Below are 57,528 nucleotides of genomic sequence, written 5' to 3'. Positions count from 1 at the left end.
GACAGGGAAAGGTGCCCGCCCATGCGCAGGAACATCGGCGGCGAAATGACCAGCAATCCAGTGCCCAGCAGGCGGATCAACGGATTGCCCGTCATCAACCCCAGCAGTTTCCAGCCGAACCAGGCTTGCAGAACGAAACACGCCAGCAGCCACAGACCGAAATACTGGAAGGTCGCCGGTAACCACGCATTGAACGGCTTGAACAACAGCGCCAGCAGCGGGTTGGAGTCGGAGAAAATGATCGAATTGCCCAATTCCAGACCATAGGACGGGTTAAGGCCCAGCGGAAAGATCCAGGGTGAATGGCGGAAATATGCCCAGCCCAGATAATGCGTGGCCGGATCGCCCTGCTCCAGCCAGGCAATGTTTTGCGGATCGAGCGCTTGCGGCCCGATCACGCAGAAAAATGCCACAACGCCGAGCAGTAAAGGCAACAGGCCCAGCGCCGGATGGTGTCGTGAAGCCTTCATCGATAGGTCCAGAAATTGTGCAAGACAAAGGTGAACGCCGGAATCGTCAGCGCCACCGCGACGATGCCCAGCAGATAGTGCAGCCCGGCAATCTGTGCGGCCCAGGCAACCAACATCGCCAGAAAAAAGCCACCTACGGACACCAGCAGGAAACGCAGCAGCGTTCGCCCGTGCAAACGGGCAGAAAAACTCCAGGTGGTGTTGATCACGTAGGACACCACGGTCGCTACGGCAAACGCCACGCCGTTAGCCAGCGGCGGCTGCGCGGCAATGAATTTGATCAACAGTACCGCCACCAACGCATGCAACGCGGTGACGAACAGGCCGGTCACGGCAAAACGCACACCACGCTGGATCAATGCGTTTTTTTCCGCCGAGGTCACGGTTTGCGCGCCAGCACGAACACACTCAACCCGGCCAGACGGTTGATGCCCAGCAATGGCAGCTCGAGACTGCACAAGGTCTTGAGAACGCCGTTGACCAGTGGGTGATGGCGTTTAAGCTGCGAGCGCGGCGGTTGCGCTTGCGCGCCTTGCGGCAACAAGCGCAACGCCGCCGCAATCGGGAACACCGCGCCGAAATAATAAGCACCGCGCTGCACCGTCAAACCCGCGTCACGCGCCAGTGTTTCGAACTGCGCCAGCGTGTAGCGGCGCTTGTGTTCGAGAAAGTCGTCGTGACCGCTCCACAGAAACTGAAATGCCGGCACTGTCATCAGGAAACGACTACCGGACGGCACTTTATCGACGTACATTTTGAGCAGGCCGAGGTCGTCATCGACATGCTCCAGTACGTCCATCAGCAACACCAGATCGGCATCGATGGTCTCGATCCCGCGACGGTAGTGCACCGGTTTGCCGGCGGTGGTAGTGCTGGAGTCGGCGGTATAGCTGATATCCACGCACCACGCTTCACGCGCATCGGTGTGCGTCAGCAAATGGTGGGAGAAAAAACCCGAACCGGCGCCGACATCGAGGATTCGGCCGATGGTTGCATCTCCCAGCAAACGCCGGGTGGCCGCGGCTTTCGAACAGTAATACCAATGCTCGTTGATGCTGTCGCCGAGGATGTCGGTTTCCTTGAGATCCATGTATCAGTCCTTGGGGTCGTAGACGCGACGCACCAGAAAAACCGGCCGGCGTTTGGATTCGATATACGTGCGGCCCAGGTACTCACCGAGTACGCCGATGCCGATCAATTGCAGGCCACCGAGAAAGGTCACGGCCACCATCAGCGAGGCATAACCGGGCATGTCGACACCGTGAATCAACGTACGCACGACGATGAACATGGCGAAGGCGAAAGACACCAGCGACACCAATGCGCCGACATACGTCCAGATCCGCAATGGCTCGGTACTGAAACTGGTGATGCCTTCCAGCGCGAAATTCCACAGGCGCCAACCATTGAACTTGCTCTGCCCCGCCACGCGCTCCGGGCGCTCGTAATCGACGTGGGTAGTGCGAAAGCCGACCCAGGCGAACAGGCCCTTCATGAAGCGCCGGGATTCGGGCAAGGTCAGCAAGGCATCCACCACGCAGCGATCCATCAGACGAAAATCACCGACGTTTTCGGGTAAAGGCTGTTCGGCAATTTTGTTGTGCAGGCGGTAAAACCAGTGAGCCGAGGTCTGTTTCGCCCAAGTGTCGCTGCGACGGCTGATGCGGTGACCGAGCACCACTTCAAAGCCTTCACGCCAGCGCTCGATCATCTGCAGAATGACTTCCGGGGGATCCTGCAAGTCAGCATCGATTGGCACAACGATCTGCCCGGTCGCGATCTGCAAACCGGCAGACAACGCCGCTTCTTTGCCGAAGTTGCGGCTCAGGTCGACGATACGCAGGCGCACATCCTGGCGCTGATGTTCGAGCAGGCGATCAAGGGTCGCGTCTGTGCTGCCGTCGTTGACGAACACCAGCTCCAGATCGATCAACGCCTGTGCCTGAAAGACTTCATTGATGCGCCGCAAAAAGGTGTCGAGGCTGTCCTCCTCGTTAAAAACGGGGACCACCAGCGATAACGTCACCTGCCCGGCCTGTTGCGTTCCGTGCTCAGTCAAAGGAGTGCTCTTCTTATAGTGTTTGTCGGTCGCCGAACGATATTCGACGCCATGAGCCGTCCCGTATTAAGCAGGAGCGTCGACGGCGTTGCAAGGCGCAGACGGCGTCATATTGGCCAATCCAGAGGCCTATCCACACGCTCTAGCCCGCGCCCTTCAGAAACATCCGCGAACGATTGGAAACAAATGTCCGATAGCCAAAAAAACCGTCTGCGCTAGGCTTGCGAGCATGCGCCACACAGGCTGTCGCACAATGAATCGCATGGAGCGAACTGAATGTATTTCGAGATTTACAGGCAATCCAGAGGCACCCCGAGCACCGGCAAAGGACAATGGCGCTGGAGACTGAGGGCGGGTAACCACGAGACCATCGCCAGTGGCGAGTCGTATGTGAACAAGGCGGATTGCTTGCATGTGATCGGGCTGATCAAGGCTGTGCAGGGGGAGACGCCGGTCAAGGTGATTTAGCCGCTCTGCACGACCCTGCGGAAATGGAAAAGCCCCACAGTTTGAAGACTGTGAGGCTTTTTTCGGGCTCGAACACGCTTGGGCGCTTTGCGCGACGGTGGGAAAGACCTGACAGAGACCCGCGCGCAATGCAGGCCTCTTGTTCAGTCCGCCAGCCAGGCGTTTCGCCACGCCAACAGATGCTCGTCCTTGAGCATCCAGTGATCAAGTACAACGCTGCGCAGGGCCTGCCCAGCCCTGGCGCTGGCATCGGGTTCGGCAAGATGTTCGCGAATAGCGGCAATCCAGTCTTGCGAACGGTTCCTGACCCTCGTCACCGGGAAATCCCCCTGATAACAAACGATGTCCGAGCAGATCACGGGGAAACCACAGGCGCCATATTCCAACAAGCGCAAATTGCTTTTGCAGGCGTTGAAAAAGTTGTCTTTCAGCGGTGCCAAAGCCAGGTCCAGGTTCAGGCCGGCCAGTCTTTGCGGGTATTTTTCAATACTCACCCCTCTATGAAACTCATGGACATAGGGACGCAGCGCTGGTGGGCACATTCCCATGAACACCCATTCAACTTCCCCTTCCAGCGCACGAACCACTTCGGCGATGACTTGCAGGTCGGCGCTGTGACTCGAGCCGCCGGCCCAGCCAACCCGAGGCTTGCGGCCTTGCTGGCGCCGGCTGGTCAGGTCGCTCCACCAGTGGCTCGGCAGACGGTTTTCCATCACCCGGATGTCGGTATTGAAGCCCTTCAGCGCATTGGCCAGCGGTTCGGTCGACACCACCAAGCGATCGCACAGCCCTACCGCTTTCTTCAAGCGTTTGGTGATGTCTTTGGGCAGCAATTCGTGGTTCAAGTTGCCTGCGGGCACGTCAAGAATATAGTCATCCAGCTCGTAAACCTTGAACGCCCTGGAGAATGCCTTGGTGTCCTGCATGTACTCCAGATGAGGCGTTGTGTGCTGCCCCTGGAATATGATCGTGTCCGGCGCAATGCGCTCCAGTTCTGTCGGTTGCAGTCCCTCGTCGCTTACCGTTCCGCCGATCAGCTGCGCGGCTTTCAGGGCAGCGAAAGGCTGACGCACGCGGTAGTGTCCGCTGCCGAAAGAGTCGAGGGGGTGACACAGCACGTGAGGCAACTCACGACTGGCAAACGGGTGCCAGTCCGTATCGGTGCGGTATTTGGAGGAGAAGCCACTGCCCTCCAGGGTCAGGTTGCGGTTGTAGGCCGGATCGTTGGCGATTTGCGCAAGCCAACGCTGGTACATCACCGATTGTTCGCCCTTGAACCGTTTGCGCTTGGCTTCTTCCTTGGTCGTGTCGACGTTGTTCTGGCTCACACTGGCTTCGTGAACGAGCAGCACATAGGGCGTCCAGACGATCAGCCGTCCAGCCTGGCCGACTTTCAGACACAGATCCACATCGTTAAAGGAAACGGCCAGGCCGACCTCGTCCATTCCACCCACTTGCTGGTACAGCTCGGTGCTGATCATCAGGCAGGCGGCGGTGACAGCGCTGTAGTTCTGATCAAGATGCAAGCGGTGAAGGTAGCCGTTGGACTGCATTGAATCGCCGATAAACGGGTGGTCTGCAACGCCACGCAACCCGAGTACCACACCTGCATGCTGAACAGTCCCGTCGAGGAACAACAGTTTGGCGCCCACTATCCCCACTTCTGGCCGCTGGGCGTGATGCAGCAGCGCACCAAGCCAGTCGCCATCAATGATCGCCGTGTCATTGTTGAGCAGCACCAGGTAATCGCCGTGGGCATGGCTGGCGGCAAAATTATTGATCGCCGAATAGTTGAACGGGTGCGGATAACGCAGGATGCGCACCTTGGGATTGTTCAACAGCTCCATACCGTTGAACCAGTCCCGGGCTTCGGCGGTTTCGCTGTTGTTGTCGACGATGATCAGTTCGTAATTCGTATAGCTGGTTTTCTCCATGATGCTTTCGATGCAGCGCAGCAGCATCGGCAGGCAGTCCTTGGTGGGAATAAGGATCGAGACCAGCGGCTGCTCCGCATGGCGGTAGACCACACGATTAGCCATTGGCAAAGGTCCGGCCTGCAGCTCATGAGCCACGCCCAGCCGCTGCAAGTGCGCCCCGACGATGGCTGCCGAGTTTGCGATGACTTGGGGTTCACTGAGCCACTGGGGGAAATTGATGGCCTGATGCACCAGCACATCCGCGAGGTGCCCGACAGTCCCCAGGCCGTGTGTTTCAATCAGCCGAAAAAGCAAATCGTGGGGCGCCAGTTCGCTGAAGGCGGGATCAAAGCCGCCAGCAGACAACGCGGCCTCGCGACTGAAGGACAGTGCGCGGCCGACATACGGATAACTGCGCAACATATCCAGATTCAAATCCGGCTTGAATACCGGACCCTGGCAGCCTTCAGCGGTCAGTGAGTCTTCATCGCTGTAGCAAGCGCTGACGCCGGGATTCAGCGCGATGCCTTCAGCGAGCAAAAGCAGCGCGTGAGGATCCAGTTCGTCTCCGCCCCGTAACAGGTACCACCAGTCGACGTCGATCTCCTGCAACAGCTGATTGAGCTGGCTCGGCCAGGATTCGGCCAACGGCAGCCAGACCAGATTGTCGGCCGGCGTAACGCCTACAGGTTCGGCATCGGAGAGCACCACGATGGCCGCCGCCTGATAAAGCTGGTGATCGATGCTTGCCAGGCTGGAACGCAACAGTTCGATGTCACCCACGGTGTCGGTCAACACCAACAACACGTCCGGTTGCCGCGGCCAGCTCGCCAGTCGCGCGGGTAAACCTTCGACCTCGACGGCAGCCAGTTGCCGACTCGCCAACCAGCGCTGATAAAGGTCGATATTGCGCTGCTGGCGACCAACATTCGCCAGAACGCCGAAAAATCGCTCCAGAGTGTGTGCGAGGGTGCCGTCGAGCTGGCCGCTTTCCGCTTCGAAATCGTTGCTCGTGAGCTGCATCCGCTCCAGTGGGGCAAACACTTCAGTGCGCGCAAAGAACATGGTGCCGGCAAAATAATCCGCTTCGTTGATGCCTTGCGGATCAACGCCGCCACGCTCGGCCAGGGTGACAAGCAAGGCGCGATTGCTTTCGCTGAGGAATCGGGTGACTGGCAGCAGGTATCGCTGGGGACCCAGCATTGGAACGTGCAGCGGGTCGGCAAGGTGTTCCAGCGCTCGACTGAATCGTACCGGGCCCAACAGGTCATCGAACAGTTCAACGCCCCAATCGTTGTCCCCGCCCAAGTGCAGCGAACGCTTGGTGTGCAGCTTGACCAGCGTGCGGATATTATCGGCACGCAAGAACGGCAGCACCCGCAGAAACGGCAAAACGTCCCTGCCGTGGTTCGGCACCCGGTATAGCGAAAAACTCAATGTACTGGCCGTCAGCTGAGCACGGACCTCATCGTCACGACCGGCTACGCAGGTTACGTAAAGATGCAGGCGTTCAGGCAGTTTGATCAAACGGCGCAGGATATCCTGCAGCACTTCGGGGTAATACGCATGGATAACCACGCCGACTGGCGGCTCGCCATCCTCGAATACCGGCGGCTGCGCAACCAGTACTTCGCACCCGTCGACGTGGGGAGCGGCGCTGCTGCCTGACTTGACGGACTGACGTTCAGAAGCGCGGTGAGCACCTTGGGTTGATGGTGGAATCATCATATTCAAACCAATTCAAATAGGGAGCGAGGCTGGAACTCGCTGGATGCGCTTTTCTCGGCCGAGGTGAGCAAGTCTCCACTTTAGTGAAAGCGCTGGCCTCATGGCTGGACAGAGGATAAACGACGACGAGTTTGATCTGGCGGCCGATCGCTGGCCAATAATGAAAGCCCCCTACTCTGCGAACGCGGCTTTAAATGGGTCGGCGGGTCCTGTGAGCGTCGTATCTCTAATGTCGGCAGAGGCTCTATTTACTTAAATTGCCTCTCTGCCAATGACCTCAGCGTGCAAAACGCGCTTCAGCACCCTCGCTACAGCCACGAATACTGGATTCGCAGAAACGAAAAAGCCCCGTAGATTTTCATCTACGGGGCTTTTCCTATGTAATGGCGGAGAGATAGGGATTCGAACCCTAGGTACCGGTGAAGGTACAACGGATTTCGAATCCGTCCCATTCGGCCACTCTGGCATCTCTCCAACGGCGCGCATCATAACAACACTTTTACCGAAAGCAAACCCTCTTTCGAAAATTTCTCCGTGCTATCAGATGCTTGCGTCGATTAAAGCGGTACGCCCAGACGATTGGCGACTTCTTCGTAGGCTTCGATGACGTCACCGAGGCCCTGACGGAAGCGGTCTTTATCCATCTTCTTCTTGGTGTCCTTGTCCCACAGACGGCAGCCGTCCGGGCTGAACTCGTCGCCGAGGACGATCGAGCCGTCGCTGAACACGCCGAATTCAAGCTTGAAGTCGACCAGCAACAGGCCGGCGTCGTCGAACAGCTTGGTCAGGACTTCGTTGACCTTGAGCGACAGTTCTTTCATGCGAACCAGTTGCTCGGCGGTGCCCCAGCCGAATGCCACGACGTGGGATTCGTTGATGAACGGGTCGCCCTTGGCGTCGTCCTTGAGGAACAGTTCGAAGGTGTAAGGGTTGAGCTTCAGGCCTTCTTCCACGCCCAGACGCTTGACCAGGCTACCGGCGGCGTAGTTACGCACGACGCACTCGACCGGGATCATGTCGAGCTTCTTCACCAGCACTTCGTTGTCGGCCAGCAGTTTGTCGAATTGGGTCGGAATGCCGGCCGCTTCGAGTTTCTGCATGATGAAGGCGTTGAACTTGTTGTTGACCATGCCTTTGCGGTCGAGCTGCTCGATGCGCTTGCCGTCGAACGCCGAGGTGTCGTTGCGAAACAGCAGGATCAAGCGGTCAGCGTCGTCGGTCTTGTAAACCGATTTGGCTTTGCCGCGGTAGAGTTCTTCACGTTTTTCCATGATGGGCTCCGCTTGCTAAGTAGGTGGGCTAGGCGATGTGGCGCCAGTCGAGCCCTGAATCTTGATCGGCCAGTTGCAGCCAGTCCGGGTCGCACCCGAGGGTGTCGACAAAACATTGCCGGGCCAGCTGCGGCAGGTTGTTCTTGCTGCTCAGATGGGCCAGAACCAGGTGTTGCAGACCTTGCCAGCCCAACTCCGACACCAGGAATGCCGCCTGATGGTTGTTCAAATGTCCCAGCTCGCCGCCCACCCGCTGCTTGAGAAAGTACGGGTAATGACCACGGGCCAGCATGTCGCGACAATGGTTGGATTCGATCATCAACGCATCGAGATCCCGATAACCGTCCAGCACCCGCTCGCAGTAGGAACCCAGGTCGGTCAGCAGGCCGAAACGCCGCTGCTCGTGATCACTGAAGACATACTGGGTCGGTTCCTGCGCATCATGGGCCACGGCAATGACCCCGATGTTCAGTGCACCGATCTGCAGTTGCTCGCCGCCGGCCAGAAAGCCTGCGGGTTCGATCGGTTTGCGCATCCCGCGCAGTGTGCCGCGACTGAGGTAGACCGGTAGATTGTAGCGCCGAGACAGCAAACCCACGCCATGCACGTGGTCGGCATGTTCGTGGGTTACGAGTATCGCGCTCAGTTGCGCCGGGTTCACACCCAGGCGCAACAGGCGTTTTTCGGTTTCCCGCAGGGAAAAACCACAATCCACCAGCACATACGTATCAGCACTGGCGATCAGCGTGCCGTTCCCTTGGCTACCGCTGCCGAGAACGGCAAAACGCATGGTTGATCAGCCCAGGTTGTCCTGAATCACGCTCAACACTTTGCGTGCCACTTCAGCCGGCGCGACGGTGTTGATGTTTTTCTCGACGGTCACCTGAATGTTCTCGCCAACCTTGCTCAGGCGAACCTGATAACGCTCGGCACGGGCTTCAACTTCTTCCTTGCTCGGCGCACTGCCGAACAGACTGCTGAAGAAACCAGGCTTGTCGTCTTTCTTCTCGGCTTTTTCGGCCAGGTTGATGTAGTACAGGCCGAGGCTGCGGTTGATGTCTTCAACGCGCCACTCGCCTTGTTCCAGCGCACGGCCAACACTCGACCAGGCACGGTCCAGATCGGTACCGACGTTCAACACCGGGTTACCGCTGCCGTCTTCGCTGAGGCTGACACGGCTCGGCGTATCGAAATCACGCGAGGCCAGCATCGACACCGAACCGCCCTTCTCGGAGATCCGGCTCATGCTTGCGAGCATGTCGTCGACCAGCGCTGCGTCCAGGCCAGTGTTGACCGAACGGTTGGTGAATGCCACGTCGGCCGTGCTGCCGGCAGGACGCTCGGCGCTGACCACGTAGATTTCACTGGTGTTGCGCTGTACACCCGGCTCGATACGAACACGCACACGGGTTTCGCTGTCGCTGGCAATACCGGCTGCGCTCAGGCGCTTGGCCATGGACGCGGACAGTTCATCGGAATGCTGCCAGGTGGTGGTGAATTCGCCGGTTTGCGGGCGCTGTTCGTCCAGACGGAAACCGTTGTCCTGGAAGAATTGTACCGCCACTGGCCAGACTTCGGCCGGTGGGTGCTGGGCCACAACCCAACGCGAGTCACCGCTTTTCTGCAGAGAGTAATCGCTGGCATCGGCAACAGCCGACAGCGGCTGAGGCCGCGGCACAATGTATTCGCCCTTGGCGGTGTCATCAGCGACGTTACGCGGGATCGGCAGCAGCGGATCCAGACGCTTGGAAGTGCTGACTTCCGGCGGCAGTTGCATCGGTGCAGTCTGTTGCGCTTCCAGGTAGTCGCTACCACGGTCACGGAAATAACCTTCCGGGCCCCAGACCCATCCGCAGCCGCTGGTGCTGGAGATAATCAAGGCAAGTGCGGAAAGTCCGGCCATTCGCTTCATGCGTTGTACTTCCTCAATTAAACCAGGACGCTGCACTGGCGCAGGGCCGAGCGAAGCGTTTCGTGACAAGGTGTGCTCAGCCAGGTCAGTGGCAGGCGGATGCCTTCGTGCATCAGGCCCATTTCAACCAAAGCCCACTTCACCGGAATCGGGTTGGCTTCGATGAACAGGTCTTTGTGCAGCGGCATCAGTTTTTCGTTGATTGCCCGTGCGGTGTCGGCGTCGCCTTTCAGCGCAGCCTCGCACAGATCGGCCATTTCGCGCGGAGCGACGTTGGCTGTCACCGAGATGTTGCCTTTGCCACCCAGGAGGATCAGTTCAACGGCAGTCGGATCATCGCCGGACAGCACGATGAAATCCTTGCTCACACCATCGATGATCGCTTTGGCGCGTTTCAGGTCGCCGGTGGCCTCCTTGATACCGATGATGTTCGGCACGGTGGACAGGCGAATCACGGTCTCGGCCTGCATGTCGCAAGAGGTGCGGCCCGGAACGTTATAGAGAATCTGCGGAATGTCGACCGCTTCAGCAATGTACTTGAAGTGCTGGTACAGGCCTTCCTGAGTCGGCTTGTTGTAGTACGGCACGACCAGCAGGCAGGCATCGGCGCCGGCTTCTTTGGCGTTGCGGGTCAGCTCGACGGCTTCGCGGGTCGAGTTGGCGCCAGTGCCGGCGATGACCGGGATGCGCCCGGCAACCTGTTTGACCACGGCTTTGATGACGGCGATGTGTTCTTCTACATCAAGGGTTGCCGACTCGCCGGTAGTACCGACCGCGACAATGGCATGGGTGCCGTTCTTGAGATGGAAGTCCACGAGTTTGCTGAGGCTGTCCCAGTCAAGACGCCCTTGTGCATCCATGGGAGTGACCAGTGCCACCATACTGCCCGCAATCATGAAACCGCTCCTGCCGGAAAAAGAGAGCGGTAATGGTACTGGCGCCAAGATGCTTGCACAAGCGAAGTACTGCGCTGCCGCCATTCCCCTTGGCGCCGCTTTTCGCTACCCTTCAGACTTTGATCGGTACTGATCAGCTTGTACGCCGGGTTCCAGCCTTCCTTTTCGGCCTCCCAGACCCCGTTCCTGCGTCGCATCGGCGCGCTCCCACTATCAGTGGGGCGAGCCGCGAGCTTGCCGGGCCTCTTTGTACGGACCGCCAGAACAGGCACTCCCCGGCAGCCAACGCCCGATAACCTACCGACCGCTCATCGCTTTAGGAATGCTGCATGTCCACCCCCACAGTTCGCGAACAATTCCTTGTCATCAGTGCCCTCGGCGCCAACCCCATGGAGCTGACTAACGTCCTGTGCCGCGCCAGCCATGAAAATCGCTGCGCCGTGGTTACTTCGCGCCTGACTCGCCACGGCGAGTGCAGTGCGCTGATCCTTGAGGTCTCCGGTAGTTGGGACGCCCTCGCTCGCCTGGAAGGCAGTCTGTCGGGCCTGTCCAAGAAACACGCTTTCACCGTCAACGTCGTGCGCAGCGCACCGCTGGAAAATCGTCCGCAGGCGCTGCCGTACGTGGCCTATGTCAGCTCGGCGTATCGTCCGGACATCATCAATGAGCTGTGCCAGTTCTTCATGGATCACAACGTCGAGCTGGAAAACCTGACCTGCGACACGTATCAGGCGCCGCAAACCGGCGGCACCATGCTCAACGCCACATTCACCGTGACCCTGCCGGCCGGCACCCAGATCAGTTGGTTGCGCGACCAGTTCCTCGATTTCTCTGACGCGATGAACCTCGACGCACTGATTGAGCCTTGGCGCCCACAGAACCCAATGTAAGGAAGCTTTCATGGCCATTGTCATCGATCAACCGGTTGCCGATTTCGAAGCACCGGCCACCAGCGGACAGACCGTTAGCTTGTCAGCCCTGAAGGGCAAGCAAGTGGTGATCTACTTTTACCCGAAGGACAGCACGCCGGGCTGCACCACTGAGGGGCAGGGCTTTCGTGATCAGTACGCCGCGTTCAAGGCTGCCAACACGGAAATCTTCGGTGTTTCGCGCGACAGCCTGAAGTCTCACGAGAACTTCAAGTGCAAGCAGGAGTTTCCGTTCGAGCTGATCAGCGACAAGGACGAAGCCGTCTGCCAATTGTTCGACGTAATCAAGTTGAAGAAGCTGTATGGCAAAGAATACCTGGGCGTTGATCGCAGCACGTTCCTGATTGACAAGGAAGGTGTGCTGCGTCAGGAATGGCGCGGTGTGAAGGTGCCGGGGCATGTGGATGCAGTTTTGGCTGCTGCTCAGGTTCTGAATAAAGCCTGATGTTTTTGCGTCATTTTTACTGACGCCTTCGCGAGCAGGCTCGCTCCCACATTAAACCGTGCTCGCATGGGCGAATCGATCAATGTGGGAGCGAGCCTGCTCGCGAATAGCCTTCCTGCAAAATCTGGATCAATCGCTACAGCAGCGGCGCCACCGCCGGCTCTTGGCGCGGCCACGCATCCAGCACAGCCTTGAACAGGGTCGCCAGCGGGATCGCAAAGAACACGCCCCAGAATCCCCACAACCCGCCAAACAACAGCACCGCGCAGATAATTGCGACCGGGTGCAGGTTGACCGCCTCCGAGAACAGCAACGGCACCAGCACGTTGCCATCCAGGGTCTGGATGATTCCGTAGACAGCCATCAAATAGATGAACTGATCACTCCAGCCCCACTGAAACAACGCAATCAGCAATACCGGCACGGTCACCACCACCGCGCCAACGTACGGCACCACCACCGACACACCGACCATCAACGCCAGCAGCGCCGCATAGTTGAGCCCAAGAGCGACAAAAGCGATGTAGGTCACACCACCGCAAATCACGATTTCAATGACCTTGCCGCGAATGTAGTTGGCGATCTGCCGGTTCATTTCCTGCGCAACCCGAGTGATCAGCGCGCGCTCACGTGGAAGATAACCACGCACCCACTCACCGATCATCGCCCGGTCCTTGAGGAAGAAGAACACCAGAATCGGCACCAGCACCAGATAGATCATGATGTTCACCAGCAGCGGCAGACTCGACAGCGAGAATGTCAGCGCCCACTGGCCGAACTTGCCGATCTCGCCACGCGCCGCCTCGATCGCCTGCAACACCTGCTCATCGGATACAAGATGCGGATAACGCTCCGGCAGCAATAACAGCAGCGATTGCCATTTGGCGAGCATCCCGGGCAGCTCATTGAACAGCGTGATCAACTGATGCCAGAGCAACGGCAGCACCACGACGATAAACAGCATCAGTACGCCCATGAACAGCGCGAACACCAACCCTACTGCCACACCACCCGGCACGCGCAGACGCTCGAGCGTAACCACCAGGCCCTGCATCAGATACGCCAACACCATTCCCGCCAGCACCGGCGCAAGCATGCCGCCAAGCGTGAGCACCGCCGTGAAGGCGAGAAACAGCAGCACCGCCAGCACCACCGCTTCTTCATCGGAGAAATAGCGCTGAATCCAGTCGCGTAACACTTTGAACATCAATAATCCTTAGGTCTTTTACGCTTTGGGTTCAGGCCTTTTTCAACCAGTAACGGTAAACGCCCGCTTCGTCTTCTTCGCGCAGCAGCATATGACCGGCCAGTCTGGCAAAGGTGCGGAAGTCGCGCTGCGAGCCAGCATCCGTGGCGATGACCTTGAGCACAGCGCCACTCGGGAGCTTGTTGAGTTCCATTTTTGCCTTGAGCAGCGGCAACGGACAATTCAGGCCACTGGCGTCCAGTTCCACGTCATGGGCTACAGCGTCAGTCATTGCGTCACTCCGGTTCGGGTCGTCGAGCTGCCTAGAATATCTGGTCGCAGCTCCGGTGTCCGGCTACAGTAAGGTCTTTGTCTTCTAAGGCTTTGTGCATGACTTTTCTGCGCCCTACCCTGCTGACGCTCGCTTGCCTGCTCGCCTCACCAGGCTTTGCCGACGATCTGCCGTCACTCGGCGACGCCAGTTCTGCCATTGTCTCGCCGCAACAGGAATATCAGCTCGGCCGCGCCTGGCTGGCCATGTTGCGTAGCCAGGTTTCACAGCTCAACGATCCGCAGCTCAAAGACTACGTCGAATCCAGCGTTTATAAACTGGTAGAGACCAGCCAGGTCACTGACCGTCGCCTCGAATTCATCCTGATCAACAGCCCGCAACTCAACGCCTTCGCAGCGCCGGGCGGTGTGGTCGGGGTCAACGGCGGTCTGTTTCTCAATGCGCAGACCGAAGGCGAATACGCTTCGGTACTGGCGCACGAACTGGCTCACTTGTCGCAACGCCACTTTGCTCGTGGCGTCGAAGCTTCGCAGCGGATGCAAGTACCGATGATGGCTGCGCTGCTGGCCGGGATCGTCATCGCAGCGGCCGGTGGCGGTGACGCAGGCATCGCCACAATTGCCGGTACGCAGGCCGCGGCGATTCAATCTCAACGCACCTTCTCCCGGCAGAACGAACAGGAAGCCGACCGCATCGGCATCCTCAATCTGGAAAAGGCCGGGTATGACCCGCGCTCGATGCCGACCATGTTCGAGCGCTTGATGCGCCAGTACCGTTTCGACGCCAAGCCACCGGAATTCCTGTTGACTCACCCCGTGACAGAATCGCGTATTGCCGACACCCGCAACCGTGCCGAACAGGCCAAACCAGGCGGTATCGAAGATTCCAAGCGCTATCAACTGATCCGCGCCCGCGTGCAGTTGATCTACGAAGAAACCCCTGGCCTGGGTGCCAAGCGTTTCCGTGCACAACTGGACGAGAACCCGAAAAACGATGTGGCGCGCTACGGTCTGGCGATTGCGCAGATCAAGGGCGGCCAGCTGAATGAGGCGCGCGAGAATCTCAAGCAATTGCTGGCAACGTCGCCAAACGAAATCATCTATAACCTCGCCCAAGTCGATCTGGACATTACCAATAATCGTTTGCCGGATGCGCAATCACGGGTTGACCGGATGCTCACGCAATATCCGGGCAACTATCCACTGAATCAGGTTCGCGTGGATCTGCTGCTGAAACAGAATCGCGCGCCGGATGCCGAAAAGGCCCTGGAAGCGTTACTCAAATCCCGCCCGGATGATCCGGACGTCTGGTATCAGGTCGCCGAAACCCGTGGCTTGTCCGGCAACATCATTGGCCTGCATCAGGCGCGCGCCGAGTACTTCGCACTGGTTGGCGATTATCGTCAGGCGATCCAGCAGCTGGACTTTGCCAAGCGCAAGGCTGGCAGCAACTTCCCGCTGTCCTCGCGAATCGATGCCCGCCAGCGTGAGCTGATGGAGCAGGAGCGGATGGTGAAGGACATGATGGGCTGATCGTTACCCGCCGGGACAAAAGCTTCAGGCATAAAAAAACCGCCTCTTCCGAGGCGGTTTCTTTTTTACCTTAGCGCTGGATTATTCAGCCAGCTTGAAGGTGATGAAGCTCGCGCGACCTTGACGCAGAACGCGCATCGACACCGAACGATTCTTCGGCAGCGCTTTGGCGATCTCGCCAAACTCCTTGGTGGAACCGATAGCCTGGTTGTTGAGGTGAGTAATCACGTCACCTGGCTGCAGACCGATCAGGGCCGCAGGACCGTCCTGCACTTCCTTGATTACTACACCACCTTTGAGGTCATAGGTTTTCTTCTGCTCGGCAGTCAGTTCGCCCACCGAAACACCGAGGCGATTACTGGTGCTTTCAGTGCCGGACTTCGGCAGCGCATCCAGTTCTTTGTCTTCGTCAGGAATCGCACCAACTGTCAGTTCGACGTTCTTGCGCTTGCCTTCACGAATCACTTCCAGATTGGCTTTGGCGCCAGCTTTCAGTGCACCGACCAGATGCGGCAGGTCAGCAGACATGACGATCGGCTGGCCGTTCATGCTCAGGATCACGTCGCCGACTTGCAAACCACCTTTGGCTGCCGGGCCGTCATCCTGAATCTGAGCAACCAGCGCACCGGCCGGCTTATCCAGACCGAACGACTCGGCGAGATCCTTGTTCACTTCCTGGATGACCACGCCCAACCAGCCACGGCTGACCTTGCCGCCGCTCTTCAGCTGATTGGAAACGTCCATCGCCACATCGATCGGGATCGCGAACGACACACCCATGAAGCCGCCCGAACGCGTGTAGATCTGCGAGTTGATGCCGACCACTTCACCGTTCAGGTTGAACAGAGGGCCACCGGAGTTGCCCGGGTTGATCGGCACGTCAGTCTGAATGAACGGCACGTAGTTTTCGTTAGGCAGACTACGACCGACGGCACTGACGATGCCTTGGGTCACGGTGTGGTCGAAGCCGAACGGCGAACCGATTGCCACGACCCACTGGCCGGCTTTCAGGTCCTGAGACTTGCCAAGCTTCAATACCGGCAGATCCTTGCCTTCGATTTTCAGCAATGCCACGTCGGAACGCGGGTCGGTGCCGATCAGCTTGGCTTTCATTTCGCTGCGATCAGCCAGACGCACGAGGATCTCGTCAGCATCAGCGATCACATGGTTGTTGGTCAGGATGTAGCCATCAGGAGAGATGATGAAGCCCGAGCCCAGCGACTGCGCTTCACGCTGACGACCACCACCGCCCGGCGAACGCTGTTGAGGCGGCATGCCACGTTCGAAGAACTCGCGCAGCATCGGCGGCAGGCCTTCCAGATCAGGCATCTGCTGGTTCACTTTACGATCCGGCAGTTTCTGCGTTGTACTGATGTTCACCACGGCTGGCGACGCCTGTTCGACCAATTGGGTGAAGTCAGGCAGATCCGCCGCTTGTGCCGCAGGGACTACCTGACCGAGCAGCAGCACGGTGGCGAAAATGGAGAGATAAGATTTCAAACTTGGTATCGACATACAGCTCCCGTTACGACGAGCAGGGTTAAGCGATATGGAGCAAGGAACACCGGAAACCACCGACCGGCATTTTTGTTCCGGCAAAAACAAACAAGGCCAGAGCCGTGAGGCTCTGACCTATAAAAAATTTCCGGGGTATTTGCAAATGAAAATGCTCAGCAAACATTTCATCCACGTCTCGACGAAGAAGTGCTAACGACTGAAATCAGCTCATTGCTTACTGGTTGCAGTGCCATCGGTATTTCGCATCGACAGAGCAATTCGTTCGGCGGTGCCAATCGGGATCTCGCCCACGACCGTCACCATCATTTCGCCTTCGGGCGTGGTCAGGCGACGGGAAACGGCAACGGTCGGGCCCAGTTGAGTCCGCGTGTCAGTCACAGTCGCGCCATTCAACGGCTCGAGGAAAACCGAAAAACGCGCCAGACCGTCGTCATACAGCAAGCTGTTGACCTGGGTCTTGGTTTCCGGATCTTTGTGCGAGGTGCTGCTAGTCAGCTCGAAACCCGGCGGCAGCCATTCAGAATGCCAGACTTGAGCTGTCTTCACCGCCGAAGCCTTGTCACTGTCCAACGTAACTGCCTTGCAGTCAGCGTCGGCCTGCAAGTCTTTATCCGACGGGACTTCGTCAGTATCAAGACTGGTGAACTGGAAGCGCTCGAGCAACTGCCCTTTGTCGTTCAGCAACAACGACTTCAGCGGTAAGCCGGTTTTCTTGTCCAAATGCAATTCAAAGCCGTAACGATGCTGATCGCGAGGCGTCAGCGATACGATCACTGCGTCCCGCCCAGCCACGCGCGATTTGCCGATGACGGCAAGTTCATACCAATTTTTCAGCTTTTGCGGATCAAGAGGACGAGCGGCTGAGTTGGGAGAATCCCCCAGCCCGGCAATCAGGGTGCCGCTGACGCATTGAGTGTGTCCATCAATGCGCACGACTTCCTGCGCCGAACCGTCGAGCTGGAGTAAACGCTCGCGGACTTGGCCATTCTGGACGCGATGCCAGATGTTATGGGTAGAAAAGCTACCGTTACGCTCGTAAACGAATGTGCCGTGAAAGCTTTGCTGCTGCTCGGCCTGGCCCAGACGGGTCAACCAGTCCTGGGCCTCATCAGCGTGGGCTGGAACAATGAACCAGCCACTCAGCAGAAGCGAAAGTAGAGGTATGGCGCGCATGATCCTCCTTAACGGTTTTCCAGACTTGCTGCACGTGCGTATGGCAACGCGCTTTCAGTGCCTTTCAGTGCAGCCTGTTGAGCGTGCTGGCGCAAGTAACCTGGCAGACGCTGATCGTGCCAGCCTGGCTGACCTTGCAGTACGCCGTTGGCCATAGGACCAGTGGCTTCCGAACTCTCACTATAGCCTGCCAGAACAGCCGGACCTTTGACCTGCGGGGTCGCCAAGGTTGTCTGACTGGATTGCTGAGCCAGTTCGACACCAGCGATTTCATCCTGGTTGTACAGGCGAACACCGGCCAGAACGGCAACAGTTACCGAGGCTGCAACAGCCAGACGGCCGAGGTTGCGCCATGGGCTGCGAGATACTTTGGCCGGAGCCGTTTCGTCTTCCAGTGCAGCAGACACTGCCGCAGCGATATCCAGACGTGGAAGCAGCAGATCCTTGTGCATGGCTGCCCGAGCGATCTGGTAACGAGCCCAGGTCTCACGGGTATCAACATCATCCAGTGCATTGAGCACTCGACGCAATTCCAGTTCGTCCGCTTCGTTATCCATCACTGCGGACAGCGATTCCTGCAGGGCTTCACGACTCATGGCGTTCCTCTCTTGGCTGTCGCCGCTGTCTCAGTTTTCCTGCAACAACGGCTGCAGGGCTTTATCGATGGCCTCCCGGGCGCGGAAAATCCGGGAGCGCACGGTACCCACCGGACATTGCATGACGCTCGCAATGTCCTCGTAACTCAGACCATCGAATTCACGTAAAGTTAAAGCCGTACGCAAATCCTCTGGCAGTTGCTGAATGGTTCGATGGACGGTGCCTTCGATCTCATCCCGCAGCAGTGCCCGTTCTGGTGACTCGAGATCCTTGAGGCCGTGATCGCCATCGTAGAACTCTGCATCCTCGGAACTTACATCACTATCCGGCGGCCGACGGCCGCGTGAAACCAGGTAGTTCTTCGCCGTGTTAATGGCAATACGGTACAGCCACGTATAAAACGCACTGTCGCCGCGAAAGTTTCCAAGTGCTCGATACGCCTTGATAAAGGCTTCCTGAGCCACGTCCTGGGCTTCATGGGTGTCGTGCACAAAACGCACGATCAACCCGAGAATCTTGTGCTGATACTTCAGCACCAACAGATCGAAAGCTCGCTTGTCGCCGCGTTGAACGCGCTCGACCAGCTGCTGATCCTCTTCCTGGGTTAGCATGAACACTCCTCGATAAGCCCGGAGGAGACTTGCATAACTAAACGACCAGACTTGCAAACATAGACTCGGGCTTTTCGCAAAAGTTCTCCCCCTCAAGGCAAGTTTCCTGCGGGCTCTGATTTGGCACGCACGAAAAACGCAGCTCGGGATAAACCGGCTGCGCAAATAATCTAGTCATCGGTTTCGCCGGCAGGAATCCAACCACAGATTCCGCACTGAAGCCGACACTGTCCCTTATCTCTGGCACCGACTATTGATCTTGGGCCTTTGGCAAAAGTTCCAATTATTTATAGCCGTCGCCACCCGACATTGGGCAACCGTGTGCAGAAAAAGCCTGTTTCAGCAGCGATACAGTCGCCTTTTACCCAAACGGCGGAAAAAATCTTCCGACGAAGCACACGGTTTTTTCCGTCACAGTAGTTTCACAATGCCATATCGGCCCGGCTATTGTGCCGCCCCACCCCTCTATATACTAGTGGGCTGTGTGGCTGTCTTGACTCGCCGATCCAGCTGTCTTGCGCCACCCCCGACCCGGGTCGCTTTGAGCGGAATCCTGTAATGAGCCAACAATTCCAACATGATGTTCTGGTCATAGGCAGCGGTGCTGCCGGTTTGAGTCTCGCGCTGACCCTGCCGGGTCATTTGCGCATTGCCGTATTAAGTAAAGGCGATCTGGCCAACGGTTCCACGTTCTGGGCCCAGGGTGGCGTCGCCGCCGTGCTCGACGACACCGATACTGTCGAATCCCATGTTGATGACACCCTGAACGCCGGCGGTGGTCTGTGCCACGAAGACGCCGTGCGTTTCACCGTGGAGCACAGCCGCGAAGCCATCCAGTGGCTGATCGACCAAGGCGTGCCCTTCACCCGCGACGATCAATCCGGCACTGAGGATGGTGGATTCGAATTCCACCTGACCCGCGAGGGCGGCCACAGCCACCGCCGCATCATCCATGCTGCCGATGCGACCGGCGCGGCGATTTTCAAAACCCTGCTGGCTCAGGCCAAAGAGCGCTCAAACGTCGAACTGCTGGAGCAGCGGGTTGCCGTTGATCTGATCACCGAACGACGCTTGGGCATGGACGGCGAACGCTGCCTCGGTGCTTACGTACTCAACCGTAAAACCGGCGAAGTCGACACGTACGGCGCACGCTTTGTGATTCTCGCCTCGGGAGGCGCCGCCAAGGTCTACCTCTATACCAGCAATCCCGACGGTGCCTGCGGTGATGGCATTGCCATGGCCTGGCGCTCGGGTTGCCGGGTGGCGAACCTGGAATTCAACCAGTTTCACCCGACCTGCCTGTATCACCCACAGGCCAAGAGCTTTCTGATTACCGAAGCCCTGCGCGGCGAAGGCGCCCATTTGAAGCTGCCGAACGGCGAACGCTTCATGTATCGCTTCGACAAGCGCGCCGAACTGGCACCGCGCGACATCGTCGCTCGGGCCATCGACCATGAAATGAAGCGCCTGGGTGTCGACTGCGTTTATCTCGATATCAGCCACAAGCCCGAAGACTTCATCAAGACGCACTTCCCCACTGTTTATGAGCGCTGTCTCGGTTTCGGTATAGACATCACCAAACAGCCCATCCCGGTCGTGCCTGCCGCGCATTACACCTGCGGCGGCGTGATGGTCGATCAGAACGGTCGCACCGATGTGCCGGGCTTGTATGCCATCGGCGAAACCAGCTTCACCGGCCTGCACGGCGCCAACCGCATGGCCAGCAACTCGCTGCTGGAATGCTTTGTCTATGCCCGCTCAGCGGCGGCCGACATCCTCGCGCAACTGGACGATGTCACCGCGCCAAACGCCTTACCCGCGTGGGACGCCAGCCAGGTGACCGATTCCGACGAAGACGTGATCATCGCGCACAACTGGGATGAACTGCGGCGCTTCATGTGGGACTACGTCGGCATCGTGCGCACCAACAAGCGCCTGCAGCGGGCACAGCACCGCGTGCGCCTGCTGCTGGACGAGATCGACGAGTTCTACAGCAACTATAAGGTCAGCCGCGATCTGATCGAATTGCGCAATCTGGCGCAGGTGGCCGAACTGATGATCTGCTCAGCCATGGAACGCAAGGAAAGTCGCGGCCTGCATTACACCCTCGACTATCCCGACCTGCTGCCCGAGGCTCTCGACACTATTCTGGTGCCGCCCACCTACGTCGGCTGAACTTGAGCCGCACTCGCAGGCGTCGGTGCAAATCCGCCGCCTGCGAGTCCCTTGGTACGCAGATCGACCTGACCCGCCATTCCCCGCGCAGACGAAAACGCAACACCACGATCAACGGCAGCGCGAGGCTGTCCGGCCTCAATTGCACGGCTTGCCAGCCATCCGCCTGATTCCACAACTGCCAGCCATCGGCGTCCCGGCGCAATCCGCGAAACGCCCGACGGTGATTCAGCAGAATCTGCCGAGGCAACACCCAAAACCCGTGAAGCAGACAGCCAAAAGCCCCGAGCACGCTGGCCCAGAGTGGAATAGAGAGCAGAAACAGAGCGCCCAGCGCGAACGCCTGGGCCAACAGATAAGCCGCCAGCAACTGCCGTGAGGCATGCCAGCGGCATTCGAACGTGTTACTTGGGCTGGACACGGTCCAGGATCATGCGAACCATGCGCTGCAGTTCCGGATCTTCAGACTCGCTGCGCTCCATGAACCAGCCGAACATGTCCTGATCCTCGCACGTCAGCAGGCGCACATACAGATCGCGATCCACCTGGTTCAACGTCGCGTAAACCTCCTGCACGAACGGCACCAGCAACACGTCAAGCTCGAGCATGCCGCGACGGCTGTGCCAAAACAGGCGATTCAGTTCAACTTGTTCGACCATGGAGCCCTCCTCAAATTTGGCGGCAAGTATACAGCCCCGAGGCGGCCCGCACAGTCGGCTTTGGTCGGGCACCACCGATCCTTTATCAACTACCCATTTCAACCATGCCCCCTTATGATGTGCCCCAGTCTATTTACCCTGCGAAGACCCATGGCCGATTCTGCTTTTTTCTGCACCCTGTCTCATGAAGGCGTTCTCGCGGTTCGCGGCGCGGATGCCGGAAAATTCCTGCAAGGCCAGTTGACCTGCAATCTCAATTACCTGAGCGACAACCGTGCCAGCCTCGGCGCCCGCTGCACGCAGAAAGGCCGGATGCAGTCGAGCTTCCGCATTCTGCTCGAAGGTGACGGCGTAGTCCTGGCAATGGCCAGCGAGCTGCTGGAGCCGCAACTGGCGGACCTGAAAAAGTACGCGGTGTTCTCCAAATCGAAACTGACCGACGAAAGCGCCGCCTGGGTGCGCTTCGGTCTGGCGCACGGCGAAAGTGCCTTGACCAGCCTCGGTCTGGACCTGCCGGCGGAAACCGACAGCCTCGTGCGCAACGAAGGCCTGCTCGCGATTCGCGTCTCGCCCGATCGCGCCGAACTCTGGGCACCGGCCGATCAGGCTGACGCGATCAAAACCAAATTGTCCGCCGCCCTGCCTGAGGCTGAGCTCAATCAATGGCTGCTGGGCCAGATCCGCGCCGGTATCGGCCAGGTCATGCCGAGCACCCGCGAGCTGTTTATCCCGCAGATGCTCAACCTGCAAGCCGTCGGCGGCGTGAGTTTCAAGAAAGGCTGCTACACCGGCCAGGAAATCGTTGCGCGCATGCAGTACCTGGGCAAACTCAAGCGGCGCTTGTATCGCCTGAGCCTGGACACTGCTGATTTGCCGGAGCCTGGCACACAACTGTTTGCGCCAAGCCACAACAGCTCCATCGGTGAAGTGGTGCTGGCCGCCAAGGCCGGGCAAAACATTGAACTCCTGGCGGTGCTGCAGGCCGAAGCTGCCGAAGCCGGTGATTTGCATCTGGGCACCCTCGAAGGTCCCGCGCTGCATCTGCTCGACCTGCCTTACGAACTGGATCGCGACCGCGAAATCCAGCGCTGATCGCAGCATTTGTTGCAACACCCTAGAGAGTTTAAATGAGCGAACTGGCGGAAAAAGTCCAACAGGATTTGGTTGAGGCCATCGATAACGATGACCTGGTTCTGCCCACGTTGCCGGAGGTGGCCCTGCAGATTCGCAAGGCCGCTGAAGACCCGGAAATCAGCGTCAGCGACCTGAGCAAAGTGATCGGCCGGGACACGGCGCTGTCGGCGCGCCTGATCAAAGTGGTCAACAGCCCGCTGCTGCGCGCCGCACAGGAAGTCACCGACCTGCACACGGCCATCACCCGGCTGGGCATCAACTACAGCAGCAACCTGGCGATCGGTCTGGTGATGGAGCAGATTTTCCACGCCCGCTCCGAAGTGGTCGAACAGAAGATGCGCGAAGTCTGGCGCAAGAGCCTGGAAATTGCTGGCGTCAGTTATGCGTTGTGCCGCCGCTACACACAACTCAAACCCGATCAGGCAGCGCTCGGCGGACTGGTGCATCAGATCGGTGTGTTGCCGATTCTGACCTACGCCGAAGACCACTACGAACTGCTGTCAGACCCGGTCAGCCTCAACCATGTGATCGATCACATACATCCGTTGCTGGGCGACAAGTTGTTGCGCGTCTGGGAGTTCCCGGAGCGACTGGTGGAATTGCCGGGGCGCTATCAGGACTTCAAGCGCGATTCGACGGCCATTGATTACGTCGATCTGGTGCAGGTGGCGAGCCTGTATTGCCACAAGGACACGGATCATCCGTTTGCGCGGATTGATCCAATGACCGTTCCGGCGTTCAGAAAGCTTGGGATTGATCCGGAGAACAAAGCGCTGTGTGAAGATCTGGAAGAATCGCGGACGATGTTTTACTGATCCGAAACTTTATTGTGGCCATCGCGAGCAGGCTCACTCCTACAGGAGAACGCGTTCCAGTGTAGGAGTGAGCCTGCTCGCGATGAGGCCAACAAAAACACTGCAAGTCACCCGGCGATAAAACTGACCCGCACCTTCAACCCCGCCTGCTCACCATCATGCAGACTGATCTGCGCCAGATGCGCCCGGCAGATCTCGCCGACAATCGCCAAGCCCAAGCCAGAACCCGCGACCTGCTGATTGCGCCGGTAAAACCGCTCAAACACCCGGTCGCGCTCTTCCAGCGGAATCCCCGGCCCGTCATCTTCAACCTCAAGCACCGCTGGCGCCGTCACCCGCAATATCACGTTACCGCCCGGTGGCGTATGCGCCAAAGCGTTGTCCACCAGATTGCTCAGTAATTCGTTCAGCAGCGTCGGCTCACCGCGCAACCACACCGGTTCGTCCGCCTCCAGCGCCAGCGCTACCCCGCGCTTGTGCGCCAGAGGCGCCATGGCCATGCCCAATTCCCGGGCCAACTGACTCAGATCGAGCAACTGCGCGCCGCCCTCGGCAATCGCCCGGGCGCCGTTTTCGACGCGCGCCAGCGACAGCAACTGATTGGCCAGATGGGTCAGGCGATCGGTGCTTTGCGCCGAGGATTCCAATGTCGTGCGCCACGTCTCGGGCTCGTTCGAACGCAAGCCCAATTCAAGCCGCGCTTTCAGTGCCGCCAATGGCGTGCGCAACTCATGGGCCGCATCGGCGATGAACTGCGCCTGCCGTTCGAACTGACCACGCAAGCGCTCGGTGAAATGATTAAGCCCACGCACCAACGGCCACAGCTCATGCTGCACTTCAACCAATGGCAGCGGCCGCAAGTCGTCGGGCTGCCGCTCTTCCACAGCTGTGCGCAAGCGCTCCAACGGGCGCAATGCAGCACTGACCGCAAACCACACCAGCAGCAACGCTCCGATCGCCAACATGCCCAGGCGCAGCAAGGTATCGGCCGCCAGACTGCGCGCCATGCTCACCCGTGCTTCATCGGTTTCGGCAACGCGGATTTCCGCCATGCCGTTCATGTTCGGCTCGGTCACTGCTTTCAGCAGGCTGACCACGCGCACGTTCTGCCCTTTGTAGGTGGCGTTGTAGAAACGCGCCAACGCTGGATAACTGTCGGTGCGCGGCGTCCCCGGCGGCGGCCCGGGCAGATTCTCATAGCCGGAAATCAGCTTTTGGTGGATGTCATTGACCTGATAGTAAATCCGCCCGGCGCTGTCATAAGCGAAGGTGTCGAGTGCGACGTAAGGCACATCGGCACTCAGTGTGCCGTCACGTTGCGACAGGCCCGCAGCGATGGTCCGCGCCGAGGCCAGCAGCGTGCGGTCATACGCGGTGTCGGCGGCTTCGCGACCGTTCCAGTACGCGCTCAAGCCGCTAGCGAGCATCAACACCACCAGCAGCAATGCGAGGTTCCACAGCAAGCGCCAGCGCAGGCTGCTGGGCTTATGCATCGCGGCTTTCCAGCAGATAACCGAGGCCACGGAAAGTCACGATCGCCACCGGTTGGCCATCGAGTTTCTTGCGCAAGCGATGCACGTAGATTTCGATCGCGTCGGGGCTGGCTTCTTCGTCGAGGCCGAACACCTGGGACGCCAGTTGCTCCTTGCTCATCACCCGCCCCGGCCGGGCAATCAGCGCTTCCAGCACCGCTTGCTCGCGAGAGGTCAGCGTCAGCAATTCTTCGCCAAGGGTGAAACGTCGGGTGTCGAGGTCGTAGGCCAGCACGCCGCAGCGCTGCTGGCGTTCGCCACCGAGCACACTGCGGCGCAGCAAGGCTTTGACGCGCGCTTCCAGTTCGGTCAGTTCGAAAGGTTTGGCGAGGTAATCGTCGGCGCCCAGATTGAGGCCGTGGACGCGATCCTTCACATCGCTGCGCGCGGTCAGCATCAACACCGGCAGATTTTTTCCACGTGCGCGCAACCGCGCCAGCACTTCAAAACCGTCCATGCGCGGCAGACCGACATCGAGGATCGCCACGGCGTATTCCTCACTGCCCAGTGCCAGATCGGCGGCTACGCCATCGTGCAACACATCCACGGTCAGACCGGTGCTTTTGAGCGCCTGAGCGACACTTTCGGCCAGTTGCAGATGGTCTTCGACGAGCAGGACACGCATGGATTTTTACCTCGTTCAGGGATGGCCGACGCCACGCTTTGCCGCGGAGTTTACAGCCGCAACCGCCGCTGTGAAGCCCGAAAACCTTGAAAGTCTGCTGAAAGGTTAGCGAAAGGTTAGCTGGTTAGAGTCGGCCCACGGACAGTTCCGACTGCCGTCGCTGATGCCACACAGCGCAAAGAAAAACGCCTCGAAGCGTTTTCGACCAATAAGAACAATAAACGGAGTACACCCGCATGCCGTCCATGCAGCCTCAGGCGTCCACGTCTGTTCACCCTTCCCGTTTCAGCCACACCGCCCTCGTCAGTGCCGCCGCCCTTGCCGGTTTTTCGCCGTTGAGTTTTGCCGACTTCATTGAAGACAGCAGCGCCACCTTCGAAACCCGCAACATGTATTTCAACCGCGACTTTCGCGATGGCACCAGCGCCCAGCAATCCAAGCGTGACGAATGGGCCCAGGGCTTCATGCTCAATCTGCAATCGGGTTACACCGACGGCACCGTGGGGTTCGGTGTTGATGCGTTGGGCATGCTTGGGGTGAAACTCGATTCGAGTCCGGACCGCACCGGCACCGGCCTGCTTCCAACCCACGACGACGGGCGCGCGGCAGACGAGTACTCGAAAGTCGGCCTGACCGGCAAAGTGAAAATCTCTGCCACCGAACTTAAAATCGGCAGCCTGATTCCCGAACTGCCGATCCTCAAACCCAACGACGGGCGCATCCTGCCGCAGACCTTTGAAGGCGGCTTGCTGACCTCCAAAGAGATCAAGAACCTGACCTTCACCGGTGGCCGTCTGGAGAAAGCCAAGGATCGCGACAGCACCGATTTCGAAGACATCGCCCTCAACAACAAGAACAGCCGTTTTGCCGGCACCGCCGCTGGCAAGCACTTTGATTTTGGCGGCGTGGACTACAAGTTCACCGACAAGATCACCGGCAGTTACCACTTCGCCCAACTCGACGAAGTCTACAACCAGCACTTCTTCGGCCTGGTTGCTTCACGGCCGATGGGCCCGGGCACGTTTGCCACTGACCTGCGTTTCGCCGTCAGTGATGATAAGGGCGCGGCCCGCGGCGGCGAAATCGACAACCGCTCGCTCAACGGCCTGGTCAGCTATGCGCTGAGCGGCCACAAGTTCAGCGCCGGTTACCAGCACATGTCTGGCGACAGTGCCTTCCCTTATGTCGATGGCAGCGACCCGTACCTGGTCAACTTCGTGCAGATCAACGATTTCGCCGGTGCTGAAGAACGCTCCTGGCAGGCTCGCTACGACTTTGACTTCGCCAAGCTCGGCATTCCTGGTCTGAGCTTCATGAGCCGCTACTTGAGCGGTGACAACATCAAGCTCAAGAACGGTGAAGAAGGCAAAGAGTGGGAACGCAACACCGAAATCAAATATGTAGTACAAAGCGGCGCCTTGAAGGATGTCGCCGTGCGTTTGCGTAATGCCACTTACCGCTCCAACTACTCGGCTCGCGATGCAGACGAAGTGCGTTTGCTGGTGAGCTACAGCGTTGCGCTGTGGTAATGGCCAGTTGAAGAAAAACACGTCGAATAACAACAATGCCCGTGGAGAATCGAATGAACCTGTCACTGCGTAAAGTTGCACTGGCCGCCAGTTGCATCCTGTTTGCCGGCCAACTGATGGCCGAACCGAAACGTCCGGAATGTATCGCCCCGGCCTCCCCCGGCGGTGGTTTCGACCTGACCTGCAAACTGGTGCAGAGCGCACTGGTCAACCAGAAACTGCTGAGCAAACCGATGCGTGTGACCTACATGCCCGGTGGTGTCGGCGCGGTGGCCTATAACGCCGTAGTCGCTCAGCGTCCTGCCGATGCCGGCACGCTGGTCGCGTGGTCGAGCGGTTCGCTGTTGAACCTGGCCCAAGGCAAGTTCGGTCGCTTCGATGAAACCAACGTGCGCTGGTTGGCAGCGGTCGGCACCAGCTACGGCGCCATCGCAGTGAAAAGCGATTCGCCCTACAAGACCCTCGACGATCTCGTTCAGGCATTGAAGAAAGATCCAAGCTCGGTGGTGATCGGCTCCGGCGGTACCGTCGGCAGCCAGGACTGGATGCAAACCGCACTGATCGCCAAGGCTGCCGGGATCAACCCGCGTGACCTGCGTTACGTCGCCCTCGAAGGTGGCGGCGAAATCGCCACCGCCCTGCTCGGTGGCCACATCCAGGTCGGCAGTACCGACATCTCCGACTCCATGCCGCACATCCAGAGCGGCGACATGCGTCTGCTCGCGGTGTTTGCCGACAAGCGTCTCGACGAGCCGGAGATGAAAGACATCCCGACCGCTCGCGAGCAGGGCTACGACATCGTCTGGCCGGTGGTGCGCGGCTTCTACCTGGGGCCAAAAGTCAGCGATGAAGACTACGCCTGGTGGAAAGACTCGTTCGACAAACTGCTGGCCTCCGACGAGTTCGCCAAGCTGCGCGATCAGCGTGAACTGTTCCCGTTCGCCATGACCGGCCCGGAGCTCGACACCTACGTGAAGAAGCAGGTTGCGGACTACAAAGTGCTGGCCAAAGAGTTCGGCCTGATTCAGTGATCGCCTCTGTCTAGCGGCTGCGTTCCCGGTTGCGTGGACGCGGCACAGGAGCTCCCATGCTTATTCAACGCATTTTCGCCTCAGTGTTGTTGCTGGTTTGCGCCGGTCTGGCACTGATGGCGTGGCCGTACCAAGCGGCTTTTTCCTACGAACCGGTCGGCCCGCGCGCCTTTCCTTTGCTGATGCTCGGCCTGATGGGCGCGGCGCTGCTGTACATGGTGTTTCGCCCGGCGCCGATCAAACACAGTGAAGACGAGCCGCCACTGGATCGCGAAACCCTGACCAAGATCGCCATCTGCGTCGCACTGCTGCTGGTGTTCGCCGGTCTGTTCGAACCGCTGGGGTTCATCCTCAGCAGCATCCTTATCGGCATTCCGATGGCGCGTTTGTATGGCGGTCGCTGGATGCCGAGCATCGTAGTCACCACGCTGATGGCCATCGGTCTGTACCTGCTGTTCGACCGTGTGATGGACGTTCCGCTGCCCCTTGGCCTGCTCGACGTGCTGGAGAACTGATATGGATACCCTCGGTTATTTGGGTCAAGGCTTCGGCGTCGCGCTGAGCCCGTATAATCTGGTCACGGCCCTGACCGGCACACTGATCGGCACAGTCGTCGGCTTGCTCCCGGGTCTAGGCCCGATCAACGGTGTGGCACTGCTGATCCCGATTGCTTTCGCTCTCGGCCTGCCGCCGGAATCGGCGTTGATTCTGCTCGCAGCGGTGTATCTGGGCTGCGAATACGGCGGGCGGATCAGCTCGATTCTGCTGAACATTCCGGGTGAAGCATCGACCGTGATGACCACCCTCGACGGTTACCCGATGGCCCGCAAAGGTCTGGCCGGTGTTGCGCTGTCGCTGTCGGCGTGGAGTTCGTTTATCGGCGCGTTTATCGCCACTTGCGGCATGGTCCTGTTCGCGCCGTTGTTGGCGAAATGGGCGATTGCCTTCGGCCCGGCGGAATACTTCGTGCTGATGGTGTTTGCGATTGTCTGTCTCGGCGGTATGGCCGGTGATCGACCGTTGAAAACCTTTATCGCGGCATTGATCGGCCTGTTCCTGTCGAGCGTCGGCATCGACGCCAACAGCGGTGTTTACCGCTTTACCGGCGACAACATTCACCTGACTGACGGCATTCAGTTCGTCGTGCTGGTGCTGGGCCTGTTCTCGGTCAGTGAGATTCTGTTGCTGCTGGAGAAAACCCATCGCGGTCAGGAAGCGGTGAAAGCCACCGGGCGGATGATGTTCAACTTCAAGGAAGCCTCGTCGGTGTTCGTGGTGAACATCCGTTGCGGCCTGCTCGGTTTCATCATGGGCGTGTTGCCGGGTGCCGGCGCAACACTGGCCAGCGCTGTGGCTTACATGACTGAAAAACGCATCGCCGGTGCCAGTGGCAAATTCGGTCAGGGTGATGCTCGCGGTCTCGCCGCGCCGGAGACTGCCATCGGTGCTTCCGCGTGTGGTGCTTTAGTGCCGATGCTGACGCTGGGCGTTCCAGGTTCGGGCACCACGGCGGTGATGATCGGCGCGCTGTCGCTGTACAACATCACTCCCGGCCCGCTGCTGTTCCAACAGCAACCGGACATCGTCTGGGGCCTGATCGCCTCGTTGTTCATCGCCAACATCATGCTGGTGATCCTCAACATTCCGATGATCCGCATCTTCACCCGCATCCTCGCCGTGCCGAACTGGGCACTGGTACCAGTGATCGCGATCATCACCGGGATCGGCGTCTACGCGGTACACGCCACCACGTTCGACCTGTTCCTGATGGTCGGCATCGGCATCTTCGGTTACATCCTGCGCAAGCTCGACTTCCCGTTGTCGCCGGTGTTGCTGGGCTTCATTCTCGGCGGCTTGATGGAGCAGAACCTGCGTCGGGCGCTGTCGATTTCCAACGGTGCACTGGAGATCCTCTGGTCGAGCCCGATCACCTTCGGTGTCTGGGTACTGACCGCAATCATGCTGCTGATGCCGCTGCTACGTATCTGGCGCAAACGTTCGGTCGCGCGTCGCGCCATCGCCGATGTTTGATCGCACCTCACTGAGATCCTGGTGGGGAACCCCGCTGGTCGGTCTGCTTGGCGGCTACCTCGCCAGCCAGATCGGCTGGCCACTGCCGTGGATGGTCGGCTCGTTGCTGGCGATCATCCTCGTGCGCTGCCTGACCCCGTGGCAACTCACGGAAATCCCTGGCGGCCGCAAGTGCGGCCAGTGGATTGTCGGCATCGGCATCGGCCTGCACTTCACCCCGGTGGTGATGGAGCAGGTGCTCAGTCATTTCGGTTTGATCTTCTTTGGGGCACTGGTCACCAGTGTCTCGGCGGTGGTCGGCGTTTGGTTGATGCGCCGCACCGGTGAGGATCGCGCCACGGCGTTTTTCTCGAGCATGCCCGGCGGTTCCGGGGAGATGGTCAATCTCGGCGCGCGTAACGGCGCGATGCTTAGCCACGTTGCGGCGGGGCAGAGTCTGCGCGTTCTGGTGGTGGTGTTGTGTGTGCCGGCGGCGTTCAAGTATTTGCTCGGCGACGGCAATCCGATTTCTCACGCTGGCAGCGTCGATTGGCGCTGGCTGGCGATACTGTTTCCGGCGGGTGGTTTGCTTGCGTGGCTCTGGCAGCGTTTGCGCCAACCCAATCCGTGGCTGTTCGGACCGTTGCTGGTGAGTGCGGCAGTAAGCATTGGTTGGGACTTGCACATCGGTTTGCCCAATGGCGGCAGTCAGATTGGCCAGTGGTTGATTGGCAGTGGCTTGGGCTGTCACTTCAACCGGCAGTTCTTCCGCCGCGCGCCTTCATTCATGGGACGGACGTTGATTGGCACGGCGTTGACCATGTTGATCGCAACGTTGGCGGCGTTGGGCTTGAGTGCGCTGACCCATCTGGATCTGCGCTCGCTGACCTTGGGCATGATGCCCGGCGGGATTGCCGAGATGAGCCTGACGGCGGAGACGCTGCAATTGTCGGTGCCGCTGGTGACGGCGATGCAGGTAATGCGGCTGTTGTTTGTGCTGTTTCTGGCGGAGCCGTTGTTCAAGTACTGGAATCGTAATCCCGAGTAAGCCTGCAAGACCGAGTTGCCTTCTTCGCGAGCAAGCTCGCTCCCACATTGGTCAGGTGAACGCCGCAAAACCAATGTGGGAGCGAGCCTGCTCGCGAAGGGGCCGGCTCAGTCAGCCCATCAAATCGGCGGCAGACGCCACTCGATCGGCGTTTCGCCATTCTGCTCAAGAAACTTGTTGGTCCGGCTGAAATGCCCGCAACCCAAGAACCCGCGATACGCCGACAACGGCGACGGATGCACCGACGTCAGCACCAGATGCTTGGTCGCGTCGATCAGCTTCTGCTTGCTCTGCGCATGCGCGCCCCAGAGCATGAACACCAGATGCGGCTGGCGCTCGCTGACCAGTTCAATGATCCGGTCAGTGAAAAACTGCCAACCCTTGTCCTTGTGCGCATTGGCGTTGGCGCGTTCGACGGTCATGGTGGTGTTGATCATCAACACGCCCTGATCGGCCCAGCTCTGCAGGTAGCCGTGATTGGGAATATCGATGTTCAGGTCGCGCTTCAACTCTTTATAGATGTTGACCAGCGACGGCGGCGCCGGCACACCCGGTTGCACCGAGAAGCACAGGCCATGGGCCTGGCCCGGGCCGTGATAAGGGTCCTGGCCGAGGATCACCACCTTCACTTTATCCAGCGGCGTCGAGTTCAAGGCATTGAAAATCATCGGCCCCGGCGGATAGATTTCCTTGCCGGCTGCCCGCTCCTGCTGCAGAAACTGGCGCAACTCTGCCATGTAAGGCTGGTCGAACTCAGCACGCAGTGCCTCCTTCCAGCTCGGTTCGAGTTTGATACGGTCGTCAGCAGTCATGGTCATACCCGGCAAAAACAATGGGGCGAACCCTAGGAAAGCCGACCACGCTTGTCAATTGATCTGATGCAGATCCGGCACTTTCCCACACAACGATCATACTGATCGTTCAAATTCCCGATCGAGGTCACGATGAATCTGCACTTCGAAGAACTCACCGGCACCGACGGCGCCCGCATCGGTATCGCCAGCCTGGATGCCGAAAAATCGCTGAATGCGCTGTCGCTGCCGATGATCAACGCCCTCAGCGATAAGTTGAACGCCTGGGCCAAAGATCCGCAAATCGTCTGCGTGCTGCTGCGCGGCAATGGCGCCAAGGCCTTCTGCGCCGGCGGCGAGGTGCGCAGCCTGGTTGAGGCTTGTCGCGCCCACCCTGGCGAAGTACCACCGCTGGCCGCGCAGTTTTTCAGCGCGGAATATCGTCTGGATTACAGCTTGCACACGTATCCAAAACCGCTGATCTGCTGGGGCCATGGTTATGTGCTTGGCGGCGGTATGGGTTTGCTGCAAGGCGCCAGCACACGAATCGTCACGCCGAGCAGCCGCTTGGCGATGCCGGAAATCACCATCGGTCTGTATCCCGACGTCGGCGCCAGTTGGTTTCTCGCGCGATTGCCGGGCAAGCTCGGTTTGTTCCTCGGACTGACCGGCGCGCACATGAACGCTCGTGATGCAATCGATCTGGATTTGGCCGATCGTTTCCTGCTCGACGAGCAGCAGCCGCAATTGATCGAAGGCCTGCTGCAGCTCAATTGGCAGGAACAGACCGACGTGCAACTCAACAGTCTGCTCAAGGCCTTGCAACAGGAAGCCGTGGCGCAGATGCCCGAGGCGCAGTGGCTGCCGCGTCGCCAGCAGATCGACGAATTGCTCGATGTCAGCGACATCGCCTGCGCCTGGAAAGCCATTAGCCTGCAACGCGACAGCAGCGACCCGTTGATCTCCCGCGCGGCGAAAACCATGAGCGAAGGCTCGCCGCTGACCGCGCATCTGGTCTGGGAACAGATCATCCGTGCCCGACACATGTCACTGGCCGAAGTCTTTCAGATGGAATACACCCTGAGCCTCAATTGCTGCCGGCATCCGGAGTTCAGCGAAGGGGTTCGCGCACGGTTGATCGACAAGGATCAGAAGCCGCACTGGCATTGGCCAGACATTAACAATGTGCCGGATGCGGTGGTTGAAGCGCACTTTCACAAGGTCTGGGAGGGGCGGCATCCGTTGGCGGATTTGACGCAGTATTGAGATTGATTGCCCGCGATGATCACCTCTGGGTCCCATCGCGGTCCCCTCAATCTGAAGTTATCGCGGTCACATGTTCAGTTCGTAGAACTGAATTATTTCGGCCAATGCGAGTTGCGACTCTTCATTTTCCTTTACAAGAATATCCTCTACATCACGCAGTGGTGGAAGAGGATGCAGTCGTTCGGCAATTTGCATTGCGGTGTAGTCTTGAACTGTCTTTCCTTCACCGCTAACCCTTATGAACCCAATCGCGCTTTCGCCTCCAGAAAAATGATTAGCCACTCGAATCTTGGGCCCCACGCCATAACTGACCACTATGACAAGATCATCCTGATCGCGATGAAACCTTAATTGTTCAATAGATAGATCCACACCAGAAAAATCGATTCCATCGATCCCACCCCCGGTGTTGTTAATCAAGTCTCTTCCAAGACCATCGTATTTATAGAGATCGTTGCCAGCACCACCAGACAATGTGTCATTACCGGGACCGCCGAGCAGCACATCATCGTCGACACTCCCCAACAGCACATCATGTCCCTGCATACCTCTGATTTCACCTGCGCCGCTTAGAGTGTCATTACCGTGACTTCCCACCAGTGGCAGCGCTTGACCATCTCTCATAGATTTGCCACTGGCCGCATTATCGACCAAGAGACCATTGTGATAAGTATCCGGGGCAGGACCCAGCTGACGGGAGCCAAACAGCTCTTTGAGAGTAACGCTTGAGCCATCTGCAAATTTTATAATCTCAATGCCGGAACCCTCGACATCTCCGACATTGGGTAGAACAATGCGAACTTTCTGCGACCCACCCCATTTAATATCGAGTGTCGAATAGAGCATTTTCGCCCGCGGCGGATGTCGATAGGCATCACGACGTGGATCAGGTGCCAACTCAACATTTACCGTTTCAATGAGTGTTGCGCCCCAACTGAGCTGCAAATTCTCCTGCGTCGCGTCCTCTGGAAGCACGACAGTATCTTGATCGACCAATCCATACTCGTCCTTCCATCCGGCAACACCTACTTCAGGTCGAAGAAAAACCGGATTCTGCACATCCGCGATAATGGTCGTTGCGCCAGCATGCGCCTGCACGATGTAAGTATCGGCACCGTTTTCACCGTACAGGTAATCATCCCCTGCGCCGCTTACTAGATAATCAGCGCCTTCAGAACCGAGCAGGGTATCGTTGCCTGCCCCGGCGGACAGAAAGGCACCCGGTATCCTGTCATTAACAGAGCCATAATCAAGTTGAAAACCGGAATAGGCGACGATCAGGTCATCGCCTGCACCACCCTGGAAAAGATTGCCGACTTCGACATTAACTCGCCCACCGGCATCGTCGCCGTGGACAACTTTATGTTTGACCGTTTCAGTTGTGACATCCCGCCGAAATTCCCTGCGGACAGTTTCGTCCGCCGCGAAACTTTCAGCGGGATAGACGTACCACCCTTCAATAGCGCCTGAATCTTTTCTATCCGCGATAATTACGTCGCCGATTTTGAATGAAAAACCGCTGGCAGTGCCAGATCGAAAATAATGCGGTTTCAGCGATGACGGCGCCGTAATGCCCTCTTTCTTTACCTCTCGAAAACTGGATTGGGATGTAGAGTTTGTCTGTCTTTCGCTAAATACCGCGTCACCAGTGGCAGGCCCCATCCATTGAGGTGTTTCAGACAATGTACCCGTTTCGGTGCTTTCATTTACCACGTCAGTGTGGGTGATATATCCCGTATCGCTGGTGGCTATATAGCTCCGAATCCAAACACCTGGTTTGCTCAAGGTAAAGCCTGTTAAATGCCTGCTTGCGGAGCGCTTTGCATTGAGCTCCGCCAGGAACCTGTCGGTCCAGCCAACATTATGATCAATGGCATTACTTCGTTCCTCACCAGGAACAACGATCCCTGATTGGTCCGGAACAGCAACCGGGGCTTCGTCTGCAATGATGTCTTTATCTTCTTCTTTGGCCAGCACATCCCCTGCCGGCGGCTCGCTGACTTCTACAGCTGGCAGCGTTTTTTTCATGACTTCTTGATAGCCGAGAATGACACCATCGCTAAATGTGAACGTTGAATTCTTCCACTCTTCATAATTCCGGATAAGGATGGCGTCACCCTCGCCATTGAACACCCGCAATACCCGGCCTACGGAAACATCAATGATGTCGGCTTTTAGACTTTGCGCAGAAAACCCCGCCCCGAATTTGATGATATTGCTGCCACCTGAATCGGTGATAACGTCAAGACCATCACCCACCCCGAAATAGTAAACATCAGCGCCGTCATGGCCCTCCATCACATCGTTACCGGCCCCGCCATCAAAAACGTTATTGCCGGAATCGCCGCGAAGGTGGTCTACACCCTCCCCGCCCAACAACGTGTCGTTGCCACCACCGCCCAGCAAGGTATCGTTGCCTGAACCACCGTCCAGATAATCTGCGCCATGTTCGGCTTCGGCTGTCTGCTCGTAGTCGCCGGATAAAATGTCATCATCTGCGCCGCCATAAAGCGTGTCGGCGCCCAAGCCTCCCAGAAGGGTATCGTTTCCTTCATCGCCTTGAAGGTAATCATTGTTGATTCCACCTGACTGCAGGTTGGACACATCGCCATCCAGCGCGTCAGCTCCTGCCCCACCGATCAGGGTATCGGAGCCACCCATTCCCTGAAGTGTGTCATCGCCCGCTCCACCATCAAGTAAATCATTGCCGTGGTACCGAATTGGATGCTCCGCATAATCCCCGGCCAGCGCGTCGTTACCTTCACCTCCGAACAGCAGATCATTCGCCCCGCCGCCCAAAAGTTTGTCGTCTCCCGCACCACCGTCCAGCAGGTCATTTGCAAAAAAGTGGGCGGCGTCACCGGCAACGCCGTTCAGTACATCGTCATCCCCGTGGAGAGTGTCATTGCCTGAGCCACCATAAATCGCATCGGCTCCACCGTTACCAGCGAGCCAATCATCGCCACTGCCACCGTCCAATACATCGTTGCCATGGTGTTTGCTTTGCAGGCCACCGCCCCAATCGAGGTTGTCTCCCATTAATGTGTCGTTACCACTTCCTCCGGCCAGGGTGTCATTCCCGCCATCCCCTCCAAGAAGATCATCTTCAGTTCCGCCATCAAGCAGATCGTCGCCCCATCCACCATTGAGAACATCGCGGCCGCCCTGGCCGTAGAGAACATCGTTATCGCCCTGCGTCGAACTATTAAAGGAGGCCTTTGAAAAGACAGTTCGGTGACTGGTGACACCACCGTCTATAAGCACTTCGACGCGTTTGAATCCCCATTTCTGCTCTAGCGCGCCGGTCGTTTCATCGCCTGATAAGATGTCATCTCCCGCACCTCCAATCAGCGTATCCCGATCGTTACCGCCCAGAAGCACGTCCTGGGATGCCGTACCGATGAGCAAATCGTGACCAGCACCGCCATCAAGCCAATCGCCTCGAGCTGTTTTCCCTTTAGAGTCGCCAGCGGCCATGGCCTTTTCGAGCGTCATCTGTTTATCGCCAAACAACTGATCGTTTCCGTCCTTGCCGAATAATCGGTCTGCTCCACCAAGTCCGAGAATGACGTTGTCTTTTGCAGAGCCGTAAAGCACATCGGCTTTGTTTCTCTGTTTTATGTTGGGCAATAGCAAGGCGTTGCCCAACTCATCGTATGAGAACTGATCACCGGGAACATTGGGCTCGATATCTTTCGCTTTCCAATCGCCCTGGAGAACCAGATCGGGAGCAGAGACCGTATGGCCTTGGTATTCGGGAAGTCGGATGCCAAGCATCCCGGGGCGGAAGTTCTTGATAACGACGAGATCGTTCAGGCCATATTTGATATTGAGCGTGGGTTCGCTGAGTTCTTCGATGAGGGTCAGGGTGATGGCCTGATCCTCGGTCCACCAGATATTGCTCAAAGGGGCGCGACGTTTGAGTGAAGGAATCGGCGCGCCGTTGATCCACAGCTGCCCATTGGCGTTGGCGTCGAAGATCTCATCGATGCCATCACCGCTGGAAAACTCATAGCGGTCGCTGCCTTCGCCACCGATCAAAGAGTCGTTACCCTTTCCTCCGCGCAAAACATCATCACCGGCCATTCCGTACAGCGCATCATTGCCGTCGCCTCCGCCAAGCAAATCGTTGCCGCCCCCACCCTCGATGACATCGTGACCTGCCAGCCCGTTGATCGTGTCATTGCCCGCGCCGCCATACAGATGATCAGTGTTCGTACCGCCCGCGAAAGACCGCGAGCCGTCATCGCCGAACATGACCAGCGGGTTCAACACACCGGTCGTCATTGGCACCTGTTTGGCTGAGGCGAGATCGACGTAGGAAAACTTCTGCAGCGAGTGTTCTCCAAACGAGCCCTGAGTTCGAGCAATCAACCGGGCCAACATCTGCGCACGATCGGCAAGACATTGCGCGGTGATGAAACCTTCGCCGGTCAGCGGATCGTAGAGTTCCAGTTCGCGTCCGGGGTAACCGTCAGCTCGCTCAATGACGATTTCACTGAGTTGCTTCAGGGAATTGCGCAACGAAAGGCCGATGGGTGTCGACTCGCCAGCCAGTTTTGCCCATGAATTGGCGTTTCCGTATTCGCCTATCGAACGGGTGACGATGCTTTGGGACTGCTCTGGTGAAAATGCCGAGAAGAATGCGTAAGCGTTGGTGGCGAAGGTTTCATCGGTGGTAGCTGGCGCTGCTGAATCGCCGTCGTAGGTGCGCTTGAACATGTCCAGGAATTCATTCTGGCCATAGCGCAATATCAGGTCGACTGCGGCGGAAACAGACGTGCCTTGAACGACATGCTGAATCAGCGGATTGAGGCTGCCACTGGCGAGCGCGATATTGATTTGCTCTGGCACGACGGAAAGCAGACTTTGCAATGGGTTGACGCCGAAATTGCTGATCGCCGCTCGCAATCCGACGCTGTAGGAATCGATGGCGAACAGGATATTTTTATAGTCATCGAGCCTGTTGGCTTTTGCTTGAGTCGGCGTGCCGCCATCTTCCCCTTGCGAATCACCAGCGGAGATCAATCTCCAGGTTTCATAGGGCGGCGCTCCACCCAACAGGCTGAATCCGACTGTCCCTGACCAGCCGGCGTTATGGCTCACGGCTGTATCCTTCTCTCCGCAAGCCTCACTAAACAGTGCCTTGCCGATCGCACTGGCATCAATCTCTGCAATCTGGCTGATGGATGGAACCGTCCAGGGTGCCAGCCGACCCGCGAGGGATCCGTCGATCAAGGTATTGATGAAATTGACGGCGACCTGATTGGATGACAGCTGCATCAGGTTTTCACTGAAAATTTTATTCAATCTCAGTTCACCTTGCCGCGAGGTGTAGCCGCGAATCAGGGCGGAGTAGGCACCGTTTCCACCGTTGGCATCAATGGCCACGGCAAGCCAGAGCCTGGCGCTTTTCAGAATTTTTCCAGCCTCTTTATCGACAGCGGTAACGTCGGAAACTCTTCCGCCAATAATCTCGAATAGTTTTTGATACAGGGGAGCGCAGCTAGCCCCCGCCATTCCCAGTGCCTCGTACTCAATTTTTTTTGAGAGAAGCCTCATACCTTTGCAAATATTGGCTGCGTTAAAGATCGCTGTTTTTTCCATATCGCTAAAAACATAACTCATCGTTACTTCCTTGTAATAACTGAGCGTGAAAGATAATCACTGAGAAACTTGAGCATCTCAGGTGCTTCGCGTAATGACGATAGACCGAGGTCTACGCTGCCGTGCCCCCCAGCAAAGTCAAAGCTATCCAGATTGACAGTGCAGAAAAAGTTCAACTTGCCAAAATCCAGATTTTCCAATTCTGCTCTGCTGAGCCTTGCCAATTTCTCGTCAGTCAGTTGTTCTTCGGAAGCCGGGCGAATCAAACCGTCACAGCCTATCAACCGAGGGGTGCCATCACGCCGCGGCCAGCCAGTAATGACAAACGTTCTGACGGAATCCACATTCTTGAAATGCGGCGGCGGAGCATCCAGCCAAATCTCTAACCCCGGATAATTTTTCAACTTCACAATCAACTCATCCGGCCAGTTGACGTGCCGATAGCCCCGTTCATGGGGCTCGCTAGTCTCTTTTCTTGTATAAAGCCCGGCGGTCAATTTATAAAGACGCCAACTTTCAGGAATCGACTTCAGGCTCTGATCCTGGTACCGGTGCAAACCCGTCCCGGTCCACCAGAAATGCCCCTTGAGCGTATTGGCCAGACACGCTTTCTTATTCGCCAGTTCAGGCATGCCCACATAAAACTCCGGCCCCAGAGTCTTATCCACATAGCTGCCGCCCAGTATGGGCACCTGCTTCATGCTCGCCAGCTTCTTTTGACAGGCCTCCTGATCCGCGTAATAGACTGCCATCGCCTCGGCGACTTGTTCTTCACGGATATAAAAATCCACCACGCAATAACAGACATAAACAAACAAGCCATACTTCAACAACTTCTTAAACCATTTAACCCATTGCTTACGCGACATCCGGAGCATTTCAAATCTCCCTGTCAAACTGAGGAGCAGGCTGTTTCTTCAGATGCCCGGACGTCGCGCTTTCAAATACCTCAAAGTATTGTGTCGTGCCGTACTCCACATCAAATCTGCTCGCCGTCAACTTCGCGGCGCTGCGCAGGCTGTCGTACTCATCAACAGAATCAAGAACCTTGGTAATACGTTTGGCGATACCGTGATGATCGAAGAAATCCACCAGCATTCCATTGTAACCATCGACGATCACCTCCCTTACCGGAGCCGTATCCGACGCTACTACCACGCACCCAGCCGACATCGCCTCCAGTAACGACCACGACATAACAAACGGATACGTCAAATAAACATGAGCCTTTGAACAGTCCAGAACTGCCCGGTAAGTCTGGTAAGGAAGCTTCCCTGTAAAATGGACGGTGGAATGATCGAAACTTACCTCTGCCTCCATCCTGCTGCGCCAATTTGCATAGCCAACCGGCTTACGCCCGTAACTGACGGCATCACCGCCCACTATGATTATCTGCGCATCGGGACACCCAGCCTGAATATGCGGGATCGCTCGCATAAAACTGTGAAACCCGCGATAAGGCTCAAGATTCCTCGCGACATAAGTAACGATCGGCTGCCCGGCTCTCAGTTCGACGCCATTGCGCAACCTGACGGCCCCAACTTTCGCCAAACAGGAACTTTGAATGACGCCCTCGTGAATAACCCGAATGGCCGACTGATAAGCGGCCGGAAACAGACTGCGCTGCCACCGCGTGGGCGCAATGGCAATGTCACATTGCTCGAGATTCAAAAGATGCAGCGAATTGAGCACTCGCAGCCTCGAAGACTCTCTTGTGGCTCGCGGGAATTCAGGGTCGAATCCGGAATCCGCGCCCTGCGCCCGATAGTAATATTCGCAATAGTGAATAAGCGGCGCGTCAGGATAGACATCCTTGACGAAGAGCGTTTCCCCCCATCCGGGATGAGCGAGAATCACGTCCGGCCGATAACCCGAATGTTTCAGTCGGCTCAGAATTTCAAAAACCTTCTGTCCATCAGTCACCGCTTGTTCGTAACGGGCCAGATAGGGGTGAATATCGCCCGCGGCTCTGCTGGCAGCGCGGTATCGATATATTTTCACCTCTGCGATACCCGGCGCCGTATCCCGACCTATCGCCAAAACCTCATAACGCCTGTCAATCGCTGCCAGCACCACGTGACGGAACTGGCCCGGAAAGTTTTGGTGAATCACAAGAAGCTTCATAGCGGCATCGTCCGTTTATTCGCCGCTATTGAACTGAGTTTTGCTCACCTCGTTCGGCAGGAACAAACGCTAACAAATGCAAGGAAATGAAACTGTAGGAAGCGTCTGGGAATGCCCTAGGAGATGGCTAACGGGACGACTTTTTCGACGGGCATAAAAAAACGGCGCTAATAGCGCCGCTTTCATTTGCGTGGATTTACCAGCGGTTGCCACGTCCATTGTGGTCGCCACGTCCGCTGTGTCGGTCATAGTTGCCACGACCGCGGTGATCGTTATCCCAACCGCCGCGACGATGACCATCCCAACGCCCGCGATCATTGCCGTGCCAGCGACGGCTCTCGTAATAACGTGGAGCCGGTTGGTAGTAACGCGGCGCCGATTGGTAATAGCGCGGTTGCTGGTAGTACCGCGGGGCTGGCTGGTAGTAGCGTGGCTGCGCGTAATACCTGCTGCCACCGTTGTAATACGTGCCACCCGTGTTGTAGTAGGCCGGTGCAGGTGATGTGTAGACCTCTGAGCTGTAATACGAGTCCGCGTAGGAGTACGGGACGCAACCGGCAACGGAAAACATCAACGCAGCAAGTAGAAGAATTCGTCTATACATGGCGGCCTCCTGGACCGCGGGTTGGCCACACCAGCGACGCTGGCAGGCGACAGTCATTTAATCGGTGACTGTCGAAAAATCAGACAGCGCTTTTGGCATCTGGTGCGTTCCCGTAACAAGTTGAAACAAGTGATTGATGAAACCTTGTTCATCCGCAAAAACGCTGTCATTCAGCCGCTGATTAATGGTGGCCACCGTGATATCCGCCGCCGTGATAACCCCGTCCGTAACCGCCTCGATACCCGTAGCCACCGTAGTAATAACGCGCGCCGCCGTAGTAGCGCGGGCCGTAATAACTGCCGTAGGAATAAGGTGAGTAATAGCCGGGAGAGTAGTAAGTAGCGGGGTAACCGCCGTAGGGTCCGGCGTAGTAATAACAACCGGACAGACCCAAACCGAGCACCGCTCCCAGCAGCGCTCGTCGCAACGTTTTCTGAATAAGCATGGCGGCCTCCTGAAAGACCCGCGACAGCAGTCGGCACAGACCGGCTGACATCTGTTTTGACTGGCAAAGCCATGCCGAGTGCCAACAACCCAAAACCATCGGATCAGCGGCTGATACGCTGCATCACGGTGCAGCCGCGCACCAACACAAAGCGCCTCAGCGCCCTCGCCGCCAAACCTAAGCAACCCGCGCGCCCGTACCAGAGCGCCTGTCGCGACTTGGCACGCGTCTCGCTTTAGCAAACCCGTGCAGGAGTCATCACAGGTTCGCGGCACCACAATTTGCAATGGCTGACTAGGGTTCCGGCTCGCAATCGCGAGTGGCTGGTCCGAGAGTTGGCGACCTCCAGTTGAGGTTACACGGCGGGACAAAAGCCCGGGAGACAAGCCACCGTTCGCGGTGCCGCGTTGCCATCCTGTCCGCCCTTGATCAACTGGAGAAGCCACCATGACCCGACTACGTTTGCCCGCCCTGCTCGCCGCCGCCTTCGCCGCGCTCATCAGTACCCAATCCCCCGCCGCCCAGAAAGACCACTTCAGCGTCTGCTGGACGATTTACGCCGGCTGGATGCCATGGGAATACGCCGGCAGCCAGGGCATCGTCGACAAATGGGCGAAGAAGTACGGGATCAAGATCGACGTCGTGCAGCTCAACGACTACGTCGAATCGATCAACCAGTACACCGCCGGCCAGTTCGACGGCTGCACCATGACCAACATGGACGCGCTGACCATTCCGGCCGCCGGCGGCGTCGACAGCACCGCGCTGATCGTCAGCGACTTCTCCAACGGCAACGACGGCATCGTCCTCAAGGGCGACGGCAAGAAAGTCGCCGATCTCAAGGGCATGGACGTCAACCTGGTCGAACTGTCGGTCTCGCATTACCTGTTGGCCCGCGCGCTGGACTCGGTCGACCTGACCGAGAAAGACCTGAAAGTGGTCAACACTTCCGACGCCGATATCTCCGCCGCTTTCAACACCGAACAGGTCAACGCCGTCACTACTTGGAACCCGATGCTCTCGGACATCAAGGCCAAACCGGGTGTGACCGAGGTGTTCAATTCCAGCCAGATTCCCGGCGAGATCATGGACATGATGGTGGTCAACAGCGCCACCCTCAAAGACAACCCGGCGCTGGGCAAAGCGCTGACCGGCGCGTGGTTCGAAGTGGTCGAACTGATGAACGCCAAAACCGCCGCGAGCAAGGCTGCGCTGGAGCATATGGCCAAAGCTTCGGGCACCGACCTCGCTGGATTCCAGGCACAACTCGACACCACCAAACTGTTCGCCACGCCAAGCGAAGCGCTGAACTTCGCCACCAGCAAACAGCTACCGGAAACCATGCGCAAGGTCGCCGAGTTCTCCTTCCAGCACGGCTTGCTGGGTGAAGGCGCGAAAGACACCAGCGCGGTCGGCATGGCCTTCGCCAACGGCGTGACCAGTGGCGATACCGGCAATCTCAAGCTGCGTTTCGATCCGACCTACGTGCAGATGGCCGCCGACGCCAAGCTGTAAGCCACGGAGGATTTGGCCATGCGCCTGATCAATCGCCACCCGGATCGCCCGAGTCGCCTGTTGCTGGTGATCCTGCCGTTCGCTTTGCTGCTGTTCGCCTATTTCATGGGCTCGGCCGAGCGCCTCGCGGACACCCCCAACGACAAACTGCTGCCCAGCGCCGTGCAGATGAGCGACGCGGTAAAACGCTTGGCCTTGAATGCCGACAGCCGCACCGGTGACTACCTGTTGTGGCAGGACACCGCGTCGAGTCTGCGGCGTCTGGCCATCGGCCTCGGCATCGCCGCTTTGGCCGGGCTGTGCCTGGGCATCGCCGCCGGCACGCTGCCGCTGTTCGGCGCGCCTTTGTCGCCGCTGCTGACGGTGCTGTCGATGGTGCCACCGCTGGCGATCCTGCCGATTCTGTTCATTGTTTTCGGTCTGGGCGAGTTGTCGAAGGTGATGCTGATCGTCATCGGCATCACCCCGGCGCTCGCTCGCGATCTGGAACAACGCGCCCGGGAAATACCGGTCGAACTGCTGATCAAGGCGCAGACCCTCGGCGCCTCGACCTGGACGCTGATGCTGCGTGTGGTGCTGCCGCAACTGCTGCCACGCTTGCTGATCTCGTTGCGGTTGATGCTCGGTTCGGCGTGGCTGTTCCTGATTGCCGCCGAAGCGATCGCCTCCACCGACGGCCTCGGCTACCGGATTTTTCTGGTCCGGCGTTATCTGGCGATGGACGTGATTCTGCCATATGTGGTGTGGATCACCCTCCTCGCCTGGCTGATGGATTGGGGCTTGAAATACCTGACTCGTCGCGCCTTCCCTTGGTATGAGGGGGCGGCCAAATGAGCTTCATCACGGTAAAAAACGTCTGGCAGCAATACGCCGATCAAGTGGTGCTGGAAGGCTTGAACCTGAGCGTCAATGAGGGCGAGTTCTGCACCCTGGTCGGCGCGTCCGGTTGCGGCAAATCGACCTTCCTGCGCCTGCTGCTCGGTCAGGAAACAGCGAGCCGCGGCGAGATTCTGCTCGACGGTCAAGCGCTGGCCAGCGAACCGGATGCCAGCCGTGGCGTGGTGTTCCAGCGCTACTCGGTGTTCCCGCATTTGAGCGTGCTCGACAACGTCGCCCTCGGCCTCGAATTGCCGCGTGCGCCGTTGCTCGGTCGGTTGTTCGGCAGCGGCAAACGTGAGGCGCGCGAACAGGCGGCGGCGCTACTGCACAAAGTCGGCCTCGGTCATGCGCTGGACAAGTACCCGGCACAGTTGTCCGGCGGTATGCAGCAACGGCTGGCGATTGCCCAGGCGCTGATTATGAAACCACGGGTGTTGCTGCTCGACGAACCGTTCGGCGCGCTCGATCCGGGCATCCGCAAAGACATGCACGCGTTGCTGCTGGAGCTGTGGCGCGAGACCAAACTGACCGTGTTCATGGTCACCCATGACCTGTCCGAAGGCTTCAGCCTCGGCACGCGTTTGCTGGTGTTCGACAAGGTTCGCCTCGACCCGCACGCCCCCGGCGCCTATGGCGCGCGCATCACCTACGACATCCCTTTGAACAGCGACCGCCGCGCCCAACGCGCCGCCGTCGACGCCCTGCCGTTGCCACTGGCAGGCGCCCTTCGCACCGCTTGAGAGGACTTCTTCAATGAATAAGCCGATGACCGATTCGACTCAACTGTTCCCACCGTTTGCCGAAGAAATGCTCCCCGGCGGCGGCCACCGTTCCTTCGTGTTGAAGCGCGGCCAATTGCTGCGCCTGACCGATCTGCGCGGCGGCGCCAACGTCAGCCTGACCTTGCTCAACGCCAATGAAAAAACCGAGCGGCTGAACCTGCCCGACAGCCTCAAATGCCAACACACCGCCAAGCTCACCAGTGGCCATTGCCTGTACTCGGACATGGGCCGCGTGCTGGCTGCAATCACTGCTGACACCTGCGGCTGGAGCGACAGCCTCGGCGGTGTGCTCTGCGCCGAAGAAGTCGCGCAGAAGTACGGTCAGGGCCGCTATCAGGAACTGCGCAACGGCTTCTTCCGCAACGGCACCGACAACCTGCTGGTGGAGCTCGGCAAGTGGGGGCTGGGCCTGTCGGATCTGCTGATGACGCTCAATCTGTTCAGCCGTGTGAACGTCGATGAGGCCGGGTGTTTCCACTTCGTCGAGGGCAACTCCAAGGCTGGCGACTACATCGAATTGTACGCGCCGATGGACACGCTGGTGGTGCTCACCGCGCTGCAACATCCAATGGACCCGTCGCCGGAATACGCACCGAAACCACTGAAGCTGAGCTGGATGAACGCCGACGCCAGCGTCGCCGAACACTGCCGCAACTCGCGCCCGGAAAATGAGCGCGGCTTTATCAACACCGACCGTTTGTTCGCCTGAGGATCGCTGTCATGTCAGTTGCTATCGCCACTTCGCAAAACCAACCCGACACAGCGGTGTACCGCGCCACGATCCCGGCCGGGGAACCCTGGCTGATGGAGGTCAAGGCTGGGCAGACGCTGCGCATTCTCGACCTGGAAGGCAATCAAGCGGTCGATACCTTGTTCTACAGCCTCGCCAATCCCAAGGAACGCTACGACGTGCAGCGCACTTTGCGCCGGCAGAACAGCGTCTACCTGAGCACCGGCAGCGTGCTGTATTCCAACCTCGGCCACGCAATGCTGACCATCGTCGCCGACACCTGCGGGCGCCACGACACCCTCGGCGGTGCCTGCGCGCAGGAGAGCAACACCGTGCGTTACGCCTTGGGGAAACGCTACATGCACAGCTGCCGCGACAACTACCTGCGCGCCTGCGCCCATGACGGCCGACTGGGCAAAGGCGACATCGGGCCGAACATCAATTTCTTCATGAATGTGCCGGTCACGGCGGACGGCGGACTGACGTTCGAGGACGGGATTTCGGCGCCGGGCAAGTACGTCGACTTGCGTGCGGAGATGGATGTAATCGTGCTGATTTCCAACTGCCCGCAGTTGAACAACCCGTGCAACGCCTACAACCCGACACCTGCGGAGCTGCTGGTATGGAACTGAAAATCAGCCGGTTGCGCCGTTGGCTTTTCGCCCTGTGCCAGGCGCGCTCCGGGCAGTGCTTGAAAAAGTGAAACCACCACAGATCAAACTGTAGGAGTGAGCCTGCTCGCGATAGCGGTGTGTCAGGTACATGAGTTTTGACTGATCCGACGCTATCGCGAGCAGGCTCACTCCTACAGGGGATCGGTGGTGTTCTGAAGTGTGTTTTTTCATCCGGGACGGCCCGGATGTCTGTCGAAAAACAGCGGGACGGCCCGCTCCCCCTTCAGGGGTTATGCCATGTTCGAAAAAGTCCTCATCGCCAACCGTGGCGCCATCGCCTGCCGCATCCTGCGCACCTTTGAATCTTTGCAGGTGAAAGGCGTGGCCGTGTATTCCGAAGCCGACGTCGCCAGCCTGCACATCCTGCACGCCGATGAAGCGCACAGCCTCGGTGAAGGCGCTGCTGCCGGCACTTATCTGGCCGTCGAAAAGATCCTCGCCATTGCCAAACAAAGCGGCGCCACGGCGATCCATCCCGGCTACGGTTTTCTGTCAGAGAACGCCGCGTTCGCCGAAGCCTGCGAAACGCAGAACATCGCCTTCATCGGTCCAACGCCCGAACAACTGCGCGTGTTCGGCCTCAAGCACACCGCCCGCGCCCTCGCCAAACAACACGGCGTACCGATGCTCGAAGGCACCGAACTGCTCGACAGCCTCGACGCCGCGCTGATTGCCGGCGAACAGGTCGGCTACCCGGTCATGCTGAAAAGCACCGCCGGCGGTGGCGGCATCGGCATGCGTGTATGCCGATGCGCCATTGAATTAAGCGAATCGTTTGAAGCGGTAAAACGTCTCGGCCAGAACAACTTCAGCGACGCCGGTGTGTTTATCGAGAAGTACATCCAGCGCGCCCGGCACCTGGAAGTGCAGGTGTTCGGTGACGGTCGCGGTGAGGTCATCGCCCTCGGCGTGCGCGACTGCTCGGTGCAGCGGCGCAATCAGAAAGTCCTCGAAGAAACCCCGGCGCCGAACCTGCCGGACGGCATGGCCGATGCGCTGTGCGCGGCAGCGATCAAACTGGCGAAAGCGGTGAATTATCGCAGCGCCGGCACAGTGGAATTCGTTTTCGACAGCGAGGCGCAACGCTTCTATTTTCTCGAAGTGAACACGCGCTTGCAGGTGGAGCATGGCGTCACCGAACAGGTCTGGGGCGTCGATCTGGTGCGCTGGATGGTTGAGCTGGCGGCGGGAGATTTGCCGCCGCTGAGCGACTTGTATCGTGAGCTGAACCCCGAGGGCCATGCGATTCAGGCGCGGTTGTACGCGGAGGATCCAGGGCGCGATTTTCAGCCCAGCCCGGGCTTGCTGACGGCAGTGGAATTTCCACCGGCCAACGGCATTCAACTGCGCATCGATACCTGGGTCGAGGCCGGCTGCGAGATCCCGCCGTATTTCGATCCGATGATCGCCAAGGTCATCACCTGGGCGCCGACTCGCGAACAGGCGCGTGCCGAGTTGCATCAAGCGCTGCGCGAGAGTCTGTTGTATGGCGTGGAAACCAACCGCGATTACCTGCGGCAGATTCTCCTCGACACGCCGTTCGCCAGCGGTGAACCGTGGACCCGTTGCCTGGAAAGTCTGGTTTATCGCGCCAACACTTTCGAAGTGCTCAGCGCCGGCACACAAACCAGCGTGCAGGACTATCCCGGCCGCCTCGGTTATTGGGCCGTTGGTGTGCCGCCGTCGGGGCCGATGGACAGTCGCGCGCTGCGCCTGGGCAATCGCTTGCTTGGCAATGCTGAAGGTGCGGCGGCGCTGGAAATCACCATGAGCGGACCTTTGTTGCGCTTCAATTGTGAAGCGGTGGTCGCGGTGACCGGCGCGCAGATTGCCCTGACGCTTGAAGGTGCAAGCGTGCCGATGAATACCGCCCTGCTGATCCCGGCGGGTGCGACGTTGCATCTGGGCAGCATCAGCGGCGCCGGGGCACGCAGTTATCTGTGCCTGCGCGGCGGTTTGCAGGTGCCGGATTATCTGGGCAGCAAAAGCACTTTCACCCTCGGCCAGTTTGGTGGGCATGGTGGTCGGGCGTTGCGTGCCGGGGATGTGTTGCATGTGCCTGCGCTGGCCGACCGTAGCAGCGGTCAACAACTGGCACTCCAGCACATTTTCAAGTTGCCGGCGGTGCGGCAGATTCGGGTGATTTACGGCCCGCACGCTGCGCCGGAATATTTCACCGAAAATTACATCGGCACTTTTTTTGAAACCCAGTGGGAAGTGCATTTCAATTCCAGCCGCACCGGTGTACGGCTGATTGGGCCGAAGCCGGAATGGGTGCGGGCCGACGGTGGCGAGGCCGGGTTGCATCCGTCGAATATTCACGACAATCCGTATGCCATCGGCGCGGTGGATTTTACCGGTGACATGCCGGTGATCCTCGGGCAGGACGGCCCGAGCCTTGGCGGGTTCGTGTGCCCGGTGACGGTGATTGAAGCGGATCTGTGGCAACTGGGGCAGCTCAAGGCCGGCGATAAAATCCAGTTCATCCCCGTCGACCTCAAGACCGCACGCGATCTCGCCCTGAAATGGGATCTCCCCTGTGGGAGCGAGCCTGCTCGCGAAGGCGATATTTCAGACACATCAGAATTGATTGATCCACCGCATTCGCGAGCAGGCTCGCTCCCACAGGGTTTGATGTCACCTGTAGTGCTGGATTTGGGTCAGGGGGATCGGCGGCTTGTTGCGCGGGTTTCTGGCGACACCCATTTACTCCTGGAAATCGGCGAGCCTGAACTCAATCTTGTTCTGCGCTTCCGCGCCCACGCCCTCATGCAAGCGCTGGAACACAAATCCCTGCACGGCGTGATCGACCTCACCCCCGGCATTCGCTCATTGCAAATCCACTACCAGCCGGAGCAACTGCCACTCGCCGATCTGCTCGGCATAATCGCCGGTGAATGGGACGCGGTGTGCGCCGCCAACGACCTGAAAGTACCGTCACGCATCGTGCATTTGCCGTTGTCGTGGGACGACCCGGCCTGCCAGTTGGCCATCGAGAAATACATGACCACCGTGCGCAAGGACGCGCCGTGGTGCCCGAGCAATCTGGAGTTCATCCGTCGCATTAACGACCTGCCCAATCTCGACGAAGTGCAGCGCACGGTGTTCGATGCCAGCTATCTGGTGATGGGCCTTGGCGACGTGTACCTCGGTGCGCCAGTGGCCACGCCGCTGGATCCGCGCCATCGTCTGGTCACGACCAAATACAACCCGGCGCGCACCTGGACCGCTGAAAACTCGGTAGGCATCGGCGGCGCCTACATGTGCGTGTACGGCATGGAAGGCCCCGGCGGTTATCAGTTTGTCGGGCGCACTTTGCAGATGTGGAATCGCTACCGCGAAGTCGCCGCGTTCGATGGTAAACCGTGGCTGCTGCGCTTCTTCGATCAGATTCGTTTCTACCCGGTCAGCGCTGAAGAACTGCTGCGCATCCGCCGCGATTTCCCGCTGGGCCGCTTCGATCTCAACATCGAACACAGCCAGCTCAACCTCGCCGAGTATCAGACGTTTCTCAATCGTGAAGCCGAGAGCATCAGCGCGTTTCGTGCTCAGCAACAAGGCGCATTCAATGCCGAGCGCGAACGCTGGATCGCCAGCGGTCAGGCGCATTTCGACAGCGAAGAAGCCGTGGCGGAATTGACTGAGGATGCGTCGCTGGCCGACGGTGAACACAGCGTCGACAGCCACATTGCCGGCAATCTCTGGCAGGTGCAGGTCGAGGCCGGCAGTCGCGTCGCAGCAGGCGATGTGCTGGTGATTCTCGAGTCGATGAAAATGGAAATCCCGGTGCTCGCGCCGATGGCCGGGGTGGTGCGCGAGATCCGCGTGCAGCCCGGTTCGGCGGTGCGTGCCGGACAACGGGTCGTGGTGCTGGCACTCGACTGAAGCCAATTGGATAAGGATCAACTCATGAATCTGCAACTCGATGTTCTGCGCCAGGCCTATCGCAATGGCGACACCACACCACGTCAACTGCTGCCGAAACTGCGCGAGAAAGCCGCCGCGCTGAACCCGGATTACCACCTGTTCATCCACCTGCTCAGCGTCGCAGAACTGGAGCCCTATCTCGCCGCTCTCGACGGTCGCGAGCTCGACAGTCTGCCGCTGTATGGCGTGCCGTTTGCGATCAAGGACAACATTGATCTGGCGGGCATTCCCACCACCGCCGCGTGCCCGGACTTTGCTTATGTGCCGGAGCGCTCGGCGACTATCGTCGAGCAGTTGATGGCCTTGGGGGCGATTCCGCTGGGCAAGACCAATCTCGATCAATTTGCCACGGGACTCAATGGCAGTCGCTCGCCGTATGGCGCTTGTCCGAACAGCGTGCTGACGGAATATCCGTCCGGTGGCTCCAGCGCCGGTTCGTCGCTGGCGGTGGCATTGGGCGTGGCGAGTTTTGCCTTGGGCACCGACACCGCAGGCTCCGGTCGAGTGCCGGCGGCGCTGAACAATCTGGTCGGATTGAAGGCGAGCAAAGGTCTGATCTCCACCGCCGGTGTGCTGCCGGCGTGTCGTACGCTGGATTGCGTGACCACGTTTACCGCGACGGCGCGTGAGGCCAGTCAGTTGCTCGCGTTGACGGCAAAACTTGATCCGCGCGATGAGTACAGCCGTCGCAATCCATCATGGAATGACGGCTCGGCGTTTGGTGCGCCACGGCCGTTTCGTTTCGGCGTGCCGCGCGCACAGGATCTGGAGTTTTTCGGTTGCGTCGAAGGGCCACTGCTGTTCGGCGATGCCATTGACCGGCTCAAGGCCTTGGGTGGCGAAGCGGTTGAGCTGGATCTTTCGCCGTTCCTCGAAGCTGCGCGTTTGCTTTACGAAGGGCCGTGGGTTGCCGAGCGCTATAGCGTGGCGGGTGAGTTGATGGAGAAAAATCCCGAGGCGGTTTTACCGGTGATCCGCGCCGTACTGGCCAAGGCGCCGGCGGTGACCGGCGTGCAGACTTTCCGCGCGCAATATCGGCTGCAAGCCCTGAAAGCCCTGTGCGATCAGGCCCTCGAAGGCCTCGACTGTGTGCTCACGCCAACCATTGGCCGCCCGGTGACACTCGCCGAACTGCACGCCGAACCCGTATTGCGCAACTCGGAACTGGGTTACTACACCAACTTCATGAACCTGCTCGACTACGCCGCCGTCGCCGTGCCGAGCGGGTTTATGGCCAATGAATTGCCGTGGGGCGTGACGCTGTTTGGCCGGGCGTTTACCGATCAATATCTGTTGAGTCTCGCGGATGCGATGCAGCGCCAGCAGGACCCGACCCTGCCGACACCCACGAACGTTGCGCGCAACGATCGCGCACGCATCGTGGTGTGTGGCGCGCATCTGCAAGGGTTGGCGTTGAACTGGCAACTGACCCAACGAGGTGGGCGGTTGCTGGAATCGACGTTGAGCTCGCCGGATTATCAACTGCATGCGTTGGCCGGCGGCCCGCCGTTGCGGCCGGGCATGGTGCGGGTCAAGGATGGCGGTGTGGCGATTGCGGTGGAGGTGTGGGAATTGCCGAGCAGTGAGTTGGGCTCGTTCCTCACCGGGATTCCGGCGCCGCTTGGATTGGGCAAGGTGCAACTGGCGGATGGGCGTTGGGAGAGCGGGTTTATTTGTGAGCCGTATGGTCTGGAAGGTGCACAAGACATCAGTCATTTGGGGGGCTGGCGGGCGTATCTTGAAACTCGGAACTGATCCGGAAACCAACCCTCACCCTAGCCCTCTCCCGGAGGGAGAGGGGACTGACCGAGGTGTTTGTCAGGTGGTTGTCATTCGGTGAAACCGAGGCGAACTCAGGTTTTGAAATCACCACAATCTAGCTCCCTCTCCCTCCGGGAGAGGGCTGGGGGAGGGAGCGATCCTTCTGACATTCCCTCAACGTCATATCCCCCGCCATTTCAGGCATGAATCCCGCAGTCTTTTCCCGGCCATCCCACTAGAATGCATGCCATCGGGCCACTGCCAACGGAACCGCCATGCCGCTTCGTTCTCCCCTGTACTCGCAACGCTCACTGGTTCTGACGCTGATCGCCCTGCTCGGCGCCGGTTTCCTTGCCACGTCGTTGCTCAGCTACTACGCCTCCCGCGCGTCGATCCGCGACAACATCGTCAACACCGAACTGCCGCTGACCTCCGACACGGTCTACTCGGAAATTCAGAAAGACCTCGTCAGGCCGATCCTGATTTCCTCGATGATGTCCCGGGACACCTTTATGCGCGACTGGGTGGTCAACGGCGAGCAGAATCCCGAGCAGATGACTCGTTACCTCGACGAGGTCATGACCCACTACGGCGCCTACACCGCGTTTTTTGTCTCCAACGCCAGCCACACTTACTACCACGCCAAAGGCGTGCTCAAGCAGGTCAAGGTCGATGAACCGCGCGACGCCTGGTACTTCCGTGTGCGCGACATGAAGGATCCGTACGAGATCAACGTCGACCCGGATCTGGCCAACAAGGACAACCTGACCTTCTTCATCAACTACAAGGTTTACGACTACCACAACCGCTTCATCGGTGCGGCGGGTGTCGGTCTGACCGTGGACGCCGTGATCAAGCTGATCGACAAGTATCAACAGCGCTATCAACGCAGCGTGTACTTCGTCGACACCTTTGGCCGACTGGTGTTGACCGGCGCCGAAGGCGGTCCGGAAGGCGCGCACATTGGCCAGAGCCTGAGTGAACTGGAAAGCATGAAGAGTCTGGTCAGCCAGTTGCCGAAACCGCACAGCGGCAGCTACGAATATTCCGCCCACGGCCAGGGCCATTTCCTCAATGTGAGGTTTATCCCGGAGCTGAACTGGTATCTATTCGTCGATAAACGCGAAGACGGCGCGTTGAGTGAAATCCGTCAGTCGCTGTACCTGAATCTGCTGATCTGCCTGCTGGTGACGCTGATTGTCCTGGCGTTGCTCAATCGCGTGATCAAGCGCTATCAAAGCAAAATCCAGGCGCAGGCCATTCTCGACAGTCTTACCGAACTGCCCAATCGCCGTGGCTTCGACATTCTTGCCGCACAAGCCCTGCACGAAGCGCAACGCGAGACCAAACCGCTAACGGCATTGCTGCTCGACCTCGATCATTTCAAGGTATTGAACGACACCTACGGGCACATGGCCGGCGATCAGGTGTTGATCGGTTTTGCCCGCGACCTGCAAAGTTGCCTGCGCCACGCCGACATTGTCTGCCGCTGGGGCGGTGAGGAATTTATCGTGTTGCTGAAGGACACCGACGGCGACACCGGTCAGAAAATTGCCGAAAAGATCCGCCAACACGTCGAACAGCACAAATATGCCTACGACGGCCACCGCCTCCATCTGACGGTGAGCATCGGCGCCACCACCCTGCAACGCGATGACACCTTGCACAGCCTGCTGTCGCGGGCCGATCATGCGATGTACCGAGCCAAACAAACCGGCCGCAATCGCACCTGCGTGGAAATGCCTCACTCGACTTATGCCTGATTCCGACGTTAAACCCGACCACTGCCCGGCCTGCGGCGCCCGCAACGATTGTAGCCTTGCCGACCCGCGCACCGCCGACCGCGAATGCTGGTGCTATGGCGTCAGCATCGACCCGGCCGTGCTTGAAGCACTGCCGCCAGAACTGCGCAACCAATCCTGCCTGTGCCCGCGTTGCGCGCAGGTCGAGGCGCAACTGCAAGCGGCCAAGCGGCCGATCCCGTAAGATGCGCGCCCCTTCATTCATCGAACACTGAACATGCGCGTCGACCGTTTCCTCAGCAACCTGCCCCGCTACAACCGTCAGCAGGTTCGCCTGTTGCTGGTGGAAAAACGCGTGCGGATTGACGGAAAAGTCGTCAGCGACCCGCACAGCGAAGTGCTGGAATTCAGCCGTGTCGAAGTCGATGACGAAGTCCTGCAAAGCGGCAAACCGGCGCGCTACTTCATGCTGCACAAGCCGCCGGGCTGCGTCAGCGCCACCCGCGATCCGCAGCATCCGACCGTGCTCGACCTGATCGATGAGCCGGACAAGGACGATCTGCACATTGCCGGGCGCCTGGACTTCAACACCACCGGTCTGATGCTGATCACCAACGACGGCGCGTGGTCGCGACGCCTGACCCAACCTAAGACCAAACTGCCGAAGGTCTACTACGTCGAGACCGAGCAGGAGATTGGCGCGCAATATGCGAGCACTTTTGCCGAGGGCATCTACTTCGCCTTCGAAGACCTGACCACGCAGCCAGCGCAACTGGAGCTGCTCGGTCCACGCTCGGCGCGGTTGAGCATCGTCGAGGGTCGCTACCATCAGGTGAAGCGGATGTTTGGTTTCTTCAACAACAAAGTCCTGCGCCTGCACCGCGAATCGATGGGCCCGCTGCTGCTCGATAACGCGCTAAAACCGGGCGAGTACCGCGCTTTGCGCACCGAAGAGATCCATTTGTTCTAAGCCGGCGACCGCTCAGCAGAAGTTGTCGAACAATTTACCAACGGCACTTGCGTGATCCCGACTCCCCTGCTTGAATCAGGACGTCGGCCAGATTGTGACCGACGAGTCACAACATACTTCTAAGAAACTTTTTGCCGGTCGTAAGCCCCAAGGGCTTCGCCTCAGCCGACAAACTGCCCGCCAATAACAATACCCGTCGACCGCAGTCATGGATCGACATGGGCCAAGCAAATTCCAGGCGTATGCCTACCTGTCACAAAGCTCGTGCAATCTCTATTTGCGCGCATACCCGCTTGCTTGCCAGGAGTCTTATGACATGAGGCCAGAAATCGCTGTGCTGGATATACAGGGTCAGTATCGGGTTTACACGGAGTTCTATCGCGCAGACGCCGCAGAAAAGACCATCATTCTGGTCAACGGCTCGATGGCCACGACTGCGTCGTTTGCACAGACTGTGAAAAACCTGCACCCGCAATTCAACGTGGTTTGTTACGACCAGCCCTACGCGGGTCGGTCAAAAGCCCACAACCGCCACGAGAAACATCTGACGAAGGACGTCGAAGGGCAGATTCTGCTCGAGCTGATCGACCACTTCGCCGCCGAACACGTGCTGTCGTTTTCCTGGGGCGGCGCCGCGACCCTGGTCGCCCTCGCCCAGCAGCCACGGCGCATCGAACGGGCGGTGATCAGTTCGTTCTCGCCAGTGATCAACGCACACATGCTCGATTACCTCGAACGCGGCGTCGACTACCTCGGCCAGCGTGACGGCGACCGCGTCGGCCATCTGGTCAACAACACCATCGGCAAACACCTGCCGTCACTGTTCAAACGCTTCAACTACCGTCACGTCAGCAGCCTCGCCGAGCACGAATACGGGCAGATGCACTTCCACATCAGCGACGTGCTGCACAGCGATCGGCAGTGCTATCTGAATGCAGCGAAAAAGATCAACGTGCCGGTGCTGTTTCTAAACGGCGAATGGGACGAATACACCGCTGCCGAAGATGCACGCCTGTTCGGCAACCACGTGGCGCAGAGCACGTTCACCACGCTGCAAGCCACCGGGCATTTTCTCGACATGGAACACAAGGCCGCGTGCCGCGATAGCCAGAACGCCTTGCTCGGCTTTCTGAAACCGGCGCAGCAGACCAGCCGAACGCGTTACTCGTTTGTTCAGGATCAACATGCATTGGCTATTTGAAAGGGTGTCGTCGCGAGCGAGGCTGTGGGGCTGGGATTTTGCTTTTCTCACCGCAGTGCTCGCCCGCGATTGACCGTTTTCAGTGATTCAAAGCGTTCATGAGTAAAAGAAAAACTTCAAATCCGTGGCCGAGTCTGGTACAAAGTCAGCCGCTCTGAGCGGGTATAGTTTAATGGTAGAACAGTAGCTTCCCAAGCTTCCGACGAGGGTTCGATTCCCTCTACCCGCTCCACTCGAATATTGGTCTCACGTTGGTTTTTTTGACGGGGGATGCAGGGATAGAAAAAACCGGCCTATAGGGCCGGTTTTTTTGTGGCTGGGATTTGAGGTTGGCCAATTGGGCAGTTCGGAACCTTTCAGAAACACTCCGCTAGTTGAAGATGCGCTCTCCCCCTGTACGCTTTTGTTCTCTCTAACGACAATCCTTGAGAAGCGTGCGAGGCACGAAATGGTGCCCATGCTCGGGATCTATGACGGGGCAATTCCATGACAATCGGATTCAAAGGGGAGTACGCAAGCCCATTCGCAGACTTCATCCGTAATGCGAAATCCCATGAAAAAAAGCGTGTTTACCGTGAAGTGCTGACCGCAGCTACCAAGAAGCAGAATGAGGTGATGCTGGCTGCATGTAACAAGCATTCGGCGGTTGGTGCAGTTTCAATGCGCAGGCTGAGCGACGTGATGACTTCAGGGGATTTCTCCCGTTGTGATCAGATTCAAGAATTGCTCTGAGTTGATGATGAAAGCTCCAGCCTCAAGTGCCTTGGAAACTTTGGTTGGCCCCGCATTTTCACCATAACAAAGAAACGTCAGCGTCTTGCCTGCCGTACTCATGACCTTCAACCCATATTCCAGTGCCTTTTGCTCAAGCTCAGCCCGTTGTGCAGCTGCGAACCCAGTGAAAAGAATTTGATTGATCCTACCCGGTGACATTTTCGGATCAGGCGTT

General features: G+C 58.5%; 51 protein-coding genes, 2 tRNA genes and 1 riboswitch (2 of these 54 running past the window's edge). Of the genes, 26 read left to right on the top strand and 27 right to left on the bottom strand.

Features of this window, described 5'->3' with window-relative positions; all coding sequences use genetic code 11:
• The 4 genes in view from PspR84_RS07470 to PspR84_RS07455 are tightly spaced (at most 3 nt apart) and all read right to left on the bottom strand, a layout consistent with a single transcriptional unit that may run on beyond the window.
• Nucleotides 1-470, bottom strand: the 5' end (the start) of a protein-coding gene (locus PspR84_RS07470) for a DUF6311 domain-containing protein (protein ID WP_160056566.1). Its footprint begins 1,627 nt before the window's first position; the window shows 470 of its 2,097 coding nt (coding positions 1-470); the start codon lies at nucleotides 468-470; its stop codon lies beyond the left edge, outside the window.
• Entirely contained in the window at nucleotides 467-853 is a 387-nt protein-coding gene (locus tag PspR84_RS07465; protein WP_160056564.1) for a GtrA family protein, read from the bottom strand. The genes PspR84_RS07470 and PspR84_RS07465 overlap by 4 nt, the downstream gene beginning before the upstream one ends.
• On the bottom strand, nucleotides 850-1,560 hold the full coding sequence (locus tag PspR84_RS07460) for a class I SAM-dependent methyltransferase (RefSeq protein ID WP_160056562.1): 711 nt from the start codon (nucleotides 1,558-1,560) through the stop codon (nucleotides 850-852). The genes PspR84_RS07465 and PspR84_RS07460 overlap by 4 nt, the downstream gene beginning before the upstream one ends.
• Nucleotides 1,561-1,563: 3 nt before the next feature.
• Nucleotides 1,564-2,529 carry a glycosyltransferase family 2 protein gene (locus tag PspR84_RS07455; protein ID WP_160056560.1) on the bottom strand — a complete coding sequence of 322 codons (966 nt, stop codon included), beginning with the start codon at nucleotides 2,527-2,529 and terminating at the stop codon, nucleotides 1,564-1,566.
• 276 nt (nucleotides 2,530-2,805) lie between these two features.
• On the opposite strand from PspR84_RS07455, the gene PspR84_RS07450 reads away from it, so the two are divergent.
• On the top strand, nucleotides 2,806-2,997 hold the full coding sequence (locus PspR84_RS07450) for a DUF1508 domain-containing protein (protein ID WP_160056558.1): 192 nt from the start codon (nucleotides 2,806-2,808) through the stop codon (nucleotides 2,995-2,997).
• A 143-nt stretch (nucleotides 2,998-3,140) separates the two neighbouring features.
• Here PspR84_RS07450 and PspR84_RS07445 read toward each other — a convergent pair whose 3' ends face one another.
• From PspR84_RS07445 to dapA, 6 genes are all read right to left on the bottom strand, one after another.
• On the bottom strand, nucleotides 3,141-6,638 hold the full coding sequence (locus tag PspR84_RS07445; RefSeq protein ID WP_160056556.1) for a rhamnan synthesis F family protein: 3,498 nt from the start codon (nucleotides 6,636-6,638) through the stop codon (nucleotides 3,141-3,143).
• A 387-nt stretch (nucleotides 6,639-7,025) separates the two neighbouring features.
• Nucleotides 7,026-7,115 (bottom strand) — tRNA-Ser (locus PspR84_RS07440).
• 83 nt (nucleotides 7,116-7,198) lie between these two features.
• The gene (purC, locus tag PspR84_RS07435) at nucleotides 7,199-7,912 is read right to left on the bottom strand and encodes a phosphoribosylaminoimidazolesuccinocarboxamide synthase (RefSeq protein WP_008077821.1); all 714 of its coding nucleotides are present in this window, start codon (nucleotides 7,910-7,912) and stop codon (nucleotides 7,199-7,201) included.
• 28 nt (nucleotides 7,913-7,940) lie between these two features.
• A complete protein-coding gene (locus PspR84_RS07430) occupies nucleotides 7,941-8,702 on the bottom strand; it encodes an MBL fold metallo-hydrolase (protein ID WP_007911390.1) in 762 nt (253 codons plus the stop codon).
• Between the two features lie 6 nt (nucleotides 8,703-8,708).
• A complete protein-coding gene (gene bamC / locus PspR84_RS07425) occupies nucleotides 8,709-9,824 on the bottom strand; it encodes an outer membrane protein assembly factor BamC (RefSeq protein ID WP_038358367.1) in 1,116 nt (371 codons plus the stop codon).
• Nucleotides 9,825-9,841: 17 nt separating this feature from the next.
• Complete coding sequence (gene dapA / locus PspR84_RS07420) at nucleotides 9,842-10,720, bottom strand: 4-hydroxy-tetrahydrodipicolinate synthase (protein ID WP_034153154.1); 879 nt, start codon at nucleotides 10,718-10,720, stop codon at nucleotides 9,842-9,844.
• 329 nt (nucleotides 10,721-11,049) lie between these two features.
• Between dapA and PspR84_RS07415 the strand changes: the two genes are divergently transcribed.
• Entirely contained in the window at nucleotides 11,050-11,610 is a 561-nt protein-coding gene (locus PspR84_RS07415) for a glycine cleavage system protein R (protein ID WP_007911394.1), read from the top strand.
• A gap of 10 nt (nucleotides 11,611-11,620) precedes the next feature.
• Nucleotides 11,621-12,094: a peroxiredoxin gene (locus PspR84_RS07410; RefSeq protein WP_160056554.1), complete on the top strand. Its 474-nt coding sequence runs from the start codon at nucleotides 11,621-11,623 to the stop codon at nucleotides 12,092-12,094.
• A gap of 136 nt (nucleotides 12,095-12,230) precedes the next feature.
• Here PspR84_RS07410 and PspR84_RS07405 read toward each other — a convergent pair whose 3' ends face one another.
• Nucleotides 12,231-13,301, bottom strand: coding sequence for an AI-2E family transporter (locus PspR84_RS07405; RefSeq protein ID WP_160056552.1), 1,071 nt, complete (start codon nucleotides 13,299-13,301; stop codon nucleotides 12,231-12,233).
• Between the two features lie 31 nt (nucleotides 13,302-13,332).
• Entirely contained in the window at nucleotides 13,333-13,572 is a 240-nt protein-coding gene (locus tag PspR84_RS07400; protein WP_160056550.1) for a sulfurtransferase TusA family protein, read from the bottom strand.
• A gap of 98 nt (nucleotides 13,573-13,670) precedes the next feature.
• Here PspR84_RS07400 and PspR84_RS07395 point away from each other — a divergent pair, with 98 nt between their 5' ends.
• On the top strand, nucleotides 13,671-15,104 hold the full coding sequence (locus tag PspR84_RS07395; protein ID WP_034153149.1) for a M48 family metalloprotease: 1,434 nt from the start codon (nucleotides 13,671-13,673) through the stop codon (nucleotides 15,102-15,104).
• An 81-nt stretch (nucleotides 15,105-15,185) separates the two neighbouring features.
• On the opposite strand, the gene PspR84_RS07390 is transcribed toward PspR84_RS07395, so the two are convergent.
• The 4 genes from PspR84_RS07390 to rpoE form a co-directional block, all read right to left on the bottom strand.
• Entirely contained in the window at nucleotides 15,186-16,619 is a 1,434-nt protein-coding gene (locus PspR84_RS07390; RefSeq protein WP_160056548.1) for a DegQ family serine endoprotease, read from the bottom strand.
• A 210-nt stretch (nucleotides 16,620-16,829) separates the two neighbouring features.
• Nucleotides 16,830-17,795 carry a MucB/RseB C-terminal domain-containing protein gene (locus PspR84_RS07385; protein WP_160056546.1) on the bottom strand — a complete coding sequence of 322 codons (966 nt, stop codon included), beginning with the start codon at nucleotides 17,793-17,795 and terminating at the stop codon, nucleotides 16,830-16,832.
• An 8-nt stretch (nucleotides 17,796-17,803) separates the two neighbouring features.
• The gene (locus PspR84_RS07380) at nucleotides 17,804-18,391 is read right to left on the bottom strand and encodes an RseA family anti-sigma factor (protein WP_116028859.1); all 588 of its coding nucleotides are present in this window, start codon (nucleotides 18,389-18,391) and stop codon (nucleotides 17,804-17,806) included.
• A 30-nt stretch (nucleotides 18,392-18,421) separates the two neighbouring features.
• On the bottom strand, nucleotides 18,422-19,003 hold the full coding sequence (gene rpoE / locus PspR84_RS07375; RefSeq protein WP_003172477.1) for an RNA polymerase sigma factor RpoE: 582 nt from the start codon (nucleotides 19,001-19,003) through the stop codon (nucleotides 18,422-18,424).
• Nucleotides 19,004-19,561: 558 nt separating this feature from the next.
• On the opposite strand from rpoE, the gene nadB reads away from it, so the two are divergent.
• Complete coding sequence (gene nadB / locus PspR84_RS07370; RefSeq protein ID WP_160056544.1) at nucleotides 19,562-21,178, top strand: L-aspartate oxidase; 1,617 nt, start codon at nucleotides 19,562-19,564, stop codon at nucleotides 21,176-21,178.
• On the opposite strand, the gene PspR84_RS07365 is transcribed toward nadB, so the two are convergent.
• Together PspR84_RS07365 and PspR84_RS07360 are read right to left on the bottom strand one after the other, a co-directional pair.
• Nucleotides 21,147-21,599: a protein YgfX gene (locus PspR84_RS07365; protein WP_160056542.1), complete on the bottom strand. Its 453-nt coding sequence runs from the start codon at nucleotides 21,597-21,599 to the stop codon at nucleotides 21,147-21,149. The genes nadB and PspR84_RS07365 overlap by 32 nt on opposite strands.
• Nucleotides 21,583-21,837: a succinate dehydrogenase assembly factor 2 gene (locus tag PspR84_RS07360; protein ID WP_007911418.1), complete on the bottom strand. Its 255-nt coding sequence runs from the start codon at nucleotides 21,835-21,837 to the stop codon at nucleotides 21,583-21,585. The genes PspR84_RS07365 and PspR84_RS07360 overlap by 17 nt, the downstream gene beginning before the upstream one ends.
• 150 nt (nucleotides 21,838-21,987) lie before the next feature.
• Here PspR84_RS07360 and PspR84_RS07355 point away from each other — a divergent pair, with 150 nt between their 5' ends.
• Both PspR84_RS07355 and PspR84_RS07350 read left to right on the top strand, forming a co-directional pair.
• Complete coding sequence (locus PspR84_RS07355) at nucleotides 21,988-22,929, top strand: folate-binding protein YgfZ (RefSeq protein WP_160056540.1); 942 nt, start codon at nucleotides 21,988-21,990, stop codon at nucleotides 22,927-22,929.
• Between the two features lie 35 nt (nucleotides 22,930-22,964).
• A complete protein-coding gene (locus tag PspR84_RS07350; protein ID WP_016984704.1) occupies nucleotides 22,965-23,786 on the top strand; it encodes an HDOD domain-containing protein in 822 nt (273 codons plus the stop codon).
• A gap of 107 nt (nucleotides 23,787-23,893) precedes the next feature.
• Here PspR84_RS07350 and PspR84_RS07345 read toward each other — a convergent pair whose 3' ends face one another.
• Both PspR84_RS07345 and PspR84_RS07340 read right to left on the bottom strand, forming a co-directional pair.
• Nucleotides 23,894-25,279 (bottom strand): sensor histidine kinase, encoded by a 1,386-nt coding sequence (locus tag PspR84_RS07345; RefSeq protein ID WP_016984705.1) that lies wholly within the window; start codon nucleotides 25,277-25,279, stop codon nucleotides 23,894-23,896.
• Complete coding sequence (locus PspR84_RS07340) at nucleotides 25,272-25,943, bottom strand: response regulator (protein WP_007911422.1); 672 nt, start codon at nucleotides 25,941-25,943, stop codon at nucleotides 25,272-25,274. Before PspR84_RS07340 ends, PspR84_RS07345 begins: the two co-directional genes overlap by 8 nt.
• Before the next feature lie 236 nt (nucleotides 25,944-26,179).
• Between PspR84_RS07340 and PspR84_RS07335 the strand changes: the two genes are divergently transcribed.
• From PspR84_RS07335 to PspR84_RS07315, 5 genes are read left to right on the top strand one after another with little or no spacing between them, the layout of a single operon-like run.
• Nucleotides 26,180-27,472 (top strand): OprD family porin, encoded by a 1,293-nt coding sequence (locus PspR84_RS07335; protein ID WP_160056538.1) that lies wholly within the window; start codon nucleotides 26,180-26,182, stop codon nucleotides 27,470-27,472.
• A 53-nt stretch (nucleotides 27,473-27,525) separates the two neighbouring features.
• Nucleotides 27,526-28,503, top strand: coding sequence for a tripartite tricarboxylate transporter substrate binding protein (locus tag PspR84_RS07330; RefSeq protein ID WP_034153137.1), 978 nt, complete (start codon nucleotides 27,526-27,528; stop codon nucleotides 28,501-28,503).
• 56 nt (nucleotides 28,504-28,559) lie between these two features.
• Nucleotides 28,560-29,018: a tripartite tricarboxylate transporter TctB family protein gene (locus tag PspR84_RS07325; RefSeq protein WP_007911434.1), complete on the top strand. Its 459-nt coding sequence runs from the start codon at nucleotides 28,560-28,562 to the stop codon at nucleotides 29,016-29,018.
• Nucleotide 29,019: 1 nt separating this feature from the next.
• Entirely contained in the window at nucleotides 29,020-30,534 is a 1,515-nt protein-coding gene (locus PspR84_RS07320; RefSeq protein WP_007911435.1) for a tripartite tricarboxylate transporter permease, read from the top strand.
• Nucleotides 30,527-31,561, top strand: coding sequence for an AbrB family transcriptional regulator (locus PspR84_RS07315; RefSeq protein ID WP_160056536.1), 1,035 nt, complete (start codon nucleotides 30,527-30,529; stop codon nucleotides 31,559-31,561). The genes PspR84_RS07320 and PspR84_RS07315 overlap by 8 nt, the downstream gene beginning before the upstream one ends.
• Before the next feature lie 119 nt (nucleotides 31,562-31,680).
• Here the strand turns inward: PspR84_RS07315 and ung are convergent, their stop codons facing one another.
• Nucleotides 31,681-32,373, bottom strand: coding sequence for a uracil-DNA glycosylase (ung, locus tag PspR84_RS07310; RefSeq protein WP_007911441.1), 693 nt, complete (start codon nucleotides 32,371-32,373; stop codon nucleotides 31,681-31,683).
• A gap of 132 nt (nucleotides 32,374-32,505) precedes the next feature.
• Here ung and PspR84_RS07305 point away from each other — a divergent pair, with 132 nt between their 5' ends.
• On the top strand, nucleotides 32,506-33,618 hold the full coding sequence (locus PspR84_RS07305) for an enoyl-CoA hydratase/isomerase family protein (protein ID WP_160056534.1): 1,113 nt from the start codon (nucleotides 32,506-32,508) through the stop codon (nucleotides 33,616-33,618).
• Nucleotides 33,619-33,684: 66 nt separating this feature from the next.
• Here the strand turns inward: PspR84_RS07305 and PspR84_RS07300 are convergent, their stop codons facing one another.
• From PspR84_RS07300 to PspR84_RS07280, 5 genes are all read right to left on the bottom strand, one after another.
• Nucleotides 33,685-39,246 carry a calcium-binding protein gene (locus tag PspR84_RS07300; protein ID WP_160056532.1) on the bottom strand — a complete coding sequence of 1,854 codons (5,562 nt, stop codon included), beginning with the start codon at nucleotides 39,244-39,246 and terminating at the stop codon, nucleotides 33,685-33,687.
• 2 nt (nucleotides 39,247-39,248) lie between these two features.
• Complete coding sequence (locus tag PspR84_RS07295) at nucleotides 39,249-40,103, bottom strand: hypothetical protein (protein WP_160056530.1); 855 nt, start codon at nucleotides 40,101-40,103, stop codon at nucleotides 39,249-39,251.
• A gap of 1 nt (nucleotide 40,104) precedes the next feature.
• Nucleotides 40,105-41,349: a glycosyltransferase family 4 protein gene (locus PspR84_RS07290; protein WP_160056528.1), complete on the bottom strand. Its 1,245-nt coding sequence runs from the start codon at nucleotides 41,347-41,349 to the stop codon at nucleotides 40,105-40,107.
• 196 nt (nucleotides 41,350-41,545) lie between these two features.
• Nucleotides 41,546-41,953 carry a hypothetical protein gene (locus PspR84_RS07285; RefSeq protein ID WP_150706204.1) on the bottom strand — a complete coding sequence of 136 codons (408 nt, stop codon included), beginning with the start codon at nucleotides 41,951-41,953 and terminating at the stop codon, nucleotides 41,546-41,548.
• A gap of 181 nt (nucleotides 41,954-42,134) precedes the next feature.
• On the bottom strand, nucleotides 42,135-42,398 hold the full coding sequence (locus PspR84_RS07280; RefSeq protein ID WP_160056526.1) for a hypothetical protein: 264 nt from the start codon (nucleotides 42,396-42,398) through the stop codon (nucleotides 42,135-42,137).
• A 283-nt stretch (nucleotides 42,399-42,681) separates the two neighbouring features.
• Nucleotides 42,682-42,782: riboswitch (guanidine-I (ykkC/yxkD leader) on the top strand.
• A 63-nt stretch (nucleotides 42,783-42,845) separates the two neighbouring features.
• Between PspR84_RS07280 and PspR84_RS07275 the strand changes: the two genes are divergently transcribed.
• The 13 genes from PspR84_RS07275 to PspR84_RS07215 all read left to right on the top strand — a co-directional run bounded on the left by PspR84_RS07275 (nucleotide 42,846) and on the right by PspR84_RS07215 (nucleotide 57,311).
• The gene (locus PspR84_RS07275; RefSeq protein WP_160056524.1) at nucleotides 42,846-43,913 is read left to right on the top strand and encodes a putative urea ABC transporter substrate-binding protein; all 1,068 of its coding nucleotides are present in this window, start codon (nucleotides 42,846-42,848) and stop codon (nucleotides 43,911-43,913) included.
• Nucleotides 43,914-43,931: 18 nt separating this feature from the next.
• On the top strand, nucleotides 43,932-44,747 hold the full coding sequence (locus PspR84_RS07270; RefSeq protein ID WP_160056522.1) for an ABC transporter permease: 816 nt from the start codon (nucleotides 43,932-43,934) through the stop codon (nucleotides 44,745-44,747).
• Complete coding sequence (locus PspR84_RS07265; RefSeq protein WP_160056520.1) at nucleotides 44,744-45,532, top strand: ABC transporter ATP-binding protein; 789 nt, start codon at nucleotides 44,744-44,746, stop codon at nucleotides 45,530-45,532. Before PspR84_RS07270 ends, PspR84_RS07265 begins: the two co-directional genes overlap by 4 nt.
• Nucleotides 45,533-45,557: 25 nt before the next feature.
• On the top strand, nucleotides 45,558-46,283 hold the full coding sequence (locus PspR84_RS07260; protein ID WP_160060059.1) for an urea amidolyase associated protein UAAP1: 726 nt from the start codon (nucleotides 45,558-45,560) through the stop codon (nucleotides 46,281-46,283).
• Nucleotides 46,284-46,294: 11 nt separating this feature from the next.
• The gene (locus tag PspR84_RS07255) at nucleotides 46,295-46,936 is read left to right on the top strand and encodes an urea amidolyase associated protein UAAP2 (protein WP_160056518.1); all 642 of its coding nucleotides are present in this window, start codon (nucleotides 46,295-46,297) and stop codon (nucleotides 46,934-46,936) included.
• Between the two features lie 279 nt (nucleotides 46,937-47,215).
• Nucleotides 47,216-50,863 (top strand): urea carboxylase, encoded by a 3,648-nt coding sequence (gene uca, locus PspR84_RS07250; protein WP_160056516.1) that lies wholly within the window; start codon nucleotides 47,216-47,218, stop codon nucleotides 50,861-50,863.
• A gap of 24 nt (nucleotides 50,864-50,887) precedes the next feature.
• A complete protein-coding gene (gene atzF / locus PspR84_RS07245) occupies nucleotides 50,888-52,660 on the top strand; it encodes an allophanate hydrolase (RefSeq protein WP_160056514.1) in 1,773 nt (590 codons plus the stop codon).
• 281 nt (nucleotides 52,661-52,941) lie between these two features.
• Complete coding sequence (locus PspR84_RS07240) at nucleotides 52,942-54,429, top strand: sensor domain-containing diguanylate cyclase (RefSeq protein ID WP_160056512.1); 1,488 nt, start codon at nucleotides 52,942-52,944, stop codon at nucleotides 54,427-54,429.
• Nucleotides 54,422-54,652 (top strand): cysteine-rich CWC family protein, encoded by a 231-nt coding sequence (locus PspR84_RS07235; RefSeq protein WP_064119704.1) that lies wholly within the window; start codon nucleotides 54,422-54,424, stop codon nucleotides 54,650-54,652. Before PspR84_RS07240 ends, PspR84_RS07235 begins: the two co-directional genes overlap by 8 nt.
• A 33-nt stretch (nucleotides 54,653-54,685) precedes the next feature.
• Nucleotides 54,686-55,378: a pseudouridine synthase gene (locus tag PspR84_RS07230; RefSeq protein WP_095119132.1), complete on the top strand. Its 693-nt coding sequence runs from the start codon at nucleotides 54,686-54,688 to the stop codon at nucleotides 55,376-55,378.
• A gap of 316 nt (nucleotides 55,379-55,694) precedes the next feature.
• A complete protein-coding gene (locus PspR84_RS07225; protein WP_077571505.1) occupies nucleotides 55,695-56,579 on the top strand; it encodes an alpha/beta hydrolase in 885 nt (294 codons plus the stop codon).
• 158 nt (nucleotides 56,580-56,737) lie between these two features.
• Nucleotides 56,738-56,811 (top strand) — tRNA-Gly (locus tag PspR84_RS07220).
• A gap of 254 nt (nucleotides 56,812-57,065) precedes the next feature.
• A complete protein-coding gene (locus tag PspR84_RS07215) occupies nucleotides 57,066-57,311 on the top strand; it encodes a hypothetical protein (protein ID WP_160056510.1) in 246 nt (81 codons plus the stop codon).
• Here PspR84_RS07215 and PspR84_RS07210 read toward each other — a convergent pair.
• On the bottom strand, nucleotides 57,267-57,528 hold the 3' portion of the coding sequence (locus PspR84_RS07210) for a BRCT domain-containing protein (RefSeq protein WP_238785229.1). Its footprint extends 359 nt past the window's final position; 262 of the gene's 621 nt are visible here — the last part of the coding sequence; its start codon lies beyond the right edge, outside the window; it ends in the stop codon at nucleotides 57,267-57,269. The genes PspR84_RS07215 and PspR84_RS07210 overlap by 45 nt on opposite strands.

This window comes from Pseudomonas sp. R84 (assembly GCF_009834515.1).
In the GTDB taxonomy this organism is placed as follows: Bacteria; Pseudomonadota; Gammaproteobacteria; order Pseudomonadales; family Pseudomonadaceae; genus Aquipseudomonas.
Note: the sequence above shows the minus strand (reverse complement) of the source record. Positions and strands in the feature narration are given on the sequence as shown.

Coding starts and splice junctions, on each gene's coding strand:
- PspR84_RS07460 (WP_160056562.1), bottom strand. CDS start 1,560: ATGGATCTCAAGGAAACCGACATCCTCGGCGACAGCATCAACGAGCAT.
- PspR84_RS07450 (WP_160056558.1), top strand. CDS start 2,806: ATGTATTTCGAGATTTACAGGCAATCCAGAGGCACCCCGAGCACCGGC.
- PspR84_RS07445 (WP_160056556.1), bottom strand. CDS start 6,638: ATGATTCCACCATCAACCCAAGGTGCTCACCGCGCTTCTGAACGTCAG.
- purC (WP_008077821.1), bottom strand. CDS start 7,912: ATGGAAAAACGTGAAGAACTCTACCGCGGCAAAGCCAAATCGGTTTAC.
- PspR84_RS07430 (WP_007911390.1), bottom strand. CDS start 8,702: ATGCGTTTTGCCGTTCTCGGCAGCGGTAGCCAAGGGAACGGCACGCTG.
- bamC (WP_038358367.1), bottom strand. CDS start 9,824: ATGAAGCGAATGGCCGGACTTTCCGCACTTGCCTTGATTATCTCCAGC.
- dapA (WP_034153154.1), bottom strand. CDS start 10,720: ATGATTGCGGGCAGTATGGTGGCACTGGTCACTCCCATGGATGCACAA.
- PspR84_RS07415 (WP_007911394.1), top strand. CDS start 11,050: ATGTCCACCCCCACAGTTCGCGAACAATTCCTTGTCATCAGTGCCCTC.
- PspR84_RS07410 (WP_160056554.1), top strand. CDS start 11,621: ATGGCCATTGTCATCGATCAACCGGTTGCCGATTTCGAAGCACCGGCC.
- PspR84_RS07405 (WP_160056552.1), bottom strand. CDS start 13,301: ATGTTCAAAGTGTTACGCGACTGGATTCAGCGCTATTTCTCCGATGAA.
- PspR84_RS07400 (WP_160056550.1), bottom strand. CDS start 13,572: ATGACTGACGCTGTAGCCCATGACGTGGAACTGGACGCCAGTGGCCTG.
- PspR84_RS07395 (WP_034153149.1), top strand. CDS start 13,671: ATGACTTTTCTGCGCCCTACCCTGCTGACGCTCGCTTGCCTGCTCGCC.
- PspR84_RS07390 (WP_160056548.1), bottom strand. CDS start 16,619: ATGTCGATACCAAGTTTGAAATCTTATCTCTCCATTTTCGCCACCGTG.
- PspR84_RS07385 (WP_160056546.1), bottom strand. CDS start 17,795: ATGCGCGCCATACCTCTACTTTCGCTTCTGCTGAGTGGCTGGTTCATT.
- PspR84_RS07380 (WP_116028859.1), bottom strand. CDS start 18,391: ATGAGTCGTGAAGCCCTGCAGGAATCGCTGTCCGCAGTGATGGATAAC.
- rpoE (WP_003172477.1), bottom strand. CDS start 19,003: ATGCTAACCCAGGAAGAGGATCAGCAGCTGGTCGAGCGCGTTCAACGC.
- nadB (WP_160056544.1), top strand. CDS start 19,562: ATGAGCCAACAATTCCAACATGATGTTCTGGTCATAGGCAGCGGTGCT.
- PspR84_RS07360 (WP_007911418.1), bottom strand. CDS start 21,837: ATGGTCGAACAAGTTGAACTGAATCGCCTGTTTTGGCACAGCCGTCGC.
- PspR84_RS07355 (WP_160056540.1), top strand. CDS start 21,988: ATGGCCGATTCTGCTTTTTTCTGCACCCTGTCTCATGAAGGCGTTCTC.
- PspR84_RS07350 (WP_016984704.1), top strand. CDS start 22,965: ATGAGCGAACTGGCGGAAAAAGTCCAACAGGATTTGGTTGAGGCCATC.
- PspR84_RS07345 (WP_016984705.1), bottom strand. CDS start 25,279: ATGCATAAGCCCAGCAGCCTGCGCTGGCGCTTGCTGTGGAACCTCGCA.
- PspR84_RS07340 (WP_007911422.1), bottom strand. CDS start 25,943: ATGCGTGTCCTGCTCGTCGAAGACCATCTGCAACTGGCCGAAAGTGTC.
- PspR84_RS07335 (WP_160056538.1), top strand. CDS start 26,180: ATGCCGTCCATGCAGCCTCAGGCGTCCACGTCTGTTCACCCTTCCCGT.
- PspR84_RS07330 (WP_034153137.1), top strand. CDS start 27,526: ATGAACCTGTCACTGCGTAAAGTTGCACTGGCCGCCAGTTGCATCCTG.
- PspR84_RS07325 (WP_007911434.1), top strand. CDS start 28,560: ATGCTTATTCAACGCATTTTCGCCTCAGTGTTGTTGCTGGTTTGCGCC.
- PspR84_RS07320 (WP_007911435.1), top strand. CDS start 29,020: ATGGATACCCTCGGTTATTTGGGTCAAGGCTTCGGCGTCGCGCTGAGC.
- PspR84_RS07315 (WP_160056536.1), top strand. CDS start 30,527: ATGTTTGATCGCACCTCACTGAGATCCTGGTGGGGAACCCCGCTGGTC.
- ung (WP_007911441.1), bottom strand. CDS start 32,373: ATGACTGCTGACGACCGTATCAAACTCGAACCGAGCTGGAAGGAGGCA.
- PspR84_RS07305 (WP_160056534.1), top strand. CDS start 32,506: ATGAATCTGCACTTCGAAGAACTCACCGGCACCGACGGCGCCCGCATC.
- PspR84_RS07300 (WP_160056532.1), bottom strand. CDS start 39,246: ATGAGTTATGTTTTTAGCGATATGGAAAAAACAGCGATCTTTAACGCA.
- PspR84_RS07295 (WP_160056530.1), bottom strand. CDS start 40,103: ATGCTCCGGATGTCGCGTAAGCAATGGGTTAAATGGTTTAAGAAGTTG.
- PspR84_RS07290 (WP_160056528.1), bottom strand. CDS start 41,349: ATGAAGCTTCTTGTGATTCACCAAAACTTTCCGGGCCAGTTCCGTCAC.
- PspR84_RS07285 (WP_150706204.1), bottom strand. CDS start 41,953: ATGTATAGACGAATTCTTCTACTTGCTGCGTTGATGTTTTCCGTTGCC.
- PspR84_RS07280 (WP_160056526.1), bottom strand. CDS start 42,398: ATGCTTATTCAGAAAACGTTGCGACGAGCGCTGCTGGGAGCGGTGCTC.
- PspR84_RS07275 (WP_160056524.1), top strand. CDS start 42,846: ATGACCCGACTACGTTTGCCCGCCCTGCTCGCCGCCGCCTTCGCCGCG.
- PspR84_RS07270 (WP_160056522.1), top strand. CDS start 43,932: ATGCGCCTGATCAATCGCCACCCGGATCGCCCGAGTCGCCTGTTGCTG.
- PspR84_RS07265 (WP_160056520.1), top strand. CDS start 44,744: ATGAGCTTCATCACGGTAAAAAACGTCTGGCAGCAATACGCCGATCAA.
- PspR84_RS07260 (WP_160060059.1), top strand. CDS start 45,558: ATGACCGATTCGACTCAACTGTTCCCACCGTTTGCCGAAGAAATGCTC.
- PspR84_RS07255 (WP_160056518.1), top strand. CDS start 46,295: ATGTCAGTTGCTATCGCCACTTCGCAAAACCAACCCGACACAGCGGTG.
- uca (WP_160056516.1), top strand. CDS start 47,216: ATGTTCGAAAAAGTCCTCATCGCCAACCGTGGCGCCATCGCCTGCCGC.
- atzF (WP_160056514.1), top strand. CDS start 50,888: ATGAATCTGCAACTCGATGTTCTGCGCCAGGCCTATCGCAATGGCGAC.
- PspR84_RS07240 (WP_160056512.1), top strand. CDS start 52,942: ATGCCGCTTCGTTCTCCCCTGTACTCGCAACGCTCACTGGTTCTGACG.
- PspR84_RS07235 (WP_064119704.1), top strand. CDS start 54,422: ATGCCTGATTCCGACGTTAAACCCGACCACTGCCCGGCCTGCGGCGCC.
- PspR84_RS07230 (WP_095119132.1), top strand. CDS start 54,686: ATGCGCGTCGACCGTTTCCTCAGCAACCTGCCCCGCTACAACCGTCAG.
- PspR84_RS07225 (WP_077571505.1), top strand. CDS start 55,695: ATGAGGCCAGAAATCGCTGTGCTGGATATACAGGGTCAGTATCGGGTT.
- PspR84_RS07215 (WP_160056510.1), top strand. CDS start 57,066: ATGACAATCGGATTCAAAGGGGAGTACGCAAGCCCATTCGCAGACTTC.